General features: G+C 59.8%; 55 protein-coding genes, 1 pseudogene and 1 riboswitch (1 of these 57 only partly in view). Of the genes and pseudogenes, 16 read left to right on the top strand and 40 right to left on the bottom strand.

Annotated features, from left to right (window positions below; translation table 11 throughout):
• The 11 genes from secY to yqeB all read right to left on the bottom strand — a co-directional run.
• On the bottom strand, nucleotides 1-1084 hold the 5' portion of the coding sequence (gene secY / locus ABCN01_RS00280; protein ID WP_035137447.1) for a preprotein translocase subunit SecY. It extends 203 nt beyond the left edge of the window; the window shows 1084 of its 1287 coding nt (coding positions 1-1084); the start codon lies at nucleotides 1082-1084; its stop codon lies beyond the left edge, outside the window.
• Nucleotides 1078-1527: a 50S ribosomal protein L15 gene (rplO, locus tag ABCN01_RS00275; RefSeq protein WP_006235267.1), complete on the bottom strand. Its 450-nt coding sequence runs from the start codon at nucleotides 1525-1527 to the stop codon at nucleotides 1078-1080. The genes secY and rplO overlap by 7 nt, the downstream gene beginning before the upstream one ends.
• 3 nt (nucleotides 1528-1530) lie before the next feature.
• Nucleotides 1531-1713 carry a 50S ribosomal protein L30 gene (rpmD, locus tag ABCN01_RS00270; protein WP_006235266.1) on the bottom strand — a complete coding sequence of 61 codons (183 nt, stop codon included), beginning with the start codon at nucleotides 1711-1713 and terminating at the stop codon, nucleotides 1531-1533.
• Between the two features lie 2 nt (nucleotides 1714-1715).
• Nucleotides 1716-2240 (bottom strand): 30S ribosomal protein S5, encoded by a 525-nt coding sequence (gene rpsE, locus ABCN01_RS00265; protein ID WP_006235265.1) that lies wholly within the window; start codon nucleotides 2238-2240, stop codon nucleotides 1716-1718.
• Nucleotides 2241-2254: 14 nt separating this feature from the next.
• On the bottom strand, nucleotides 2255-2623 hold the full coding sequence (rplR, locus tag ABCN01_RS00260; RefSeq protein WP_006235264.1) for a 50S ribosomal protein L18: 369 nt from the start codon (nucleotides 2621-2623) through the stop codon (nucleotides 2255-2257).
• A gap of 75 nt (nucleotides 2624-2698) precedes the next feature.
• Nucleotides 2699-3235, bottom strand: coding sequence for a 50S ribosomal protein L6 (gene rplF, locus ABCN01_RS00255; protein ID WP_343014136.1), 537 nt, complete (start codon nucleotides 3233-3235; stop codon nucleotides 2699-2701).
• 33 nt (nucleotides 3236-3268) lie between these two features.
• Nucleotides 3269-3667, bottom strand: coding sequence for a 30S ribosomal protein S8 (gene rpsH / locus ABCN01_RS00250; RefSeq protein WP_006235262.1), 399 nt, complete (start codon nucleotides 3665-3667; stop codon nucleotides 3269-3271).
• Between the two features lie 119 nt (nucleotides 3668-3786).
• On the bottom strand, nucleotides 3787-3972 hold the full coding sequence (locus ABCN01_RS00245) for a type Z 30S ribosomal protein S14 (protein WP_022094280.1): 186 nt from the start codon (nucleotides 3970-3972) through the stop codon (nucleotides 3787-3789).
• 79 nt (nucleotides 3973-4051) lie between these two features.
• The gene (gene rplE / locus ABCN01_RS00240; RefSeq protein WP_006235260.1) at nucleotides 4052-4609 is read right to left on the bottom strand and encodes a 50S ribosomal protein L5; all 558 of its coding nucleotides are present in this window, start codon (nucleotides 4607-4609) and stop codon (nucleotides 4052-4054) included.
• 311 nt (nucleotides 4610-4920) lie between these two features.
• Nucleotides 4921-5964: an XdhC family protein gene (locus ABCN01_RS00235; RefSeq protein ID WP_342996451.1), complete on the bottom strand. Its 1044-nt coding sequence runs from the start codon at nucleotides 5962-5964 to the stop codon at nucleotides 4921-4923.
• Nucleotides 5965-5973: 9 nt separating this feature from the next.
• On the bottom strand, nucleotides 5974-6768 hold the full coding sequence (yqeB, locus tag ABCN01_RS00230) for a selenium-dependent molybdenum cofactor biosynthesis protein YqeB (RefSeq protein WP_342996452.1): 795 nt from the start codon (nucleotides 6766-6768) through the stop codon (nucleotides 5974-5976).
• A 102-nt stretch (nucleotides 6769-6870) separates the two neighbouring features.
• Here yqeB and yqeC point away from each other — a divergent pair, with 102 nt between their 5' ends.
• Nucleotides 6871-7605, top strand: a complete 735-nt coding sequence (gene yqeC, locus ABCN01_RS00225) for a selenium cofactor biosynthesis protein YqeC (protein ID WP_342996453.1) — start codon at nucleotides 6871-6873, stop codon at nucleotides 7603-7605.
• Between the two features lie 109 nt (nucleotides 7606-7714).
• Here the strand turns inward: yqeC and hydA are convergent, their stop codons facing one another.
• The 5 genes from hydA to dpaL form a co-directional block, all read right to left on the bottom strand.
• Nucleotides 7715-9082, bottom strand: coding sequence for a dihydropyrimidinase (gene hydA / locus ABCN01_RS00220; protein WP_342996454.1), 1368 nt, complete (start codon nucleotides 9080-9082; stop codon nucleotides 7715-7717).
• A gap of 9 nt (nucleotides 9083-9091) precedes the next feature.
• Nucleotides 9092-9706 carry a nucleotidyltransferase family protein gene (locus tag ABCN01_RS00215; RefSeq protein ID WP_342996455.1) on the bottom strand — a complete coding sequence of 205 codons (615 nt, stop codon included), beginning with the start codon at nucleotides 9704-9706 and terminating at the stop codon, nucleotides 9092-9094.
• 150 nt (nucleotides 9707-9856) lie between these two features.
• The gene (gene ygeW / locus ABCN01_RS00210; protein ID WP_195644111.1) at nucleotides 9857-11059 is read right to left on the bottom strand and encodes a knotted carbamoyltransferase YgeW; all 1203 of its coding nucleotides are present in this window, start codon (nucleotides 11057-11059) and stop codon (nucleotides 9857-9859) included.
• 201 nt (nucleotides 11060-11260) lie between these two features.
• Nucleotides 11261-12646 (bottom strand): YgeY family selenium metabolism-linked hydrolase, encoded by a 1386-nt coding sequence (locus ABCN01_RS00205; RefSeq protein WP_117821229.1) that lies wholly within the window; start codon nucleotides 12644-12646, stop codon nucleotides 11261-11263.
• A gap of 74 nt (nucleotides 12647-12720) precedes the next feature.
• Nucleotides 12721-13935: a diaminopropionate ammonia-lyase gene (gene dpaL / locus ABCN01_RS00200; protein ID WP_195239318.1), complete on the bottom strand. Its 1215-nt coding sequence runs from the start codon at nucleotides 13933-13935 to the stop codon at nucleotides 12721-12723.
• 277 nt (nucleotides 13936-14212) lie between these two features.
• Here dpaL and ABCN01_RS00195 point away from each other — a divergent pair, with 277 nt between their 5' ends.
• From ABCN01_RS00195 to xerA, 4 genes are all read left to right on the top strand, one after another.
• Nucleotides 14213-14866: a helix-turn-helix transcriptional regulator gene (locus ABCN01_RS00195; RefSeq protein ID WP_022094290.1), complete on the top strand. Its 654-nt coding sequence runs from the start codon at nucleotides 14213-14215 to the stop codon at nucleotides 14864-14866.
• Between the two features lie 122 nt (nucleotides 14867-14988).
• Nucleotides 14989-15978: a hypothetical protein gene (locus tag ABCN01_RS00190; RefSeq protein ID WP_342996456.1), complete on the top strand. Its 990-nt coding sequence runs from the start codon at nucleotides 14989-14991 to the stop codon at nucleotides 15976-15978.
• 265 nt (nucleotides 15979-16243) lie between these two features.
• A riboswitch (SAM riboswitch) is annotated at nucleotides 16244-16334 on the top strand.
• Between the two features lie 8 nt (nucleotides 16335-16342).
• Nucleotides 16343-16759, top strand: coding sequence for a hypothetical protein (locus tag ABCN01_RS00185; RefSeq protein ID WP_342996457.1), 417 nt, complete (start codon nucleotides 16343-16345; stop codon nucleotides 16757-16759).
• A gap of 541 nt (nucleotides 16760-17300) precedes the next feature.
• Entirely contained in the window at nucleotides 17301-18284 is a 984-nt protein-coding gene (gene xerA / locus ABCN01_RS00180; protein ID WP_342996458.1) for a site-specific tyrosine recombinase/integron integrase, read from the top strand.
• Here the strand turns inward: xerA and ABCN01_RS00175 are convergent.
• Nucleotides 18253-18810, bottom strand: coding sequence for a restriction endonuclease subunit S (locus tag ABCN01_RS00175; RefSeq protein WP_343014134.1), 558 nt, complete (start codon nucleotides 18808-18810; stop codon nucleotides 18253-18255). The two genes, xerA and ABCN01_RS00175, sit on opposite strands and share 32 nt — an antisense overlap.
• A gap of 130 nt (nucleotides 18811-18940) precedes the next feature.
• Between ABCN01_RS00175 and ABCN01_RS00170 the strand changes: the two genes are divergently transcribed.
• The 6 genes from ABCN01_RS00170 to ABCN01_RS00145 are packed head-to-tail and all read left to right on the top strand — an operon-like array spanning nucleotide 18941 to nucleotide 27059.
• On the top strand, nucleotides 18941-20440 hold the full coding sequence (locus ABCN01_RS00170) for a type I restriction-modification system subunit M (RefSeq protein WP_342996460.1): 1500 nt from the start codon (nucleotides 18941-18943) through the stop codon (nucleotides 20438-20440).
• Nucleotides 20430-21920 (top strand): type I restriction-modification system subunit M, encoded by a 1491-nt coding sequence (locus ABCN01_RS00165; RefSeq protein WP_342996461.1) that lies wholly within the window; start codon nucleotides 20430-20432, stop codon nucleotides 21918-21920. Before ABCN01_RS00170 ends, ABCN01_RS00165 begins: the two co-directional genes overlap by 11 nt.
• Before the next feature lies 1 nt (nucleotide 21921).
• The gene (locus ABCN01_RS00160) at nucleotides 21922-22461 is read left to right on the top strand and encodes a restriction endonuclease subunit S (RefSeq protein WP_343014132.1); all 540 of its coding nucleotides are present in this window, start codon (nucleotides 21922-21924) and stop codon (nucleotides 22459-22461) included.
• The gene (locus ABCN01_RS00155) at nucleotides 22458-23021 is read left to right on the top strand and encodes a restriction endonuclease subunit S (RefSeq protein WP_343014131.1); all 564 of its coding nucleotides are present in this window, start codon (nucleotides 22458-22460) and stop codon (nucleotides 23019-23021) included. The genes ABCN01_RS00160 and ABCN01_RS00155 overlap by 4 nt, the downstream gene beginning before the upstream one ends.
• Complete coding sequence (locus tag ABCN01_RS00150; protein ID WP_343014130.1) at nucleotides 23018-24154, top strand: restriction endonuclease subunit S; 1137 nt, start codon at nucleotides 23018-23020, stop codon at nucleotides 24152-24154. Before ABCN01_RS00155 ends, ABCN01_RS00150 begins: the two co-directional genes overlap by 4 nt.
• Nucleotides 24147-27059, top strand: coding sequence for a type I restriction endonuclease subunit R (locus ABCN01_RS00145; protein WP_342997053.1), 2913 nt, complete (start codon nucleotides 24147-24149; stop codon nucleotides 27057-27059). Before ABCN01_RS00150 ends, ABCN01_RS00145 begins: the two co-directional genes overlap by 8 nt.
• Before the next feature lie 225 nt (nucleotides 27060-27284).
• On the opposite strand, the gene ABCN01_RS00140 is transcribed toward ABCN01_RS00145, so the two are convergent.
• Nucleotides 27285-27764, bottom strand: coding sequence for a hypothetical protein (locus tag ABCN01_RS00140; RefSeq protein WP_343014128.1), 480 nt, complete (start codon nucleotides 27762-27764; stop codon nucleotides 27285-27287).
• On the opposite strand from ABCN01_RS00140, the gene ABCN01_RS00135 reads away from it, so the two are divergent.
• A complete protein-coding gene (locus ABCN01_RS00135; protein WP_342997051.1) occupies nucleotides 27757-28191 on the top strand; it encodes a hypothetical protein in 435 nt (144 codons plus the stop codon). The two genes, ABCN01_RS00140 and ABCN01_RS00135, sit on opposite strands and share 8 nt — an antisense overlap.
• 281 nt (nucleotides 28192-28472) lie before the next feature.
• Here the strand turns inward: ABCN01_RS00135 and ABCN01_RS00130 are convergent, their stop codons facing one another.
• Together ABCN01_RS00130 and ABCN01_RS00125 are read right to left on the bottom strand one after the other, a co-directional pair.
• On the bottom strand, nucleotides 28473-29768 hold the full coding sequence (locus tag ABCN01_RS00130) for an ATP-binding protein (RefSeq protein ID WP_343014126.1): 1296 nt from the start codon (nucleotides 29766-29768) through the stop codon (nucleotides 28473-28475).
• Between the two features lie 185 nt (nucleotides 29769-29953).
• Nucleotides 29954-31345, bottom strand: a complete 1392-nt coding sequence (locus ABCN01_RS00125; RefSeq protein ID WP_342997049.1) for an ATP-binding protein — start codon at nucleotides 31343-31345, stop codon at nucleotides 29954-29956.
• A gap of 467 nt (nucleotides 31346-31812) precedes the next feature.
• Between ABCN01_RS00125 and ABCN01_RS00120 the strand changes: the two genes are divergently transcribed.
• Nucleotides 31813-32811, top strand: coding sequence for a hypothetical protein (locus ABCN01_RS00120; protein ID WP_342997048.1), 999 nt, complete (start codon nucleotides 31813-31815; stop codon nucleotides 32809-32811).
• Between the two features lie 420 nt (nucleotides 32812-33231).
• Here the strand turns inward: ABCN01_RS00120 and xdh are convergent, their stop codons facing one another.
• From xdh to ABCN01_RS00095, 5 genes are all read right to left on the bottom strand, one after another.
• Nucleotides 33232-36009, bottom strand: a complete 2778-nt coding sequence (gene xdh, locus ABCN01_RS00115) for a selenium-dependent xanthine dehydrogenase (protein ID WP_342995741.1) — start codon at nucleotides 36007-36009, stop codon at nucleotides 33232-33234.
• Between the two features lie 12 nt (nucleotides 36010-36021).
• A complete protein-coding gene (locus tag ABCN01_RS00110; protein ID WP_118334703.1) occupies nucleotides 36022-36501 on the bottom strand; it encodes a 4Fe-4S binding protein in 480 nt (159 codons plus the stop codon).
• Nucleotides 36502-36512: 11 nt separating this feature from the next.
• On the bottom strand, nucleotides 36513-39512 hold the full coding sequence (ygfK, locus tag ABCN01_RS00105) for a putative selenate reductase subunit YgfK (RefSeq protein ID WP_342995742.1): 3000 nt from the start codon (nucleotides 39510-39512) through the stop codon (nucleotides 36513-36515).
• 148 nt (nucleotides 39513-39660) lie between these two features.
• Nucleotides 39661-41016 (bottom strand): putative aminohydrolase SsnA, encoded by a 1356-nt coding sequence (gene ssnA, locus ABCN01_RS00100; RefSeq protein WP_342995743.1) that lies wholly within the window; start codon nucleotides 41014-41016, stop codon nucleotides 39661-39663.
• A 195-nt stretch (nucleotides 41017-41211) separates the two neighbouring features.
• Complete coding sequence (locus ABCN01_RS00095) at nucleotides 41212-42606, bottom strand: uracil-xanthine permease family protein (RefSeq protein WP_035137475.1); 1395 nt, start codon at nucleotides 42604-42606, stop codon at nucleotides 41212-41214.
• A gap of 352 nt (nucleotides 42607-42958) precedes the next feature.
• On the opposite strand from ABCN01_RS00095, the gene ABCN01_RS00090 reads away from it, so the two are divergent.
• Entirely contained in the window at nucleotides 42959-43615 is a 657-nt protein-coding gene (locus ABCN01_RS00090) for a helix-turn-helix transcriptional regulator (protein ID WP_342995744.1), read from the top strand.
• 112 nt (nucleotides 43616-43727) lie between these two features.
• On the opposite strand, the gene ABCN01_RS00085 is transcribed toward ABCN01_RS00090, so the two are convergent.
• A complete protein-coding gene (locus ABCN01_RS00085; protein WP_195361136.1) occupies nucleotides 43728-44105 on the bottom strand; it encodes a RidA family protein in 378 nt (125 codons plus the stop codon).
• Between the two features lie 300 nt (nucleotides 44106-44405).
• Here ABCN01_RS00085 and ABCN01_RS00080 point away from each other — a divergent pair, with 300 nt between their 5' ends.
• Both ABCN01_RS00080 and ABCN01_RS00075 read left to right on the top strand, forming a co-directional pair.
• On the top strand, nucleotides 44406-46901 hold the full coding sequence (locus ABCN01_RS00080) for a U32 family peptidase (RefSeq protein WP_342995745.1): 2496 nt from the start codon (nucleotides 44406-44408) through the stop codon (nucleotides 46899-46901).
• 15 nt (nucleotides 46902-46916) lie between these two features.
• Entirely contained in the window at nucleotides 46917-47576 is a 660-nt protein-coding gene (locus ABCN01_RS00075) for an RluA family pseudouridine synthase (RefSeq protein ID WP_231500732.1), read from the top strand.
• 349 nt (nucleotides 47577-47925) lie between these two features.
• Here ABCN01_RS00075 and ABCN01_RS00070 read toward each other — a convergent pair whose 3' ends face one another.
• The 14 genes and pseudogenes from ABCN01_RS00070 to rplC all read right to left on the bottom strand — a co-directional run bounded on the left by ABCN01_RS00070 (nucleotide 47926) and on the right by rplC (nucleotide 55873).
• Nucleotides 47926-48672, bottom strand: a complete 747-nt coding sequence (locus tag ABCN01_RS00070) for a DeoR/GlpR family DNA-binding transcription regulator (protein WP_342995746.1) — start codon at nucleotides 48670-48672, stop codon at nucleotides 47926-47928.
• Nucleotides 48673-48675: 3 nt separating this feature from the next.
• Nucleotides 48676-49755 carry a Gfo/Idh/MocA family protein gene (locus tag ABCN01_RS00065; RefSeq protein WP_342995747.1) on the bottom strand — a complete coding sequence of 360 codons (1080 nt, stop codon included), beginning with the start codon at nucleotides 49753-49755 and terminating at the stop codon, nucleotides 48676-48678.
• 329 nt (nucleotides 49756-50084) lie between these two features.
• Entirely contained in the window at nucleotides 50085-50390 is a 306-nt protein-coding gene (gene rplX / locus ABCN01_RS00060) for a 50S ribosomal protein L24 (protein ID WP_099432059.1), read from the bottom strand.
• A gap of 13 nt (nucleotides 50391-50403) precedes the next feature.
• Nucleotides 50404-50772, bottom strand: coding sequence for a 50S ribosomal protein L14 (gene rplN / locus ABCN01_RS00055; RefSeq protein ID WP_006235041.1), 369 nt, complete (start codon nucleotides 50770-50772; stop codon nucleotides 50404-50406).
• A gap of 118 nt (nucleotides 50773-50890) precedes the next feature.
• Nucleotides 50891-51151, bottom strand: a complete 261-nt coding sequence (gene rpsQ, locus ABCN01_RS00050; protein ID WP_006235040.1) for a 30S ribosomal protein S17 — start codon at nucleotides 51149-51151, stop codon at nucleotides 50891-50893.
• Between the two features lie 16 nt (nucleotides 51152-51167).
• A complete protein-coding gene (rpmC, locus tag ABCN01_RS00045) occupies nucleotides 51168-51383 on the bottom strand; it encodes a 50S ribosomal protein L29 (protein ID WP_006235039.1) in 216 nt (71 codons plus the stop codon).
• Between the two features lie 86 nt (nucleotides 51384-51469).
• Nucleotides 51470-51886: pseudogene (gene rplP / locus ABCN01_RS00040) on the bottom strand (50S ribosomal protein L16); the annotation flags it as partial.
• Nucleotides 51886-52596 carry a 30S ribosomal protein S3 gene (gene rpsC / locus ABCN01_RS00035; RefSeq protein ID WP_006235037.1) on the bottom strand — a complete coding sequence of 237 codons (711 nt, stop codon included), beginning with the start codon at nucleotides 52594-52596 and terminating at the stop codon, nucleotides 51886-51888. The gene rpsC and the pseudogene rplP, both read right to left, overlap by 1 nt.
• A gap of 6 nt (nucleotides 52597-52602) precedes the next feature.
• Nucleotides 52603-52974, bottom strand: a complete 372-nt coding sequence (gene rplV, locus ABCN01_RS00030; protein ID WP_006235036.1) for a 50S ribosomal protein L22 — start codon at nucleotides 52972-52974, stop codon at nucleotides 52603-52605.
• Between the two features lie 14 nt (nucleotides 52975-52988).
• The gene (gene rpsS, locus ABCN01_RS00025; protein WP_006235035.1) at nucleotides 52989-53249 is read right to left on the bottom strand and encodes a 30S ribosomal protein S19; all 261 of its coding nucleotides are present in this window, start codon (nucleotides 53247-53249) and stop codon (nucleotides 52989-52991) included.
• A gap of 32 nt (nucleotides 53250-53281) precedes the next feature.
• On the bottom strand, nucleotides 53282-54112 hold the full coding sequence (gene rplB, locus ABCN01_RS00020) for a 50S ribosomal protein L2 (RefSeq protein ID WP_022094198.1): 831 nt from the start codon (nucleotides 54110-54112) through the stop codon (nucleotides 53282-53284).
• Nucleotides 54113-54291: 179 nt separating this feature from the next.
• Nucleotides 54292-54579 (bottom strand): 50S ribosomal protein L23, encoded by a 288-nt coding sequence (gene rplW / locus ABCN01_RS00015; RefSeq protein WP_022094197.1) that lies wholly within the window; start codon nucleotides 54577-54579, stop codon nucleotides 54292-54294.
• Nucleotides 54580-55206: a 50S ribosomal protein L4 gene (rplD, locus tag ABCN01_RS00010; protein ID WP_006235032.1), complete on the bottom strand. Its 627-nt coding sequence runs from the start codon at nucleotides 55204-55206 to the stop codon at nucleotides 54580-54582.
• A gap of 46 nt (nucleotides 55207-55252) precedes the next feature.
• Nucleotides 55253-55873 carry a 50S ribosomal protein L3 gene (rplC, locus tag ABCN01_RS00005; RefSeq protein ID WP_035137484.1) on the bottom strand — a complete coding sequence of 207 codons (621 nt, stop codon included), beginning with the start codon at nucleotides 55871-55873 and terminating at the stop codon, nucleotides 55253-55255.
• Nucleotides 55874-56331 lie beyond the last annotated feature (458 nt).

Raw genomic sequence — 56331 nt, 5'->3', positions numbered from 1 at the left:
GCGCGTTCTTGATGTAGGCCGCGGTAGCCCTACCCGGACGGACGCCCGGAATAAAGCCGCCCTGCTTCTTAAGGTTATCGGCCGTGTCATCGGGGTTGAACACCATGGAGGTGTAGAAGTACGCGAAGAACACGATGAGGACAACGTTAAGCACCCAGTTGAGCCAACCGGTCGAAAGCGCGGAGGCAACTGCCTGAATCCAGCCGATACCGGGGAAGAACACGGCAATCTGAGCCGGGAAGTACAGCAGCGCCGAAGCGAAGATGATCGGCACGACACCCGCGGTGTTGACCTTGATGGGCAGGTAGGTGGTCTGGCCACCCATCATGCGACGGCCCACGACGCGCTTAGCGTAGGAGACCGGGATGCGGCGCTGGCCGCGCTCAAGGAAAACAATCAGCGGGATAACCAGCAGGATGATGGCGCAGATGATCACCATGGTGATGATGCCACCGGCATTGCCCTCGGTGCTGGAGAAGATAGCCTGCGGCAGACCGGCCATGATGTTCGCAAAGATGATCAGCGACATGCCATTGCCGATACCGCGCTGGGTGATGAGCTCACCAATCCACATGATCAGCATGGCGCCCGCGGTGAGCGTACCGACGATCATGAGGTCGAAGATGATCTCGGGAGCACCGGCGCCATTAAAGCTGATGCCGAAGCTCTTAAAGAGGAAGAGGTAGCCCACGGAGTTGAGGATTGCCAGAGCCAGGGTGAGGTAACGCGAATACTGCGTAATCTTGGTCTGACCGACCTCGCCCTCGCGGGCAAGCTCATGCAGGGAAGGCACGACGGCCTGGAGCATCTGGAGGATGATCGAGCTGGTGATGTAAGGCATGATGCCCAGCGAAAACACCGACACATAGCTCAACGCGCCGCCAGAGAAAAGATTCAGGAGGGCCATAGCACCTGCGGCGACCGAATTGTTATCGGTCGAGAAAAGGCCCAGCATCCCCTGGAAGGGAATGCCGGGCACAGGAACGTGCGCACCAATGCGGTACACGACGAGCATAGCTATGGTAAAAAGAATCTTTTCGCGCAATTCTTTGATGCGGAAAGCATTCTTAAGACCATTTAGCACGGCAGCTCGACCTTTCCGCCGGCGGCCTCGATCTTGGCCTGCGCAGAAGCGCTGACCTTGTCGACCTTGACCGTGAACTTCTTGGTGAGCTCACCATTGCCGAGCACCTTGACGGGCTCGAACTCGCTCTTGGTGATGCGAGCGGCCTTAAGAGCGGCACCGTCGATCACAGCGCCGTCCTCGAACTTACGCTCGAGACGCTCAACGTTAACAGCGGTGTACTCGATACGACGGGGGTTACGGAAGCCCGGAAGCTTGGGCAGGCGCATAGCCAGCGGAGTCTGGCCACCCTCGAAGCCGGCACCCTTGGTGCCGCCAGAGCGGGAACCCTGGCCCTTCTGACCGCGGCCAGAAGTGGTGCCGTGACCCGAAGAATTGCCACGGCCGACGCGCTTGCGGTTCTTGGTGGAACCGGGCGCGGGAGTAAGATCGTGAAGCTGCATTTGCTACTCCTCTACAATCTCGACAAGGTGCTTGACCTTGAAGATCATGCCGCGGACGGACTCGTTGTCAGCAATCTCGCGAACCTCGCGGATCCTGTGGAGACCGAGGGCACGGACAGTACGGACCTGGTCCTGCTTGCAACCGTTGGTGCTGCGGACCTGCTTGATCTTGATGGTGTCAGCCATGCTTAGTTCTCCTTACCGACGAACATCTCGGAGACCGTCAGGCCACGGCGAGCCGCGACGTCCTCAGGGCTGGAGAGCTCCTTGAGGCCCTCGACGGCAGCCTTGATGATGTTGAGGCCGTTGTCGGTACCGAGGGACTTGGACAGGACGTTCTTGATGCCAGCAAGCTCAAAGAGGGGACGCACAGCGCCGCCGGCGATAACGCCGGTACCCTCGACAGCGGGCTTGATGATGATGCGGCCGGCACCAAAGTGGCCGAGAACCTCGTGCGGGATGGTGCCCTGCTCGGTCACCGGCACGTGGAACATGTTCTTCTTGGCATCGAGAGACGCCTTGGAGATGGCCATGGGCACCTCAGCGGACTTGCCCATGCCAACGCCGACGTTGCCCTTGCCGTCGCCAACGACGACGAGAGCGACGAGGCTCATGCGACGACCACCCTTGACGGTCTTCGACACGCGGTTGATGTAAACGACGCGCTCCTCGAACTCGGAGGCCTCGCGCTGCTGCTTCTGATTACGAGCCATGTGCTACATACCTCCTAGAACTCGAGACCGGCGGCACGAGCACCGTCGGCGAGGGCCTTGACGCGGCCATGGTAGATACGGCCACCGCGATCGAAGGCGACCTTGGTGATGCCGGCCTCGATGGCGCGCTTGCCAACGAGCTGACCGACCTTCTCCGCAGCCTCCTTGTTCGAGGTGTGGGTGCCCTTGAACTCGGCCTCGAGGGTCGAGGCGGAGACGAGCGTCAGGCTGGAGCCCTTGCTGTCGTCGATGATCTGGGCATAGATGTTGGCGTTAGTACGGGTCACGCGAAGACGCGGACGCTCGGAGGTACCCGAGACCTTGCCGCGAACACGACGCTGACGACGCTTGAGGCCTTCCAGCTTCGCCTTATGCTTGTTCATACGTAAACTCCTAAAAAGGTTGATCTTGCCAGCACCTGACGGGGTGCTGGTCTTATGCGAGTGAGTCGGTTACGACTACTTGGCGGCCTTACCCAGCTTGCGGCGGATGTGCTCGCCAACGTAGTGGATACCCTTGCCCTTGTAAGGCTCGGGAGGACGATGGCCGCGGATCTCAGCGGCGATCCGACCGACCTGCTGCTTGTTGATACCCTTGACGTTCACGTGGGTGTTGTCGGGAACCTCGAAGGTGATGCCCTCGGGAGCCTCGACGATCACGGGGTGCGAGAAGCCCAGGGAGAACTCGAGGTTCTTGCCCTTCTGCTGCACGCGGTAACCGACGCCGGCGAGCTCGAGCTTCTTCTCGAAGCCCTCGGAAACGCCAACAACCATGTTGTGGATGAGGGCACGGGTGAGGCCGTGGCGGGCACGGGTCTCACGCTCGTCGTCGGGACGGGAAACGGTGAGGACGTTGTCCTCGACGTTGATAGCGAGCTTCTCAAAGACATCGAGCTCGAGCTGGCCCTTGGGGCCCTTGACGACAACGTTGTTGCCGTTGACTGCCACTTCGACTCCGGCGGGAATCTGGACAGGCTTATTACCGATACGAGACACGGTGATCTCCTTTCCTTCTACCTACCGAGCGAATTACCAGACGTAAGCGATGATCTCGCCGCCGACGTTGTGCTTGCGAGCATCGCGGTCGGTCATGACGCCATGGCTGGTGGAAATAATGGCGGTACCAAGGCCACCGCGGACGCGGGGCATGTCGGCAACGCCGGTGTACTTACGCAGGCCCGGCTTGGAAATGCGGCGGATGCCGTTGATGACCTTAGCCTTCTTGGGACCATACTTAAGCGTGATGTGCAGAGTCTTCTGGGGAACGGTGTCCTCGACATCGTAGCCCTCGATGTAGCCCTCCTCGTGCAGAACACGAGCGATCTCGACGAGCTTCTTGCTGCTCGGCATGGAGACCGTGGCCTTGTTCACAGAGTTAGCGTTACGGATGCGCGTAAGCATATCTGCGATCGGGTCTGTAAGGTTCATACAGATTCTCCTTCGTTCTTGATGAACACGTGCTCTTGGTTCTTCGCCGCCCTTAACGGCAAAGCCTTTTTAGCGCGTTTTCCCTGTTCCAAACTGATGCTTGAAACGCTGGTAGTGACTTACCAGCTGGCCTTCTTAACGCCGGGAAGCTCGCCCTTGAGTGCAAGCTCGCGGAAGCAGACACGGCACAGGCCGAACTTGCGGTACACAGAGTGCGGACGGCCGCAGCGCTGGCAGCGCGTGTACTCACGAGTAGAGAACTTCTGCTTGCGATTGCACTTGACGATCATCGATGTCTTAGCCACTTATATCCTCCTCACATAGAGTATTGTTCGCCCCAAGCGCCGCCCCCTTGTGGGAACGGCGCTTATAGGGCAGGTGAACCTATTTCTTGAACGGGAAACCGAAGGCGTCCAGAAGGGCCTTGGCCTCCTCATCGGTGTTGGCGGTGGTCACGAAAGTGATGTCCATACCACGCTGGTGATCGACGGAGTCGAAGTCGATCTCGGGGAAGATGAGCTGCTCGGTGACGCCCATGGAGAAGTTACCACGGCCGTCGAAGCTCTTGGCGGAGATGCCGCGGAAGTCGCGGATACGGGGGATCGCGACGGAGGTCAGACGATCGAAGAACTCCCACATACGGTCGCCACGCAGGGTAACCTTGCAGCCGATCGGCATACCGGCGCGCAGGCGGAAGGTAGCGATGGACTTGCGGGCACGGGTGATCATCGGCTGCTGGCCGGTGATGGCGCGCAGGTCGCGCACGGCACCGTCGATGGCCTTGGAATCGGTAGCGGCCTCGCCGACACCCATGTTCACGACGATCTTCTCGAACTTGGGGATCATCATGACGTTCTCGTACTGGAACTTGTCCTGAAGCTGCTGCTTGACCTCGTTGTTGTACTTGGTCTTCAGACGCGGCACATACTTCTCTTCTGCCATTGTTCACTCCTTCTTGGGGTTTTAAGCACGGGGCGTGGCCACAGTGGGTTGTCCTCGTGCCTCCTGGCTGCATCCGCGCCGCTCATGGCATTTTGCGGTTTGGACTCGACGCAGCAGGAGCCGACAAAACAATCGGTACTATACGCGCATTGGGTGCGTATTTCCAGAAAAACCTCGTCTGCCTGCACAACTCCACAACTCCCCCGCACAAATGGGCCCCAAAAAGCAGTTGCGGTGAAATAGGGACTGTTTGGCGGCCTAACAGGCTTAAACAATCCGTATTTCACCGCAACTTATTGGTGGGGATGCGATTAGCGCTTGCGGGGGACGAGTTTGGTGCGGCGCAGGTGGATCATCTCGGCGGCGATGGAGATGGCGATCTCCTCGGGGTCCTCTGCCTCGATGGCAACGCCGATCGGAAGGTGCAGCTCGTCGATCTGGTCCTGCGTAAAGCCTTCCTGCTCCAGGCGGGCCCGCACAAAGGCCGTCTTGCGACGAGAGCCCAGGCAACCCAGGTAGGCAGGCTTGGCGCGCATGGCCTGAATCACCACGTCGATATCGGACTTGTGACCCGCCGTGGCGACGACCACCAGGTCGCGCGGGCCGATGGGGCACTGCTTGCTCAGGTTCTTGTAATCGACCAGGCGACGATCGTAGACACCGGGTACCCATTCGGGCGTCAGCGTGCCGGGGCGGTCATCGCACGCCACAACGGCAAAGCCCGCCGCCGTGAGCACGCGCGCCGTCGCGGCGCCCACGTGTCCGCAGCCAAAGATGTAGGTCAGGCCCTCGGGGCAGAGCGTCTCGATGTGCGCCGGGGGAATCTCGGAGGCGGCGTTGGTGTAGGTGACCTTACTCCCCTCCTCCACTAGCGAAAGCTCGGGGCAGCCGGCAATGGTATGGCGCGATGTCTCGCCATGGTACTCGACCACATCGCCCCCGAGGGCCTGGATGACAAACGGTTCAAAGTCGATGACGAAGTCGCCGATGCGTCGATACGCCAAGACGTCGGCAACCGACTGGAACAACGGCACCTGCGATACATCCAGGTGCAGATAGCACAGGCAGATGGCTCCGCCGCAGATCATGCCGGTATCGGAGTTCTCGCCGCCCATGGTGTAGCGGACCAGACGCGATTGCCCTGCGGCCAGCAGCTCGCGCGCCTCGTTCAGCGCAAAGAGCTCGATCTTGCCGCCGCCGATGGTACCCGCTTGGCTGCCATCGGCAAAGACGGCCATCCAGGCGCCCACGCCGCGCGGCGATGACCCTGCCGTGCCGGCAACTACCACCAGCTCGCACGTCTTACCGGCCTTCAGAGCGCCAAGTGCAGCATTCACCACATCGAGCTTTTCCATTGCAATTTCCTATCCCTGGAATACACCGGTGAGCATGGCGAGCGCCTCGAGCACGCCGCCGCCGACCGACGTCGCCTTGTCCGAAATATAGTTGATATAGCTGGCATCGCCGCGCGGGTCGACGTCGGCGCATTTAAAGCCCTCGGTCACCTGAACGCCGTCGGCCAAAAGGCCGCGCAAACAGCCGTCAATCTGCGTGACCATGGGAGTATCGCCCGCATACCCGATCACATCGCCAGCACTCACGATGTCGCCGATTGCGCGGTCGGACCGAAACACGCCGGCGGCGGGACTGTGGATAACGCGCTCCTTGCCATAGCCGCCGATCATGCCCGGCACGCCCGTGTTGGGCTGGGGCGAACCTTGGGTAATGACACGGCCGAGAAAATGCCCGCGCATGGTCTCGACCACGGCATCGCAATCGACCGGCGCGGTAAAGCCCGGCCCCACGGCGATGACGACAGGCGCCATATCGCGCGTGGTGCCCAAGTTGCGCTTTGCCAGAATCGCGTCGACGACGGCAGCAGGTTTCAGTTCGCCGAGCATCTTGGCCTGGGGGTCCACCACAACGGCGACGTCTCCAGCCTCGGTAATCTCAAGCGCCTCAGCCGCCGTCCGTGCCAAGCGAGCGCGAATGCCTTCGACCTCGACCTCGCCCAGGCGAATGGCTTCACAAAAACAGATTGTGCGGCGGATGCACGTGGGAACCGCGATATCGGCCATAACGACCGACACGCCGGCGCGCACCAAGCGAGCGGCGACGCCCGTGGCGATATCGCCGGCGCCGCGAACATAAACGAGCATTCCCGGGGCACCTCCCTGTGCTACGGTTTGAGCAGAGCAAATGCGGTTCGACCGCTACTCTGATGATTATTTATTATCACAGTATTATACGGCGGTGAACAGATGGAAACGGTTAGCGGCAATCTTGCCTCGGCGCTCAGGATCGAGCCGGGCATTACCGCGATTATCGGCAGCGGCGGCAAGTCGACCTTGCTAAAGACGCTCGGCCTTGAGCTTATGCGCGCTGGCGACCGCGTGCTCCTCTGCACCACCACGCATATGTTCCCCGTCGCCGGCGTGCCATGGGACGGGTCGGGCCGTCGTCTGGACGCCGCGCCTTGGAAGCCGGGGGCCCTGCATGTTCCCGGCTGCACCTGCGAGGCATGCGCTGGCATGAGCCGCGGAAGTATCTGCCAGGCGGGTATTTTGGACCCGGAGACGGGCAAGCTCTCCTCCCCTGCCGAGCCGCTCGACCAGCTGGCGCAGCGCTTTGACTACGTCCTGGCCGAGGCGGACGGCAGTAAGCGGCTCCCGCTCAAGGCGCATGCCGCCTGGGAGCCGGTAATTCCCGCCGCCACGGCAAACGTTGTCTGGGTCGTCGGCGCCTCGGGACTGGGCAAACCCGTCGCCGAGGTTGTCCACCGCCCCGAGCTCTTTTGCGAGCGTTGCGGCTGCGAGCTCACCGACACTGCCACCCCAGAGCGCGTCGCCCAGGTGCTCAATGCCGAGCTGCGGATGCTGAACCTCAACAATGCCCGCATCATGCTCAACCAAGCCGACACGCTCAGCGACCCCACAATGGCAGATCGCTTCGAGGCAGCCCTCAACCGCCCCCTCATCGCCACCAGCCTCAAGTAGCCGGCCCCATCTCGTCAGTTGCGGTGAAATACGGACTGTTTGGCCGTATGACGGCCGCAAACAGTCCGTATTTCACCGCAACTGCGGAGGGGGTCCGGCACTCCCCCTGCTAGCGAGGCACGTAGCGGCCGGGTTGGGCTCCGGTGGGCTCGCCGTCGCGTGCCACCAGCACGCCGTTCACAAACACGGCCTTGGCGCGGCCATGTGCCTCAAAACCCTCGAGCGGCGTGTAGTCCACGGCCTGATGCTGCGTCGCCGCGCGAATGGTCCAGCGCGCCCGGGGATCCCACACGCACACGTCGGCATCGGAGCCCTCGGCAAGACAGCCCTTGCGCGGATACATGCCAAAGACGCGCGCCGGGTTCTCGCTCATCAAGCGGCAGAGGTCCTCGGGGCCCAGCTGGCCCTCAAAGCTCGTGGCAATCGCGACGGGACGATGCTCCACGCCGGGCCCGCCGTTGGGAATCGCGCGGAAATCGTCACGCCCGCGGTCCTTTTGCCCGTGCAGGTTAAAGCTGCAGTGGTCGGTGGCGATAGTATCGATCTCGCCGGCCACAAGCGCCTCGCGCAGCGCGGCACGGTCACCGGCATGGCGCAGCGGCGGGCTCATCACATACTTGGCGCCCGCAAAGCCGTCCTCGCCCTGCTCCAGATAACAGGTGTCGTCGAGCATCAGATACTGGGGGCAGGTCTCGACATAGATATTCTTCTGCCCGCGCGCTTTGGCAGCACGGATGGCCTCGAGCCCCAGCTTGGTCGAAAGGTGCACCACGTTGACCGGAGCGTCGCCGGCCAGGTGCGCCAGATACAGCAGGCGGCTCACGGCCTCACCCTCGCACACGTCCGGACGGCTGAGCGCATGCCCCTCGGGCCCATGAATCCCCTGCTCGTACACGCGCTTCTGCAGATCATTCACCAGCGTACCGTTCTCGCAATGCACGCACAGGATACCGCCCACGCGCTTGAGCTCCTCCAGCACCTCGAGCGTCTCGGCATCGTCCAGGCGCAGATGGTCGTAGGCAAAGTAGGTCTTAAACGACGACACGCCCGCCTCACGCATGGCCGAAAGATCGGCGCGGTTGCGCTCATTCCACTCGGCGAGTGCCATATGAAACGCGTAGTTTGCCGTGCAGGTTCCGTCGGCGCGGCGATGCCACTCGGCCAAGGCATCGGGCATGGTCACGCCGCGATCGGCCGTCGCGTAGTCCACGATGGTCGTCGTACCGCCGCAGGCAGCCGCACGCGTACCGGTCTCAAAGCTATCCGCTGTCCAATCCATGCCAGTCCAGCACTGCATGTGCGTGTGGCCGTCGATAAAGCCGGGGAATACCCAGCAGCCCGCGGCGTCCTCGACGGTATCGCCCTCGCCCGGCTCAATCGCCGCGGCAATCCGCACGATCTTATCGCCCTCCATGGCAAGATCGGCGCGGCGAAGCCCCTGTGGCGTCACGAGCGCGCCGTTTTTGATGATGATCATAATTGCTCCTTATTGATTGATGCAGTCGGCCACGCGATCAAAATACGAGCAGGCGGCAATATGCTCCGTTATGCGTCGCTGTCCCTTGACGGTATCGACGTCCCACAGCTCGTAGGCACGCGCCTCGACCAGCGCAACGTCGGCGCGACCTTTGAGAATCGAGCCCCCGCCGTCCTTGCCCTCAAGACACATAAGTGCATCGAACAGTTCCGCCGGAAAGAGCACCGGGCTCGAAGGCTCACCGTTGCACGCAAGACGCACCGGATGTTTGCGGCCACGCTCGTCAAATGCACGAACCATAGCCTCAAAAGAATCCGAACTCACGAGCGGCTGGTCGCCCGGCAAAAAGAGGCAACCTTTCCAGTTGCGTTCGACTCCCCACGAAAGGCCCGCACGGACGCTTTCGCTGCGCAGCTCGCCATCGTGCAGCACGCACGGGCAATGCTTGTCCTCGCAAATCTGAGCGACCTCGGGCCAACGCGTCGAAACCACGACGTCAAAGCCCCGGGGAACCGAATCGATGGTCCGGGCAATCAGCGGCTCGCCATAGATATCGGCAAGCATCTTGTTAGAGCCAAACCGCTTGCCCTCGCCCGAAGCCATAATGACGCATCCAAGTTTCATGGTGATACCTCCCCTGAAACCATCGTACCCATAACTCGCGCCGCGGGCATCCACATCGAAAGCGCTTATCCCGCACGCCCGCGATGCAAAAAAGGGGCACCCCGCCGGTTGGCAGAGCGCCCCCTTTACATGGCTTACCTCAACCCGGCTTTAGGCCTGGAACCAACGGGCGGTATTGCGCTCGTCGAGGGCCTTGAGGGTAGCGGCGGGATCGGCAACCTTCTGCAGGAACATCATGGCTGCGATGGCGTACGGCTTGTAGCTGGCCTCCTTGTACATGCCCACACGGTGCATGTCGAAGACGTCGGCGTTAACCTCGCCGTGCTCGCAGGAGACACCGGAGATGTCGGCGGGCAGCGGGTGCATAAAGATGGTGTCCTGGCCGTTGGCGGTCTTCTCCATGAGCTCGGTCGTGGAGCACCAGTCCTGATGGGTGGCGTTCTGGGCGAGCAGCTCCTTCTCGAGCGCTGCGATGCCGGCGTCGTCGCCCTCGGCGTACAGGTTGGTGCGCTTCTCCATGGCGGCAAACGGAGCCCAGCTCTTGGGGATCACGATGTCGGCGCCCTCGAAGGCCTCGGCCATGGTGTTGACCTGCTTAAAGGTGGTGCCGGACTCGGCGGCATAGCTCTTGGCGCGCTCGACGACCTCGGGCATGAGGTCGTAGCCCTCGGGGTGAGCCAGGGTGACGTCCATGCCAAAGCGGGGCAGCAGGCTGATCAGCGACTGCGGGCAGGACAACGGCTTGCCGTAAGAGGGCGAATAGGCCCAGGTGACGGCAACCTTCTTGCCCTTAAGGTTCTCGAGGCCGCCAAACTCGTTGATGAGGTAGAGCATGTCGGCAGAGGACTGCGTGGGGTGGTCGGAATCGGACTGCAGAGAGATGAGCGTGGGACGGTGATCCAGAACGCCATCCTCGTAGGCCTGTTGCACGGACTCGGAGACCTCGGCCATGTAGGCATCGCCCTTGCCGATGTACATGTCATCGCGGATGCCGATGACGTCGGCCATGAAGGAGATCATGGTAGCGGTCTCGCGGACGGTCTCGCCGTGGGCGATCTGGGACTTCTTCTCGTCCAGGTCCTGCAGCTCAAGGCCGAGCAGGTTGGCGGCCTTAGAGAAAGAGAAACGCGTACGGGTGGAGTTGTCGCGGAACAGGGAGACGGCCAGGCCCGAGTCGAAGATCTTGGACGAAACGTTGTTCTCACGCAGCTCGCGCAGGGCGTCGGCGACGATGTAGAGAGCCTTGAGCTCATCGGTGGTCTTGTCCCAGGTGTGCAGGAAGTCGCTGCCGTACATGCCCTTAAAATCGAGGCCGTTCAGCTGCTCGACGAGCTCGGTAAACTTAGCGTCCATGGAAATGTCCTTTCTAAAGATGAAACGATCGCAATGAGTAGATGTGCTCCGGCATGCGCGTGTGGCTAGAACATGCAGAGCACCATGACGAGGACCCGCCACCGTTGAGGAAGCATGGGAGATAACGACCGCGGGCCCCAAGTCAACAGGGAGCGCCGGGGACACGAGCGGCCCCCGGCTCAACAAAATCGAGGAATGGGACTAATCGATCTTGTTGTTGGTCAGACCGGCGCGGAACACGGTGGCGTCGCCATCGGCCTGGCTCGGATCGTAGAGGTTCAGGGCAGCCACGTACATGGCGGCAGCGGTGACCAGGTCATCCTTGTAGGTGACCTCGTTGGGGGCGTGAGCCTGAGACTCGGCACCCGGGCCAAAGCCCACGCAGGGGATGCCGTAACGGCCCTGGATGGAGACGCAGTTCGTGGAGAAGGTCCACTTGTCGCACAGCGGGCGACCGGTGCGCTTGTCCATGCTGGGCTCGCAGCCGATGCGCTCGTCACCAAACATGGCCTTGTGGGCGTCGACGAGGGCCTTGACGTGCGGAGCGGTCTCCTTGTTGATCCACGTGGGGAAGTAAGCCTCGGTCTCGTAGACCTCGCCGGTCCAGGACGGACGGTCGTACATGTACATGGAGACCTTCACGTCGTCACCGTACTTCTTGGCTGCCGGCAGGTTGCGGATCTCGTCCAGGCAGGACTCCCAGGTCTCACCGGCGGTCATACGACGGTCGATGGAGATGGCGCAGGAGTCGGCCACGGCGCAGCGGCTGGGGCTGGTGTAGAAGATCTGGCTGACGGTGCAGGTGCCGCGGCCCAGGAAGCGGGCATCCTCGAAGTGCTCGGGATTGTACTTGGGGTCGAGCATCTTGACGAGACCCTTGATGTCGGTCGACTCGTCGCAGCCGTTGTTGTTGAGGGCGCGGACGTCGGCGATGATGTCGGCCATCTTGTAGATGGCGTTGTCGCCGCGGTCGGGAGCGGAGCCGTGGCAGGAGGTACCGTGAACGTCGACGCGGATCTCCATGCGGCCGCGGTGACCGCGATAGATGCCGCCGTCGGTGGGTTCGGTGGAAATGACGAACTCGGGCTTAATGCCATCCTTGTTGTAGATGTACTGCCAGCACATGCCGTCGCAGTCCTCTTCCTGGACGGTGCCGACGACCATGATCTTGTAGCCCTCGGGGATGAGGCCCATGTCCTTCATCATCTTGGCAGCGTAGGTAGCAGAAGCCATGCCGCCCTCCTGGTCGGAGCCGCCGCGGCCGTAGATGATCTCGTCGGTCTCGTAGCCCTCATAGGGATCGGCATCCCAGTTCTCGATGTTGCCGATGCCGACGGTGTCGATGTGGGAGTCGATGGCGATGATCTTGTCGCCCTCGCCCATAAAGCCCATGACGTTGCCCAGGCCATCGACCTTGACCTCGTCATAGCCAAGGTTCTCCATCTCGGCCTTGATGCAGGCGACAACCTCACCCTCCTCGCAAGACTCAGAGGGATGGGAGATCATAGCGCGCAGGAAGCGAGTCATATCGGCGCGGTGAGACTCAGCAGCAGCCTTGATAGCGTCGAAATCGAGTTCTTTAGCCATTGTTCATAACCTTTCAAACGAAGGAATCTACCTGTGAGGTGGCGGAGCGATACCTATTTACTCCGCCCCAACGATTAGCAAGTGGGATATTCGCCTTCCCAAACAATGCGGCGATACTGGTCGGGATCGGTGTCGCCCTCGGTGGAGAAGCAGAGCACGGAGCTCGTCTTGTCCAGGCCGATGAGTTCCTTGAGCTCGGCGTACTCGGGATCGAGCATGAGGGTCTCGACCAGGCCGGTGGTCACAGCGCCGGACTCGCCGGAGATGACGCGCGGGTCGCCCTTCTCGGGAGCGCCCAGGGTCCGCATGCCGCGAGCGGTGACCCAGTCGGGGCAGGACACGAAGGCGGTGGTGTGGTTGCGCAGGATATCCCAGCCCAGGATGTTGGGTTCGCCGCAGCACAGGCCGGCCATGATGGAGGGCATGTCGCCGTCCACGATGCGCGGGTCGCCGTCGCCGGCGGCAGCGCCCTTGTACAGGCAGGCGGCAGGCGCGCACTCAACCACGACGAAGGTGGGCGGGTTATCGGGATACAGGTTGGTGAAGTAGCCCACCACGGCGCCAGCGAGCGAACCCACGCCAGCCTGGACAAACACGTGCGTCGGGCGGTTGATGGCCATCTCACGCAGCTGCTCGGCAGCCTCGGAGGCCATGGTGCCGTAACCCTCCATGATCCAGGACGGAATCTTCTCGTAGCCCTCCCAGGCGGTGTCCTGAACGATAACGCCGCGCTCGCAGGCGTCGGCCTCGGCGGCGGCCATGCGCACGCACTCGTCGTAGTTGACCTCTTCGATGGTCACCGTGGCGCCCTCGGCGGCGATGTTATCGAAGCGGGGCTTGGTGGAACCCTTGGGCATGTGCACGACGGCCTTCTGGCCCAGCTTGTTGGCAGCCCATGCCACGCCGCGGCCATGGTTGCCGTCGGTGGCGGTAAAGAAGGTAGCCTGGCCAAAGTCCTCGGCCAGCTGATCGGAGGTCAGGTAATCGAAGGTGCAGTCGGCAACGTCCTTGCCGGTCTCGTCGGCAATGTAGTTGGCCATGGCAAACGAGCCGCCCAGGACCTTAAAGGCGTTGAGGCCAAAGCGATAGCTCTCGTCCTTAACGCACAGGTTGGACAGGCCCAGGCGCGCGGCCTGGCCGTCCAGGCGGGCAAGCGGAGTGACGGTGTACTGGGGGAACGACTGGTGGAAGGCGCGGGCCTTCTTCACGTGGTCGAGACTCATGATTCCCAAGTGCTTGTCATCGCTCTTGGGCATCGTGTTGCTCGCCCACTGGATCTTATCGGCCATACGGTGAACTCCTTAAGTTCTCTCTTGCCGGCCCCCGCATACGCGTTTCAGCCCGATCCCATTCACTCGGCTGAACTTTTATGTGGATGCCAAACAAAAAGTTTGTTAGCACTGTTCTATCACACTTTTTGATTGGCAAACCTAACAAATTGTTTGTTGCCGTAATCGGTACCTTTTCGCCGCCGAACGGTCACCAATTAGCCTGTCTATGTATTTGTTTGCGAACAGGTGTGGTTTATGGCAAAGTGTGCCCAAACTAATTTTTAGGAAGGCACCCATGACCCCCGCACAGATTGAGTTTTACAAGCGCCTCGCACACGGACTGGCGCTCCAATTTGGTCCCAACTGCGAAGTCGTCGTCCACGATCTGGAGACCGAAGACGTGGACCACTCCATCGTAGTGATCGAAAACGGCCACGTCAGCGGGCGCAAACTGGGTGACGGCCCCAGCCATATTGTGTTTGAGTCCATGCACGAGGGCACCACCGACGTGCACGACCGCGAGCCATACCTCACCAAAACCACCGATGGCAAGCTGCTCAAATCGTCGACGATCTTTATCCGCAACGACGAGGGCAAGCCCGTCGGCATTTTGGGCATCAACTTTGACATTACGCTCATGAAGGCTTTTGAGCGTTCGCTCGACGCCTTTACCGGCACCGGTGGCACGGGCTACACCGAGCCCGAGCCCATTACCAAGAACATCGGCGACCTGCTCGAGGACCTGCTGCACGAGTGCGAGCAGTTTGTGGGCAAGCCCGCGGCGCTCATGACCAAAGACGAGCGCATTCGTGCCATTGGCTACCTCGACCGTCGCGGCGCCTTCCTCATTTCCAAGTCGAGCGAGCGTGCCTGTGAGTTCTTTGGCATCTCCAAGTACAGCTTCTATAGCTACCTCAATGAGGCCAAGGCGGCGGCCGGCGACAAGTAGGCACTCGCCTGGATTGCCCTCCCCTTTTGGGCGCGAGTTCTGGAAAGCACGAATCCAAGACCGAGCCGCTTGGGAAGTTCCATATAATCGATGTCATTAGTATTTCGAAAGGATGGAACAGAATGGCGTTGAGCAAGGCATCATGCACCGGTCGCGGATTGATTCCGGCAATTGGTGGACATGTGCACCGCATGTTCGATGAGGGTGAAGACGACCTGTTTTCGCTGAGCCTTGACGACGTGATGGATGATCGCCCGTGGACCGCCGACGAACTCATGGGCGGCGGCGGGGCTCGCCCGTCAAGCCCCAATCCCGCACTTACGCCTAAGTCCGCACCTGCGCCGACTCCTGCGCAGTCGCCTGTTTCGACGCCCGCGCCTACGCCCGCACCCACTTCGGCGCCCACGCCCGCTCCCCGCCCCGCAAGCGACCCGTCCGAGACGGCGGCATTTCTCGCAGCAGCGACGCAGGGCAAATCGGCCGACAGCACCGTTATGTACAGCGCACAGCAGTTGCCTGTTCCTGCGGCACGCAAGCCTCCGGTCACAAGGCTCGATGAGCCCGTTGCCCGTCAGGTTGCCTACGATTCCTGGGCTGCAGCCGATCTGGATGAGACCTCTACCGGCATGCCGGCGCTCGACGTTCCAGTTAACCCGCTTTTTGCCGCCAACACGAGCGCCGCGGACTATGAGGGCGGTGCAGCATATTCCGATTATTCCGATGGCTATGCTGGCACCGGTCGCATCGAGACCGAGGATTATGGCACCGCATCGAGCGATTATCTCAACGATCCGTACGCCGCCACGCCTGCACCGGAATATGACCCGGAGGCCGCGTCCGCGCCGGCGTATACCAAAAGCACGGGCGAAGAGCGCTTCGCCGATTATTACGCCGAGGAAAAGGCGCTGCGTTTCTCGGAATTTCCGCAGGCAGTCAAGGTTGCCTTTATCGCCATTGTCATTGCCCTGCTCGGCGCCATTGCGTTTGAGGGATTCCAGCTGTTCCGCGGCCCCACCCAAGCGGAGTCGGAGACCCAGCAAAAAGAGAACGATGACGAGTACCTGGACATCAACACCCTCAAGGGCGACCCCAACGACGGAGACGACGAGTAGCGAGAGCTGAAGGCGGCCGCAGGATCCCGCATCCAGCACCGGCTTCTAAGTGCTGTTTTGTCATCCAGCTACACTTTTCCGGATAATTTGCCTATCGAATTTGACACTTTTCCGAAGTTTTAAGGTGCCTATTTCGACACTTTTCCGGATGAAAGCCGAATAATCACTTGGGAACCAACGCCGTTCACGCGTCATTTAGCAGGCGGCGCTTGATTTCTGTCCGTACACGTTGATAGACTTCCTCTTGCCCGCAAGGAGCGGGCGCGTTTTATCCAGAGTCGGGGTAGAGAGTTGGCTCCACGATCCCGACGCCAACCGGCCAAGAGGCACGGTGGCCCTGCCAACATCGATGAAAGGAGTCCGTATGGACAATTTCTCTGTGCGCAGCGAGCGCAACTTCCACAACCTGGTCGTCAAACCAAAACGAATGCATCTTCTGGACAAGCCGAACGGCTATGCCTCGGCCATGGTCAAGAGCAGCCTCTCCCACCAGATGCGCTTTACCGTGCAGGTGCTCGAGGAAGAGCTCTGCACCGCCGGCGACCCGCACGTACCGCAGATCAAGCTGCTCGGAAACGATTCGCGCGAGCCGTCCAGCTGGAAGCTGTTTGCCGACGGCGCGTGCGTTGCGGACGGGTCCGGCGCCTTTGTTATGGATGCTATCGACCAGGGCATGATACAAGCCTGTAAGACATGGGGAGATCACGACGAATTTGCCGACATCGCAGAGGCAATCGTTCTAAGCAAAGCTGCATTTGATATCAACGAGCGCGCTTGTTAGACGCTTTCATATATCACATGGACAGTTGGTCGATTCCACGCCCAGCTCTTGATCGAGGGCATAATCGCAGCCGGAGTAGACCCGATGCTAGAGGATCTTCTCCGCGCTTCTGCGTAGACTTATCAAGCGCTCCGCCAACAAAGATGCATCCACCAAAACGACATGGGGCGTGCTCGCCTTGTATCGACCCCGCCCAACCCCGTCGATGTGACCGCAATCTCAAACAACCGCCAGCACCATCCACCCGCACAGGAGAGGCGATGAACACAGAGTGAACCCCTCGCTCTCGCTCAATTCGTAAACTTCATCAGTGTTTCCACATCCCCATCAAAAGAATCCGAAAGACATCCCCCGCTAAGAAAACGCTCCTGAGCATCTCACTCTGTAGGCAAAGCCGCGCCGGAGTGATGCAGAGGTCCGTGCGGGCTTTCACGGGCCCCCTTGACACTGCCTAGCGGAAGTGCCACCCGGCATCCCTTCCATAACGCACGGGTAAACAAAAGAAAATAGCGCCACCCACCACGCAAGGAAGGACGCCGCCATGGACCTCACGAAAACAGCCAGAGAAATTACCCGCCTCATGCTCCCCTACCTGACCACGCAGCAGAACCGCCAGCTCAAAAAGGTTTTATCGCACTGCCTTTTCGATGAAAGCCAACTAGCTGAAGACGGCCGCGACGGTGAAAGCGAATCATTCCTAGATCTATTTCTGTCTGCAAAACGCCTCGAAGGCTGCTCGGATAGGACCATCTCCTACTACGAAACCACCATCAATAAAATGCTTGAATCATTCGATACGCCAGCTTGCGACCTTGGAACCGAAGAGATCAGGTCCTATCTTTCCGACTATCAGCAAAAAGCCGGCGTCAGTCGCGTCACCGTCGACAATGTCCGAAGAATCATCTCAAGCTTCTACTCATGGCTCGAAGACGAGGACCATATCATTAAGAGCCCGGTTAGACGCATTAAAAGAGTCAAGGCTCCGCAACCCATAAAGGAAACATATAGCGATGAAGTCGTTGAGATTCTTTGCGATAACTGCGGGTCGCCCCGAAACCTTGCCCTGATCGACCTGTTGCGCTCCACGGGCATGCGCGTGGGCGAACTCGTCTCGTTGGACAGGAGCTCCATCGACACCATCAATCGTGAGTGCATCGTACACGGCAAGGGAAATAAGGACCGCATCGTCTATTTTGACGCAAAGACTAAAGTCCATATTGAGAATTACCTGTCAACCCGAATGGACAGCTCGGAAGCACTCTTCGTGTCGAGCAAGGCGCCACATGAGAGGCTACAAATTGGCGGCGTCGAGGCGCTGCTTAGAAAACTGGGGCGCGAGCTTGATTTAGGAAGGGTCCACCCTCATAAGTTCAGAAGAACACTTGCTACAAAAGCAATCGACAAAGGCATGCCCATCGAACAAGTCCAGGTGCTCCTCGGGCATAAAAAAATTGATACCACATTAAGGTACGCAATGGTTGACCAACGAAACGTCAAAGCATCCCACCGCAGATACCTAACTTAAATTTCGATTTGTCGACCGAGGTGGCAAAGTCGGCGAACTCCTGCTGGAGCTCGAGAGGCGGAACAAGAAGCTTGATATTGCCGAGAGCCGTTTGGTTGATCTTGAATGTTCCGTTGGTGGTTTTCGCCGATGCTTCGATTTGCTTGCGAGTCGAAAGCTGATTCCAAGCACACCGTAAATAAGGCAAGATGATTTGCTCTTGTTTAATCCTTGCCGCGATCATTGTGTCAGGGAAAACCATATCTTTCATTGGTACATTTGAGTATTCGCCTGTTCCAACCAGATGCTTGTTTCCATTGCCCCGGCAAACATAGAAATCTTCATTTGAGACGCACTTATCGGCAGGAGGTTCCTCCGAAAAGAAGCCGTCTTTCCACGCTGACGAGTCGAAGCGCCCCTGGGTTATGGCGGATAGAGTAAGAACCTTCGAACGATGCGATCCTGACTTCGATGGAGACAGGCCGTTTCTCATCGACGACACGAGAGTCGAAAGGCGGCTGCTCGGATATTCTTTGCCCTCGAACATCTCGACAAATTGTGATTTACAACCGAAGACCGTCTGAATGAACGACGATGCGCAGGAGATTTACCATGACAAATATGACGGTATAATCACTAGAGCTGTAATTTCATTTTTTGAGCTCATAGGTACCTGAATGCCAGAAGAACCGATAAGCAAATCCGAACTGGGAAACCACCTGCTTGGGGCCTGCGATATCCTGCGCGGCCCCATCAACCAAGACGAGTACAAGAGCTACATCACGCCGTTGCTCTTCTTCAAGCGAATCTCCGATGTCTACGACGAGGAGACCGCCGATGCCCTGGAGTTTTCAGGAGGCGACGAGGATTACGCCGCCCTACCCGAGAACCACAGCTTCGAGGTACCAGAGGGTTGCCATTGGCAGGACGTCCGCGACACCGGAGCGAACGTCGGCAAGGCAATCGTCGACGCCATGGTAGGCATCGAGCGCGCCAACCCCGACACCCTCAGCGGCCTTTTCAGCAGTTTCGACGATGCAAGCTGGACGGACAAGGGCAAGCTCTCCGACGAGCGCCTGAAGGACCTCGTCGAGCACTTCTCAGCAAAGAAGTTCGGCAACAGGAACTATAGCGCCGACATGATGGGCGACGCCTACGAATACCTGATCAAGAAGTTCGCCGATATGCAGAAGAAGAACGCCGGCGAGTTCTATACCCCACGCGAGATCGTCAAGTTGATGGTCTCCCTGCTTGAGCCGAAGCCCGGCGAGACCGTCTACGACCCAGCATGCGGCACGGGCGGCATGCTCATCGAGGCCGTCCGGCAAATGGACAACTCAAAGCTCGCCTACGGCAAGCTCTACGGCCAGGAGAAGAACCTCAGCACGTCCGCTATAGCGCGAATGAACCTCTACCTTCACGGCGCGAAGGACTTCCGCGTTGCCCAGGGCGACACCTTGCGCGAGCCCGCCTTCCGCGACGGCAATGTGCTCAAAACCTTCGACTGCGTCCTTGCGAACCCTCCGTTCTCCCTTAAGAACTGGGGCTCTGATGAGTTTGCCTCGGATCCGTGGGGCCGTAACGTCTGGGGCGTTCCCACCGACAAATCGGCAGACTTCGCCTGGGTGCAACACATGGTCTGCTCCATGGACAAGAAGAACGGCCGTTGCGCCGTAGTTCTACCCCAAGGAGCGCTGTTCCATGGCGGCAAAGAGGGTGCCATACGCAAGGAGCTTATCAAGTCGGACAAGGTTGAAGCCGTTATCGCGCTCGCAAGCGGAGTCTTCTACAGCACCGGCGTATCTGCTTGCGTGCTGTTCCTCAGAAACGAGAAGTCCACCGAGCACCAGGGACGCGTTTGCATTATCGACGGCAGCAAGATCTTCACCGCCCAGCGTGCGCAGAACATGATCTCGGAAGAGGACGCACGGGAGATGCTCTCCCTCTACCGCTCCTATGAACCCGTCATCGAGAAATGCGCCATCGCAACACTCGCCGACATCGAGCGCGAGGGATACGTACTCTCGGCGAACAACTACATCGAGAGGAAACGCGAGAAGGTCGAGCCACCGGCAGAGACCAGAAAACGCTTCTACGACCTCATCCAGAATACAAGAGAGTCGGAGGAGAAGTTCCTCGATCTCCTCGTGAAGGGAGGTTACGTCGATGGAAAGTAGAATCCCCCAGGAGGAGCTCAACAACCATCTGTGGAACGCGGCAGTGCTGCTCCGTACCTACATCGACGCCGGATCGTACAAGCAGTACATCTTCCCGTTGCTATTCTTCAAACGCCTCTCCGACGTCTACGATGAGGAAACCGACGAGGCCCTGAAGGCCTCTGGCGGCGACGAAGAGTTCGCAGCCCTGCCCGAGAACCACAGCTTCGCCATTCCCGACGGTGCCCATTGGGCCGATATCCGAGAAACCACTGAGAACGTCGGCAAGGCCATCGTCGACGCCTTTCGCGCCATAGAGGCGGCCAACGACTCCAAGTTGCGGGGCATCTTCGGTGACGCTGCCTGGACCAACAAGAAGCGCCTTCCCGATCGTCTGCTCAAAGACCTGATCGAACACTTCAGCGCCAAGACTTTGTCCATCGCCAACTGCCCTGAAGACGAGCTCGGCCAGGGTTACGAGTACCTGATCAAGAAGTTCGCAGACGACTCGGGGCACACGGCCCAGGAGTTCTATACCAACCGCACGGTCGTCCACCTGATGACCGAGATCCTTCAACCCAGGCCGGGCGAGTCCATCTACGACCCCACCTGCGGCAGTGCCGGCATGCTCATCTCCGCCATCGCCCATCTCAAGCAGCACGGGGAGGAATGGCGCAACGTCCACGTCTACGGGCAGGAGATCAACCAGCTCTCATCCGCCATCGGCCGTATGAATCTGTTCCTTCACGGCGTCGAGGACTTCGAAATCGCCAACGACGACACACTGCGTCACCCCACCTTCCTCGAAGCGGGCAAGCTGCGCACCTTCGACATGGTGCTCGCCAATCCTCCCTACTCCATCAAACAGTGGGATCGCGAGTCGTTCGCATCCGACCCCTATGGCCGCAACTTCCTCGGCACGCCCCCGCAGGGACGAGCCGACTATGCCTTCATCCAACACATCCTCAAGAGCATGGACCCGAAGAGCGGCAGGTGCGCCATACTTCTCCCCCACGGCGTACTCTTCCGTAACGAGGAATCGGAGATGCGCGAAAAGCTCGTGAGAAGCGATCTCGTCGAGGCAGTCATCGGACTCGGTGCAAACCTCTTCTTCAACTCGCCCATGGAGGCCTGCATCCTCATCTGCCGCAGCGAGAAAGCGCCGAACCGGCGCAAGGAGATACTGTTCGTGGACGCCTCTGCCGAGGTAACCCGCAAGAACGCGCAAAGCTACCTTGAGCCTCGACACATCCAGAGAATCGTCGAGGCTTACCGATCTGACGAAGACATCGAAGGTTTCTCATCCCACGCATCGTTTAGTAAGATCGAGGACAACGCTTTCTCGCTCTCCATCCCTCTGTACGTGAAGCCCTCCGATGATGAAAACACTGACGATAGAAGCATCGAGGAAACGATAGGGAGCTGGAGAACCGCCTCCACAGAGGCCGCGTCCCTGCTCGATGATATTGCTGCGAAATTGCATGAAAACGATGGTGAGTAACATGACCCACGTTTGCCTGGGCGATGTGGCCCACGAAATTAAACAGAAGGTCCCTGTGGGGCAAGAGCTGCCGACGGTCGGCCTTGAGCATCTGGACCCCGGCGAGGTCGAACTCGCCCATTGGGACGAAGGTGTCGAGACCACCTTCACTAAGGCTTTCTCAAAGGGGCAGGTGCTGTTCGGGCGTCGCAGGGCATACCTGCGCAAGGCTGCCGTCGCCCCATTCGACGGAATCTGCTCTGGCGACATCACCGTCATCGCCCCCAAGGACAACCTCTCTCCGAGGCTGCTCCCGTTCATCATCCAGAACGACGCCCTATTCGAGCACGCCGTCACCAATTCGGCAGGCTCCCTCTCGCCAAGAGTCAAGTGGCAGAGCCTTTCGCAATTTGAATTCGAGCTTCCCAGCATCGCTAAGCAAGAAGATCTTGCCGACATACTCTGGACCGCACAAGAAACGAGGTCTCACTACAGGCAGCTACTTACAGCCTGCGATGACGTCGTCAAATCACAATTTGGTTGCCGGGGGTGCGCGGCATGACGAAGTATCTATTCGGCGACCTCGTGCGCAACTGCAAAGAAAAGGTCGATCGAGACAACAACCCATACGAGTATTTCGTTGCCGGCGACCACATGGAAAGTGAGAGGCCCAAGCTTACAATGCGAGGGCGATTTGACGAAGCCGACGTCGGCCCTGCCTTCATCAGAATATTCAAGCCAGGGCAAGTCCTGTATGGATCTAGGCGTACTTATCTCAAGAAAGTTTCCGTTGCCGATTTCGAGGGCGTGACGTCCAACGTGACGTTCGTTCTTGAAACCAAGGATGAGTCCATTCTTCCTCAGAGGCTTCTTCCGTTCCTGCTGCTCTCCGATCGTTTCACTAGCTACTCGATTGGCAAATCAAAAGGTTCCACCAACCCTTACGTCCTGTTCTCCGATCTTGCGGACTTTGAGATAGACCTTCCAGAACCGAAAACAGTCGCCGAGATTGCTGACATTATGTGCGCTGCCGAGCGGCTTAAGGAAGACTATCGTTCGCTAATTGCAACCTGCGATGACGTTGTTAAATCACAATTTGGTTGCCGGGGGTGCGCGGCATGACAAGGTATAGATTCGACCAGATAGCCGAGAACAGCACCGCCAGGAAAAAACCCGAGGAAAGCGATCGCAACCGGTACGTTGGGCTGGAGCACCTTGATCCGGGCACTCTTGAGGTGACCCGTTGGGGCGCCGAGGTTACTCCCAAGGGCGACAAACTGCTCATGAAGAAAGGCGATGTCCTGTTCGGCCGCCGAAGGGCCTATCAGAAGAAGGTCGGCATAGCGCCCTTCGATGGCATCTTCTCGGCTCACGGGATGGTGCTGCGCCCGAAGGCCGATGTCGTCGATCCGATGTTCTTCCCGTTTTTCATCAGCTCCGGCATATTCCTTGACGAGGCAATACGGGTCTCCGTCGGCTCTCTTTCGCCGACGGCAAACTGGAAAGATCTCCGGACCTTGGAATTTGATTTGCCCTCGCTGGGAAAACAACGCGAGCTTGCCGGCATCCTCTCGGAAGCCGAGAGCCTCAAAGGGCATTATCGTAAGCTGCTCACGACCTGCGACGACGTCGTCAAATCACAATTTGTCGAGATGTTCGGGGATCCTATCGACAATACATTTCATAAGCCCATCGCAAGTTTCTCCGATCTAGGAAAGTGGCAAAGTGGCGGAACCCCGGCACGTTCAAACACCGCTTATTTCGAAGGGGATATTGATTGGTATTCAGCCGGCGAGCTTAATGGATTTCACCTTCGATCGTCTATTGAAAGAATAACGATCGAGGCATTGAATCAATCCGCGGCAAAACTGTATCCGGCAGGCTCCCTTCTCGTTGGAATGTATGATACCGCCGCTCTAAAGATGGGGGTTCTTGATAAGGCCGCCGCATCAAATCAGGCATGCGCCTGTCTGATCCCCAATGATTCGGTTCTCGTTGAATGGCTTTATACGGCAATCTCGATAATGAAGCCTCATCTGCTTGGTCAAAGAAAGGGATGCCGTCAAAAGAACCTTAGCCTAAAAACGATCAAAGGGTTCAATCTTCCCATTGCTGATAAAGCGGAGCAAAGGGACTTTGCTGTATTTTTCCATTCAGTCGACAAATCGAAATTTGCTGTACAAAAGGCCCTCGACGAGTTGAACGCCACGACTAAGAAGATCTTGAACCAGGAGTTAGGACTCGGAGATGTTTAACGAGGACAACACCATCGAGCAAATGAGCGTCGAGGCGCTTGCCAGCCTTGGCTGGAGATACGTGGCCGCCGAAGACCTCCCGCGCCGCCATGCCGACGTCATGGTCGAGCCCATGGTCAAGGACGCCCTCATCAGGCTTAACCCGGAGATCGCAGAAGACCCCGATCGCGCCGACGAGATCATCTACCGACTCAGGGCCCTCATTCAGTCCACAAGTCCGCAGAACCTGGTCTCCACCAACGAGCGGTTCAAAAAGCTCATCATCGAGGAGAACTCATTCCCCTACGGCAAAGACGGTCGCATGGTCCCCATCCGCTTCTTTGGCACGGCGGCGGACGGCGATCTTGGCAAAAACGAGTACATCGTCACCAACCAGTGGGTCTACCCCCAGGAGCAGGGCGGCAAGCGCCTCGACCTCGTCCTTCTTGTCAATGGATTTCCGCTCGTCATCGGCGAGTTCAAGACGCCGGTGCGCGATTCGATAACCTGGCTCGACGGCGCTGGCGACATCGCTAAATATGAGAAGAGCATCCCGCAGATGTTCGTCTGTAGCGCGATCAACTTCGCCAGCGAAGGAAAATGCTATCGCTACGGGTCAGTGAACATGCCTCCCGAGATGTGGGGACCCTGGCATGAGGGCGACAAGAAGAGCGAGGGCACACTTGCCGACGTCAAGAGAAGCATGGCGTCCATGCTAACCCCCACGAACGTCATGGACATCTTCCAGTTCTTCACGCTCTTCGCCACCGACAAGAAGCATCGACGCATCAAGCTGATCTGTCGCTACCAACAGTTCGAGGGTGCGAACCTCATCGTGGACCGCGTCCGCGCAGGATACCCGAAGCGTGGCCTCATTTGGCATTTCCAGGGCTCAGGAAAGTCACTGCTCATGGTATTCGCCGCCCAGAAGCTGCGCATGGTCCCCGAACTCAAGAACCCGACCGTCGTCATCGTGGATGACCGAATCGACCTCGAGACCCAAATCACGGGGACCTTCAACGCATCCGATATCCCCAACCTCGCAAGCGCCGGCAGCAAGGAAGAGCTTGAGTCCTTCTTTAAGCAGGACATGAGAAAGATCCTCATCACCACCATCTTCAAATTCGGCGAGGTTGCGGGGACGCTCAACGAGCGCGAGAACATCATCCTCATGGTCGACGAGGCGCACCGCACCCAAGAGGGCGACCTCGGCGAGAAGATGCGACTCGCCTTGCCAAACGCCTTCTTCTTCGGCTTGACCGGCACGCCCATCAACCGAACCGACAAGAACACGTTCCACACCTTCGGTGCCAAAGAGGACAAGTCCGGCTACATGAGCCGCTATTCCTTCGCCGACTCCATCCGCGACCACGCCACATTGCCGCTCCATTTTGAAACCGTTCCCGTCGAGCTCCACGTCAACCAAGAGGTCGTGAACGCCGCCTTTGACGAAATGACCCGAGACCTCAGCAAAGAGGACAAGGCGGAACTCACCAGGCGCGTCAAGATCGAGTCCGTCATGAAGGCCCCGGACCGCATCCACAAGGTATGCGAACACATCGCCAAGCACTTCAAGTCAAAGGTTGAGCCCGACGGCTTCAAGGCGCAGGTAGTCTGCTACGACCGAGAGTGCTGCCTGCTGTATAAGGAGGAGCTCGACAAGCTCTTGGGCGCTGATGCAGTCACCATCGTCATGGATACGAACAACGACAAGGAGGACCGGTACAAGGCATATCGTCGCGATCGCGATGCCGAGGAAAAGCTCCTTGACCGTTTCCGCGACCCGGACGATCCGCTCAAGATTCTCATCGTCACTGCGAAGCTGCTCACTGGGTTCGATGCGCCCATCCTGCAAACTCAGTACCTTGACAAGCCCTTACGCGACCACACGCTATTGCAGGCAATCTGTCGAACCAACCGCGTCTACAACGACAAGAAGACATTCGGTCTCATAGTTGACTATATCGGCCTCTTCGACAACGTCGCCAAGTCCCTGCACTTCGACGAGGCCGAGGTGCAGAAGGTCATAACCAACATCGACGAGGTAAAGGCCGAACTACCCAGGCTTATGCATTGCTGTCTTGAGTACTTCTCAACGGTCAGAGACCGCCGCAACGCGGATTGGGAGTCCCTTCTCGAAGCTCAACAATGTCTGCCAACGACAAAGGTGAAAGACCAGTTTGGGGCCGACTTCTCGGTCTTGAACAGAGCGTGGGAAGCCCTTTCGCCCGATTCGTGTCTCAATCCCTACAAGCCCGATTTCATCTGGCTCTCGCAGGTCTACGATTCCGTGAGACCGGTAGACAATCGCGGGAAGCTCATCTGGGCAGCGCTCGGGCCCAAGACAATCGAGCTCGTGCACGAGAACATCACCGTCGAGAGAGTCCGAGACGATGACGACATCCTTGAACTCGACGAGGACATGATCGAGCACTTCATCAACGACAAGAGCAATACCGAGAAGATCACACGTAAGCTGGAGATAGATCTCGTCGCACGAATCCGCAAGCACGATAAGAATGGCAAGTTCCAGAAGCTCGGCGAGCGTCTGGAGGACCTGAGGGAACGTCACGAGCAAGGTCTTATCAACAGCGTCGAGTTCCTCAAGATGCTCATCGACCTCGCCAAAGAAGCACGAGCCGCCGAAAAGGAAGTCGTGCCCGAGGAAGAGGAGGACAAGGGAAAGGCTGCTCTCACTGAGCTCTTTAACGGCATCAAGAACGGCGACACGCCTATCATCGTCGAGAACATCGTCAATGACATTGACGAGATCGTTAAGATAACTCGCTTCGACGGTTGGCAGGCAACCACAGCAGGCGTCAAAGAGGTCAAGAAGCAGCTACGCGCCATTCTTTGGATGCGCTACAAGCTCAAAGACCAGGCTCTTTTTGATAAGGCGTATTCGTATATCGAACTCTACTATTAGGCAACAGAAGACAGGTCTCTAGGGACGCTCCGCATTACCATTTCATAGGATGTGGAGCGTCCCAATTTGAACAAGTAACGTCTTGCGATGGGCGAATGTTGCAGTCCCAATGGCTCGATAACCCTTTCATAGTCTGGTGTTTAAATCTTCGCTAGAAGCCATCCACACTTTGCAGTTAATTGATTCCTTCTTCGCAGGCGAAAACGACAATATTGTCCGCTCCGCCTACTTCCCCTCCGCCTTCAGCTTCAGTAGCAAGTCGCCCAGCTCGGGGCACTTGCTGGAAAGGCGCGTCTGAGCTCGCTCGCCCATCCCCCATCGCTGGCGGACTTCCTGGGCGCGCGGACTCACGCGGTAGTCCCCGTCCATCACCTGCTTGAGCAGCTTGGCGGTCACGCGCGCATCGGCCAGGGCGCTGTGGGCGTGGCCCGTCGACTCGTCGAACTCGATGCCAAACCACGTCGCCACGTCGCCCAACGAGACGCACCCGTGGCTGCCCACGTCCATGATCGAGGTATAAAACGCCTGCAGGTCGGCCCAGTCCGTAGGAAATGCGGAAAGGTCGATGTGCTTTGCCTGGCACTCGGTCAAAAGCTGTCGACGATCCGTCCCGCTCCAGCAAACTATCTGGACGGAGTAGCGACCAATCCAATCGCCGAGCCTTTTGATAACCATACAGAGCGGATCGGCCATCGCGGTGTCCACGGCCGATATCCCTGTGAGCTCGCGAACGGGAACAAACGCCTTCGGTAAATTCCATCTGCATAAACTGCGAGAACTCGCCCATCACATTGCCGTGGTTATCGAGCTTAACCGCGCCGACCTCGATAATCTCGTTGCGCAACCCGCGGCGCTGGCGCTGCCTTGGCACCGGCGCAAACTCGAAGTCGAGCACAATCTGACGCGCAAAGTTCGTCGTATCGATAGCCGAGATGCACGGCGTCTTTTTGTCTGGCACGGTCAGGGCCTTTCTCCGTTGCCTGCCGCTTGCTACATAGGCGGCTACATTGCCGTAAGGATAGGCGCCCGTGCGGACACAAAAGCGGGGTGCAACGCCATGCGCCGGTCGCACGCCATGCAGACCGCCCCAAGAGAGTCGCCCGCTCTATTCAAATGCATGAAAAAGATTTAGGCCCGGTGACTTGAATCAGCGGTCATCCCGGGCCCATCAGAGCTCGTAGAGCTCTTGGTTGCTTTGGTCTCGCTCTTCACGGCGCTTATCGAACTTTCCGAGGCACTCAAGCAGCATTCGAAGCATAACAAGTCGCTGCCATTAAGGCACTGACCTCTTGACCAAGCAACAGCGCTGCCCAGCTATCACCCTTGGGCTGCCGTCAACTTTATTCTATCCGCGAGCATCTGGTTTACCAAATGGATTTTCGGTAAAGGAAGCACGGCACGCCCGCAAAACCACTACGCCCCAAGTGCCGCCATGGGAATCACCGCCACGCCGTCGTCGCGTGTGTAGGCAATACTCCCCTTTCCAACCACGACCGCCAAAAACGCCGGCGCGGCATTCTGGGCGGCAGGATTGGAGAGCACTTTCCTCTCCAGCGCCTTGAGATTTCTCGCTCCATCGTCTGCTTTCGCATCACTCAGCTTGACCTCGATGGCTCCCCAGCGCCCGTCGTGCTCAACGATCAGATCGACCTCAAGGCCCTTCTCATCTCGGAAATAATAGACACTGTTGTCGACACCGCCGTAGGTGGAAAGGAACACGCGCACGTCGCGCAGGACGAGATTCTCAAAGAGCATCCCCAGCGTTTGCATATCGCCAAGCAGCCGCTCAGGGGTAGCCCCCAGCAACGCCGCCGCAAGTGACGGGTCACAGAAGTAGCGCTTGGGGCGCACGCGAACGCGGGCCTTCGAGCGCATGGGCGGCTCCCATCCGCAGAGGTCCTCGGTCAGCTTGAGCCTGTTGAAGAGGTCCAAGTACGCAGCGATGGTCCTCTCGTCGGGGCCCGCCTCACCGTACGAGGCATCCTTTACGAGCGTCTTGTACGTGACAGCCTGGCTCTCGTTCATGGCAAGAGCTCGCAAAAGGCCGTGTGCAAGCTCGGACGACATGCCCTCGTCCAGCACGTTGACGTCGAGCACCGAGTGCACGTACTGGCTTGCCGTCTCTCGCGCAAGATCTTCCGAAAGCCCAAGATTTGCAGGCCAACCGCCCCTGCAGCACCAGCGGGCGACGTCATCCACCGTGCTCTCGCGACGCTGAGGGGCAAAATCCTCGCCCTTAAAGAGGCTTGCCAGTGACACGAGCGGCTCGCCGTCGCCCGACTCACACAGGGCCATGGGGCGCATTGACAGACGGGCGATCCTACCCGTGCCGGAATGACGAACATGGCTGCGCTCCTCGCTTTTGAGCGCGGTCGAGCCCGTGAGCAAAAGTGTCCCCCGTTCGTTGCCGCTCGCGTCCACGAAACGCCGGGCGGCATCCCAAACCTCGGGCACCTCCTGCCATTCATCGACCAGGTGTGGCGCATCGCCGATGAGCGCCAGGCTTGGGTCGACCTCTGCCGCCGCACGCTGCGCAGGCTCATCGAGCCTGGAGACGCTCGCCGAGCGAGAGAGCGCCGTCCAGGTCTTGCCGCACCATTTGGGGCCGTTGATCTCCACACAGCCAAACGCCCGCATAAGGGTGTCGAGGCGCTCCTCTATGAGCCGGGGCCTATATCCCTTTTGGGTCAATCTCTTTGGTGCATCCATAGACGGCCGTCCCTCTCTATCATGCGATATGCGAAATTTCGCCATTCTCAATGCTGATTTTACGCTACTTTCAATGTAGTTTTTACGCCATGACAGATGTAGTTTTTACGCCATTTTCATTGAAGGTTTTACGCTTGGCATCCTTAGCGCGACCCATTCCGAGCATCAAATCAGAGCGCGCTTGGTTATCTCCGCTCGCACATCTCGGCAAACGAAATCAGCTTGGTATCTCCCCTGCTCGCCGCAGCATCCTGACATCCTTGCGTAAAGCCTCGCTTCGAGAAGATCGCATAGCTTTTTTGCTGCCGTCTAAAGAGCTCGCTTCGGTGCACGAGCTTTTGCAGCACATCCTCGCCAACCGGTTCATTGCGCCATTTGCACTCCGCAAACAGCGCAGCGCCCTCGCCATCGTCAACAATCAAGTCGATTTCTTCCTGCGTATGTGTGCGATTGTCCGTCCCCCACCAGCGCCCGACGCTCGCCGGAACCACATCGAGCTGGCCCGCGCGCGCGAGTTCGTACACGTATTGCCTGCATATAAGCTCAAAGACCGTACCCATGTAATCCGATACGTGCGGCTCAATGCGCTTATACGCCATCTCGGCCATATCGTTTTGAATCAGCCCAATGTTCTGCGGCACAAACTTGTACCAGAACCTAAACATCTGGTCGCTCAGCAGATACACGGCTCGCTTATTGCTCGTCTCGTTTAGGGGCAGCTCGCGCTCGACAATCCCAAGCGACGCCAGCTTATCCACATAGCTCTTTACGTTGCTCGCAGGGATTCCCGTAGAGCTCGCAATCTCCGAGATCCTCGAGCGCCCCTGAGCAATTGCTTGCACGATCGCATCATATTGCTCGGGATTGCGGCACTCTTGCAACAGCAGGTTACTCGGCTCCTCAAAGAGATAGCCCGTAGGAGTAAGAAATAGACGTTTGATGTTGTCCTTGAGCGGTGCGGCAGGATCGACTTTCTCGATATATGCAGGAATGCCGCCCGTCATGCCATAGCAAACCGCAGCGTCTTCGCGACCCATGCTCTGCCACAGGTCGAGGGTCGTCGTAAAATCGAGCGGCATGATCTTAAACTGGGCCGTACGCCTACCGTATAGTGGGCTCTCGTAGCCCAACACCTGCTCTTCCATAAACGAAAGCGACGACCCGCACAGGATAAGCATGAGCTTGGCCTCTTTGTACAGGTGATCGATCTTGTCTTGCAGTAACGAGCTGATCTCGGGATGCGATTGGGCGAGATAGGGATACTCGTCAATCACGACAATCAAACGTTCCGTGCGAGCCATGGTGGCCAATGCATCGAACGCCTCGTCAAAACTACGAAACGACACGCCTGCAGCACCAACCGAGCCTGCAAGTATCGCCTGGCTAAAGCCGTGCAGGTTTGCCTCTGCATTGGTACGACGAGCTTGAAAGTAAATAGCCCTCTTGCCTTGGATGAACTCTGTGATAAGGCGCGTTTTACCCACGCGACGGCGGCCGTAAATCACAGGCATCTCAAAGGAGCCCGTGCCATACAGTCGATTGAGCTCGGACATTTCCGCTGTTCTTCCGATAAACATAGGCCATCCTTCCTTTACGTTATAGCTAGCTATATTATACCTTCCTATAATATAGCTAGCTATAACGTAATTCGACAAGCGGCGCACGCAAAAGGAGCGGTACACCACCGCACGTGGACCGTTCCGGAAAGCACGTCCCATTCCGAGTGGCAATTCCGGGTCACAGTTTCCGCAGATACAAGGCGACAGTCCGCCGCCCTTATCACATGCCTTCAAATATGCGATCCAGAAACATGAAACAGCAGATAGAATGCTCTTTTTCAAAAAGTACACGTCCCGAAACTTACCAAGACTTCATATCCAGCTACCGTTCACGGTCGCCGATTACCGCCCACCGATTCAAACAAGAAATATGTCGTCAAAAGCAGGTCATCTACCTGCATGGTTAGATTTTGGTCAGCTTTTGGTCAGCTGAGCGGCAAGTTCCAGCTGATACGTTTTTGCTACCCAAAAGGAGGCGGTAGCTCATGACCCATTGCAATGACCAGCTCATCGACCAACTGCTCACTCAAGCCGAACAAGAGGGGCGCTGTCTGATTCCCCCGAGCACGGCGATCCGAAAAGCGCTCCTTCGGCGCACCGGCGGCACGGTTGTCTCGCCCATGCCGGGGTTGTTTGCGCGAAAAACGCGCTGGGATGAACTCAACCGAGCGCAACGCCATTGCGAGATTATTCGCGCCCTTGCGATCATCCATCTCGATTGGACGTTCTGCTCGTTTTCGGCAGCTTGCCTGCTGGGGCTCGAGGTCTCGTGGCGACACTTGAATGTCGTGCATGTCTGCAGCTCGACAAAGCCGTCGGCTCGCCCGGGCGCACATATTCAGCGGCACCAGATTGAGCCGGCCGGAGCAATACGCAGAGCCGGCATATCGGTAACGCCGCCCATCCAAACGGCCACAGATTGCCTGTTGCAGACCGGTTTTGCCGACGGCATGCCCATTGCCGATTCGACGATCTTAAAGCTCGGCCTTGCGCGGGAACAGCTGATGGAGGCCGTCGAGCAACGAGCGACCGCCCGCAATGGTCACGCGATTCGCACCGCCCTCACGACACTTCGATATGCCGACGCCCGCGCCGAGAGCGGCGGGGAATCGGTCACCCGAGCCGTCATGATCGAGACGGGCTTTGCGCCCGACTGGCTTCAATACGAGCTGACGGACCCCTTCGATTCGGCCAAGCCCATACGAACGGACTTTGCCTGGGAGCGCCAGGCGCGGGAACTCACGCTGGGCGAGCTCGACGGGCTCATCAAATATACCAACCAGACCATGCTGGCCGGACGCACCACCGCCGAGGCGCTCGTTGCCGAACGACAGCGCGAGGCACACCTATCGCTCTACGGCCACCCTCTGCTGCGCTTTACCATGAACGAGGTCCGCTCGGCAGGAATGCTCGCCAAAAAGCTGCAGACGGCAGGCATCCGGCAGACCGCTCTACCAACATGGCTCAACGATATTGAGCTGTAGGAGCTGCTGAGCTTATGCCCGCCTGCCCACCAAACTGGGACACACTTTCCGGTTGGCAGCGCCCGCGGAAACCATGTCCCAAATTGAGCGCTCAAAACGGGATGTACTTTCCAGATGGCATGCCTAGCGGAAACCGTGTCCCGGAATCAAGGCCTAGAACGGGACAGACTTTCCGGTTGAAGCGCCCAGCGGAAACTGCATCCCGGAATAGACGCTCAAACTGGGACGCAGTTTCCGGTTTCCTGCTGTTCCGGATAGTACGTCCCATTCTGGAGCCGAAATCTGGGACGCAGTTTCCGCATGCAGAGGCGCTCCAAACAAAAGGCCCCGGCTCGCGATGGAGTCGGGGCCAAAGGCACAGCATATGCAGTTGGTGTTGAGCGCGAACAGCCCGTCAGCAATGGTCGTCCGCGCCCCACCCTACCCGCGGTTGCGAACGCGGCTGTAGGGCGTATCCACCATGGGCAGATCCGGACGCAGCTTGCCGTCAAACGCGCGGTAGGCGTTCTGCACGGCGGGCGCCGTGGGGATCGTTGCGATCTCGCCGATGCCCTTGCCGCCGTATGCCACGGGCAACAGCTCGTCCTTCTCCACGTAGATGGCGTGGATATCCGGAATCTCGGGCGCACGGAACAGCCCGAGCGTACCGTACCTTGCCTGGGGCACGCAGTCCTTGAGCGGCCAATCCTCGGTAAGCGCATAGCCCATACCCATGAGCACGCCGCCTTCGATCTGACCCTGAATGGAGATGGGGTTGACCACCTTGCCGGAATCGTGCGCGGCATAGACCTCGCTCACGCGACCGTCATCATCCAGAATGACCACATGCGTGGCAAAACCGTAGCAGATGTGGCTCTTGGGGTTGGGAACGTCGGCACCCAGCTTGTCGGTCGGCTCCAGATACACGTAGCCAAACTCGCATCCCTCGAGCGCCTTGATGGCGGCCGCGGGATCCTGAGGATGCATACCCTGGCCGGCGACGAGCTCCTGCGTGTGCAGCTGATAGGCGCGACCGTCGTCGTACTCGATCTTGACGCCGTCGCCATGCGCATTCACGGGAGCGGCGGGCGCAGACTTGCCGGCCTCGATGTCAAGCATGGCATCGCGCAGCAGGAAGGCGGCACCGCGCACGGCCTCGCCGGTCACGACCGTCTGACGCGAGCCAGACGTGGTGCCGGAGTCGGGAGCGTTCTCGGTGGAGCACTCGCCGTTGGCGATGCAACGAAGCGGCAGACCGCAGGCCTCGGCAACGTCCTGCAAAAAGACGGTGTTGCAGCCCTGGCCGATGTCGGACGTGGCGGCATAGACCACGGCCACGCCGTTCTCGACGCGAATCTTGCAGCGGCCGGCGTCGGGCAGGCCAACGCCCACGCCAGCGTTCTTCATAGCGCAGGCAATGCCGGCGTGGCCGGGATGCGCATAGTAGGCATCCTTGACCTCGAGCAGTGTCTCCTTAAGCGCCGTGGAGCAGTCGGCAATCTGGCCGTTGGGCAAAACCTCGCCCGGCTCGATGGCGTTGCGGTAGCGAATCTCCCACGGATCCAGGCCGACCTTCTCTGCCAGCAGGTCGATCAGGCTCTCGAGCGCAAACTCGGACTGGCAAACGCCAAAGCCGCGGTACGCGCCGGCGGGCGGGTTGTTGGTGTAGTAGCCATAACCGCGAATGTCGGTGTTCTGGTACTTGTAAGGGCCGACGGCATGCGTGCAGGCGCGCTCGAGCACCGGGCCGCACAGCGACGCGTAGGCGCCGGTGTCAAAGTTGATCTCGCAATCCAGACCGGTAAAATTGCCCTCGGCGTCGCAACCCAGTGTAAAGGTACCGTCCATGGCGTGGCGCTTGGGATGGAATGCAAGCGACTCGGCACGCGTGAGCTTGCACTTCACAGGACGCTGGAGCTTATATGCGGCAAGCGCGGCCAGGTGTTGGATGGACACGTCCTCCTTGCCGCCAAAGCCGCCGCCCACGAGCATGGTCTCGACGACCACGCGCTCGGGCTCGCTATCCCAGCCAAACATGTGGGCGCACTCTTTGCGCGTATCGTAGGCACCCTGGTCGGTCGACTGCACCTTGACGCCGTTCTTGTACGGGAAGGCAACGGCACACTCGGGCTCCAAGAAGGCATGCTCGGTAAAGGGCGTGGTAAAGCGCTGCGTCACGGTGAACGCGCTTTCGGCCAGCGCCTTGGCGGCGTCGCCGCGCGTCACATGACGGCTCTGGCACACGTTGTCCTTGAGCTCCACTGTGTTGCCAAAGGCAAAGAAGCTGTCATGCAGGCGCGGGGCGTCGGCGGCCCTGGCCTCGACAATGTTGCGCACGGGCTCCAGCGGCTCGTAATCGATCTTTACGAGCTTCTTGGCCTTCTCGAGCGTCGCCTCGTCCTCGGCGACCACCAGCACGATGGCATCGCCCACGCAGCGGGTGATATCGCCCTGAGCGATCATGACGTCCCAGTCCTGGATAAGGTGGCCGACCTGGTTGACCGGCACGTCCTCGGCGCGCAGGATACCCACCACGCCGGGCAGGGCCTCGGCCTTGGAGGTGTCGATGGAGAGCACGCGGGCGCGCGGATACTTGGAGCGCACGGCGCTGGCATAGGTCAGGCCCGGCTGATCGAGCTCGTCGATGTCGTCGGGATACTTGCCCTCGCCGAGCACCTTCTTGCGCACGTCGATACGGAAGGCGCGCTTGCCCACGCCGTAGTCGTCGCCGCGCTCCAGGTCCTCGTCGATCTGCTTTTCGCCGCGGAGCACCGCAGCGGCCAGCGAAATGCCCTCGATAATCTTTTTGTAGCCGGTGCAGCGGCAGACATTGCCGCGGATGGCGTACTTGATCTGTTCCTCGGTGGGCTCAGGGTCCTCGGCGATGAGCGCCGCACCCGCCATGACCATACCGGGGATGCAAAAGCCGCACTGTACGGCGCCCACGGCGCCAAAGGCGTACACAAAGGCCTCGCGCACGTCCTCGGGCAGGCCCTCGACGGTCACGATGTTGCGGCCGGCGGCAAGAGCGGTGGTCAGCACGCACGCCTTGACGGCCGCGCCGTCCACATGGATGGTGCAGGTACCGCACGCGCCCTCGGAGCAGCCGTCCTTGGCGGAATGGATATGCAGGTCGTCGCGCAGGTAGCGCAGCAACGGCTTGTTCTGAGTCGTCGTGTGCTCGACGCCGTTAACGGTAAAAGTGAATTCCTGTGCCATGGTGATTCCCTTCTACACGCCGGCGGCGATGCCGGTGCGGTCGTGGATGGCGCCATGAGGGCAGACGACGGCGCACATGCCGCACGACAGGCAGTCCACGCCGTCGATATGGGCGCAGTTGTCCTCGATGCGGATAGCGCCGGCAGGGCACTTTTTGGCGCACATACCGCAACCGATGCAGCTCGTGTCGCAGACCTTGCGCGCAATGGCGCCCTTATCGGTGTTGTTGCAGCGCACCAGAATGTTCTGGTAGCCGGGAACGAAGGCAATCACGCGCTGCGGGCACGCCATGCCGCACAGGCCACAGCCCGTGCACTTGGAGCGATCCACGCGGGCGATGCCATCGACCAGCGCAATGGCGCCGTGGGGGCAGGCCGTGACGCAGGCGCCACAGCCAATGCAGCCTTCGCTGCAGCGGGCGTCGCCGCCTGCGGAGGCGCAACCGCTTCCGCAGGCAACGTAGGCCACGTTATGTTGAATGGATTTGGCCATAAGAGACTCGCCTATTTCTTAAGAAGGTACGAATAGTTGTCGCGCACGGCCCTGATGGTCAGGCGGACGGCCTCGGGAAGGCCGGTGTTGACGGCATCGACCGAGACGGTGCGGATCGTGCCGGCGACGCGGACCTTAAAGTGATCCTCGCCCACGGCCAGGAAGCCCTCGTTCTCGGAGTTCTCCATGTCCTGCTCGCTCCAGAACAGGGTGAGCTTGTCCTTGTAGGGACGACCCTCCTGGTAAGGGCAGAACACGGCGCAGTTGCCGCACTCGTTGCACATGCCGTCGACATGGACGACCTGATGCTTGGCGAGACCCGGCACCTTAATTGCCACGTTGGCGCGGTTGGGGCACACGTCGCAGCAGACCTCGCACACCGAGCCGCAGCCCAGGCAGCGGGTCTTGGTGCAGTTGCGCTTGTCGCGGCACAGCGACCCCTTGCGCTCGTAGCAGGTGTCCTCGCGGCCGGCCTGCTCGTTGCAGTCGGCGTACTTGTTAAAGTCCACACCGGCGATGGCACGGGCGACCTCGGCGGCATCGGCGATAGCCTCGACCACGGTGGCAGGACCGCGACGGCAGTCACCGGCAGCCCAAACGCCCTCGACGCCGGTGGAGGTGGCGGCAAGGCGGCCGCGACGGTCGTGCTCGACGCCCGCGGCATCGTACAGGCTGGCATCGATGCCCTCGCCCACGGCGCAGATCACCGTGGTGGCGGAAAGCTCGACGGTCTCGCCCGTGGCGACGGGGCTGCGACGGCCGCTTGCATCCGGCTCGCCGAGCTCCATGACGTCGCAGGTCAGCACGGAGCCGTTGAGCGCCTTGGGCGCCAGCAGCTCGCAGAGCTCAACGCCGTCGGCAAGAGCAAGATCGAGCTCTTCCTCGTCGGCGGGCATCTGCTTCTTGGTGCGGCGATACACCAGGCGCACGTTCTTCACGCCGGTCAGGCGCTTGGCCACGCGAGCCGCGTCCATGGCGGTGTTGCCGGCGCCAATGACCACGACGTCCTCGCCCAGCTCGAGCTTCTCGCCCTTCTTGGCGGCCTCGAGGAACTCCAGCACATCGAGCTCGGCGCCCTCGCCCAAGCCCGCAGAGCCGGGCATCCAGGCACCGGTGGCCACGACCACGTCAGTAAAGCCTTGAGCCTTGAGTTCGTCGATGGAATCCACGCGAGCGTTGAGCTGCACCTTGGCGCCAAAGGCCAGGCAGAGCTCAGCATCGTGGGAGATATCGTCGCTCGCGATACGGAACTCGGGAATCACGTGACGGACCACGCCGCCGAGAGAGTCGCGGGCCTCGAAGATGGTGACGGGCACGCCGGCACGCGTCAGGAAGAACGCCGTCGCCAGGCCGGCCGGGCCGCCGCCAATAACGGCAACGTTGCGCTCGCCGTCGTTTGCGATGGCCTGGGCGCGCAGCTTGGGCAGTACGGCGGTCATGGCCTCGCGGGCGGCCTTGAGCTTGCTGGCGCGAATCTGGGCGCCCTCGGGCTCGTAGAACGCACGCTCGCAGGCACGGCCGCAGGGATGCGGGCAGATGGTGCCGGTAATGAACGGCAGGGCGTTGCGCTCGATGATAATGTTGAGTGCGTCCTCGTAGCGGCCCTCGTCAACAGCCGCCAGGTAGGCAGGAATATCCTGCTGGATGGGGCAGCTCGTGCGACACGGCGTGGTAAAGCAGTCGGAAAGCGGGCTCTTGCCGGCGACCTTGCGGTCGGGCAGCGGGCGCAGCGGCTTCTTGTAGAGCGGGTTGGTGAGCGAATCGGCCTGGATCGCCGTTACGGCCTCGAGAGAGACGCCCGCGAACGGCTTGCCGTCCAGGTCGGTAAACTCGCCGGCCATCTGGCTAAATCGCTCGTAGCCACCGGGCTTGAGCACGTCGGTCGCCAGGGTAACGGGCCAAATGCCGGCATCGTACAGGGCGCGGATGTTGTAGACCGTAGCACCGCCAGAGTAGCTAATGCGCAGCTTGCCATCGAACTGCTCGGTAATGCGACGGGCGGCCTCGATGGTCAGCGAGAACAGCGAACGGCCGGACATGTACATCTCGGTGGAGGGCAGCTCGTTCCTCGTCACGTCGACGGGGAACGTGTTGGTCAGCTTGACGCCAAACTCCAGGCCGCGCTCGGCACACAGGGCAATCAGACGCTCAAACATGGGCACAGCGTCGACCCACTGCAGATCCTCGCGGAAGTGCGTGTCATCGAAGACGATGTAGTCGAAGCCCAGCTCGTTGAGGCGCTGGCGAGCAAACTCATAGCCCAGCAGCGTGGGGTTGCACTTGATGTAGGTGTTGAGACCCTTCTCGGTAATCAGATAGGTCGCGATGCGCTCGATCTCCGCCGGCGGGCAGCCATGCAGCGTGGACTCGGTAATGGAGTTGGAGACGCGCGCCGGGATGGACTCGACAAACGCGGCATCGACATGCTCAAACTTGTCCAGGTTAGCGAGCGCCCACGTGCGGCACTCGTTCCAAACCTCGGAGCCGCTGGCGTCCTTCATGCCCTCAATGTACGCATCGACCTTGGGGCTCTTGATGCCCTCGAGGTCATAACCCACGGACATGTTGAAGACAAAACCATCCGGGCTGCCCAGGCCGTACTCGCGAGCGATCAGGTGGCAGGCAAACCATGCCTTCACGTACTCGGCAAAGGCCTGCGGAACCTCGAGCTCGGTCGACCACTCGCAGTTGTAGCACTCGTCCTGCGCCACGATGCAGGGCTTGTTCACACACTTGGAGAGCTCCTCGCCGTCCATAACCTGAACGGTCTTGAGCTCAAAGAAGCGGGAACCGGCCACGTAGGATGCCACGATGTTCTGGGCCAGCTGCGTATTGGGACCGGCGGCCGGGCCAAACGGAGTCTCGATGCGCTCGTCAAAAATGGGAAGCGCGCCCTCCTGGTTGGTCGTGACCATCTTGCGCACGCCAAAGACGGCGCCCTGAGTCTTGTGCTCCTCGATGATCCAGTTCATCAGCTGCGAAAACGGGATCGGCCTCATGATGTCGCTCATAATGAGCTCCTCTCTGTAACGCCCGGCGAGACCGCGCGACGGGCGCAAATACGGTGTAGCGCTAGCACAGCGCCGGCGACCCCGCGGAGGCCGCCTATACGCGCGTCGAACGCGGCGAAACATCCGACGCGCGTGAATCTACTTGTAATTAGTAGGTGCGTTCGTTGAGCGTGCTCCAGAGCTTCTTGGACTCAGCCATGGTCCACGCGTTGATCTTGTCCTCATCAATGCCAACGAACTCGCGATCCTTGTACAGGACGCGGCCGTTGATGATGGTGGTGCGACAGTTTTTGCCCATCATGCCAAAGAGCATGTGGCCGTCGATGTTCTCCTCGCTCAGCGGCGTAAAGGGCTTGTAGTCCATAACGATAACGTCGGCGGCAGCGCCGGGCTCAAGCACACCGAGCTTGCGATCGAAGTACTTGCTGGCCATCTTGGCGTTGTTCTCGAACAGCATGGTCATGGCCTCGCACCAGCCCACGTTGGGCATGGCGGCGTTGTGGCGCTGAATAATCAGGAAGACCTTAAGGCTCTCGAGCATATCGTGGGTGTAGGCGTCGGTGCCCATGCACACGGGGATGCCGCGGCGGAAGAACTCGAGCACGGGGGCGCAGCCCACGGCGTTGCCCATATTGGATTCGGGATTGTTGACCAGCCAAGTGCCGGACTCCTTGACGATATCCATCTCGGCAGGCGTCACGTGGATGCAGTGGCCAAGCATGGTGTCGGGACCCAGCAGGTTATGCTGCAGCAGGCGCTCGACGGGGCTGATACCACCGCGGTTGAGGCGGGAGTCCCACACGTCATTCATACCCTCGCACACATGGATGTGGAAGCCGGTCAGGCCGTTGTTGGCCTCGGCCATCTTGTCCATAGTCTCGTCCGAAAGCGTAAAGGTGGCGTGACCGCCAAACATGGCAGCAATCATGTGGTTATCGTTATCGCGACGCTCCTTGGCGGCCCACTGGGCAAATTCGGCGTTCTCGGCAATGGCCTGGTCGCATTTTTCCTGGCCGCGGCGATCGGAGACCTCGTAGCACAGGCACGAACGCATGCCCAGCTCCTGAGCTGCGTCCTTAATGGTAAAGAGGCTACCCGGGATCTCACAGAAGCTCGCATGGTGATCGAAGATCGTGGTGACGCCGTCGCGGATGGAGTCCAAGATCGTGGCATAGGCGCTGGCCTTGGTGCCGTCGAGCGTCAGGTTGTCGTCGATCTTCCACCACTGCTGCTCAAGATTCTCCAGGAAGTTGGTGGGGTTGCAGCCCTTGATGGCAAGGCCGCGGGCTAGACCCGAGTAGATGTGGGTGTGGCAGTTGATGAGTCCGGGCATGATGAGGTTGCCCTGGGCGTCGACGTACTCGGCATCCGGGTACTTGGCCTTGAGCTCGCACTCGGGGCCCACTTCGACGATCGTATCTCCGTCAATGGCGACCGCACCGTTTGGAATAAACGGGGTCTGAGCGTTGCGGGTAAAGACGGAACCGTTAGCGACCAGAAGCATGGATGCTCCCTTCAACATCAGAGGCGGGGTTTGACACCTCTGACATGGCGGAGTGCGAAGCGCCGGCCTACACCGGAAACGGGCCCTCTCCCGTCAACGCTTCACCAAAGGGACAAAACCTTTGAAGTGCGGCTTGGCGCCGCATGACGTCGGCGGACGAGGCGATGCGTCCGCCGACGAATAGCACCGAATTGGTTACTTCTTGCTCTCGGGCAAGACCAGATCCACGGCAGCGTCCTTGGCAGCATCGATGTGCTGGGCCACGACCGGCGTCTGTGGAAGGATCAGGTTAAGGACAATGGCCATGATGGCGGTGGGGGTTACGGCATTGGAGCCGATGACGGTGGAAACCCAGGTGGGCATACCCTCGCCGGCAAGGCAACCGCTGGCCATCCAGATACCCAGGCCAAAGACGACGGAGGTACCGACGATGGTGGTAGTGCGCTGCGTGAGGCCCTCGCGGGTGAACATGCGCACGCCGTTCATGGTGATGGTGCCAAAGACGCCGACGGTCGCGCCGCCGATGACGGGCTGCGGGATAGCGGAAAGGACGGCAGAGAGCTGCGGGAACAGACCGGCGATGGCAAAGACGGCCGCGATGATCACAAAGACCCACTTGTTGACGACCTTGTTGGAGCAGATGATGCCCACGTTCTGGCCAAGGGCGCTGGTGGGAAGACCGCCCAGCAGGCCGCCGACCATAGAGGTGAGGCCCTGGGACACGATAGCACCGGAGAGCTCGCGCTCGGTGGGCATACGGTCGATGGAGCCCAGGCAGGCGGCGGAGACGTCACCGATAACCTGGATGGCGACCATGGGGAACACGACAGCGAGGGTAATGCAGACCTCGGGATCAAACTCGAGCGCGTAGGGCATGAGCTTGGGAAGGGCGAAGACCTGAGCGGTGGCGACGCTGGAGAAGTCGATCATGCCAAAGGGGATGGAGACGATCATGCCAACGATCATGCCAAAGAACACGGATCCCAGCTTGAGCGTGCCCTTGCCAAAGTTGGCGAGCGCAAAGACCACGGCGAAGGTGATAAGAGCGACGCACCAGGCCTGCGGGGTGCCCCACAGCGGCGTACCCATACCGCCGGCCATATACTTGACGGCCGTGGGATACAGCGAAACGCCGATGGAGAAGATGACCGTACCGGTCACGACGGGCGGGAACAGCCACTTGATCTTGCTGTAGGCCAGACCAAAGAGGACCGCGACGGCGCCGCCGACGATCTCGCCGCCCAGCAGTGCACCAAAGCTAAAGCCCGAGGCACCCATGGCCTGCAGGGCCGGCAGGAACGCGAACGAAACGCCCATGACGATGGGCAGGCCGCCGCCGATGCGACGGAAGGGAGCGAAGGCCTGAAGGGCCGTATCGATCGCCGAAAGAATGAGCGCGACCTGGATGATGTCGGTGCTCTGCTGGCTATTAAAGCCGTAGACGCCGGCCATGATGACCGCCGGGGTAATGATGCCGGCAAACGATGCCAGTACGTGCTGAAGGGCACACGGGATCATTTCCTTAACGGGAGGCATGCCTTCGCGAGTGAACAGGGCTTCAGTGCCGTTCGTAACCGTCTCCTGGGTCATTTGACCACCAATCCTCGAAGTAGTTGTTTTCGCATCTAACGCTCTATTGTGACGCAGTGCGGGGTTGAGGTTGTGCCTTCATTGCATATCGTATTAAAGATGATTCTCATTCTCAATAATAATTTTTTGTTATCAGACTATTCTTCAGCTGAAATTACGCATTTCCGCAGGTCAGGAAAGTGTCTGGTCAAAATAACATCTAACATTTCTTTTGGTCAACCGTTTACCGCTAAATTCCTACCGTTCGTCTGCATTACGCAATGTACCTGCGGATATACGAGATGATGGGCAGCGTGTTACCATGAGAAAAAATTGTTATGAACATTTCCGATTTCACCCAAAGGAGTTGCCCGTGAACGAGACCGTACGTCGCTTTTTGCCGATGGTCGATTTTCTGGAGCAGATACTCGGCAAAAACAGCGAAATCGTGCTGCACGATTTCTCGGATCCCGACCACGCCATCGTCGATATTCGCAACGGCATCGTGAGCGGCCGCAAGGTCGGCGGTCCCGCCACCGATCTGGCACTCAAGATCATGCACGACGCCAAGTATCGCGACCTGCCGTTTATTACGGGCTACGAGGGCCGCGGCGCCGGAGGCAAGACGTTGGAGTCAGCGACGTACTTTATCCGCGAGAATGACGAGATCGTCGGTATGCTCTGCGTCAACACCGACCTCTCGACCGTACGCTCCATCAACGCCATGGCGCAGCAGCTCATGGCGTGCTTCTACGCGGCGCCAACGCGCACGGAGCCCGCCCCTATCGAGGTCGAAAGCCTTTCGGAGTCCACACAGGAGCTCATCGACCGCAGCATTGCCGAGTTGCTGAGCGCGCGTGGGCTGGATGTAGCGTCGCTTGGTCAGAGCGACCGCGTGGACGTCATTCGCCACCTCAACGGCAACGGGGTGTTCATGCTCAAGGGCGCTGTTGCCTGCGCCGCCACCGCGCTGGGCATCTCGGAGCCCAGCGTCTACCGCTACCTGCAAAAAGTCCGAAAGGAAGGCTAACGAGCAAAATGAAGCGCGGCTCCACAAGCGATCCGTCACTTAACAAAAGACCCTGCAGCTCGCACGCGCTGCAGGGTCTTTTTGCATGTCATGTTTAGTTGTGGCCAACGCCTTAGAGAGCGGCAACGACCTCGATCTCGACCAGACCGCCAGCCGGAAGGGCGGCTACCTGGAAGGCGCTGCGCGCGGGGAACGGGGCCTCAAACTTGGAGGCGTAGATCTCGTTCACGGCGGCGAAGTCGGCGATGTCGGCCAGGTAGACCGTGGTCTTGACGACATCGGCAAAGGTAGCGCCGGCAGCGGTCAGCAGGGCCTCGACGTTGGCGAGGGACTGCTTGGCCTGGGCCTCGACGCCCTCGGGCATCTTGCCGGTCGCGGGATCGATGCCCAGCTGGCCGGACAGGAACACCATGTTGTCGGCCTGGATACCGGGGGAATACGGGCCGATGGCTGCGGGTGCGTTATCGGAAGACACGACGGTCTTGCTCATGTTTTTCTCCTTACGATCAATTGAGAGAGCGTGAGCGCGGTGTTCACACCGGGAGGCACAGTTCGGTCTGAACACCGCGCTTGATTGGGATAGTACTCAAGGTTTCTGTTTGATGCAAGAATATTATCAGCTTGCGAGAATATTTTATCGCCCAACGGTTTCCCCGAACCGCTGAACGGTTCTCATGTGGAGCAGCCAGTCCAAGCTGCTGAAGACTTTGTCCTGCTTAGGCTGCGGGCATCGTCCATCGCAGCGACGCCACTATACTTTTGAATATCTGAGCATTTTGAAAGGCAGGATATGACCGCAACCGCCAGCCGAACCACTAACCGCAGGCCCGAGCTTTTGGCCCCCGCCGGAGGCCCGGAGCCCTTTGCCGCCGCGCTCGCCGCCGGGGCAGACGCCATCTACTGCGGCATGGGCAGCTTCAACGCCCGCCGCAAGGCAACCAACTTTACCGACGAGGCCTTTGAGCAAGCCTGCCGCGCCGCGCATCTAGCCGGGTCGCGCGTCTACGTCACGGTCAACATCGTCATCAAGCAGTCCGAGATGGGCGATGCACTGCAGCTCATTCATCGCTGCTCCACGCTGGGCGCCGATGCCTTCATTATCCAGGACTGGGGTCTGTTCTTTGAGGTCAAGCGCACCATGCCCGGCATCGAGACACATATCTCAACCCAAGCAAACATCCACGACGACCGCGGAACTATCTGGTGCCGCGAGCAGGGCGCCGACCGCGTGACTCTCTCGCGCGAGCTCTCCATCGACGAGATCGCCGCCATTCACAACGCCGCGCCCGATGTGGACCTTGAGGTCTTTAGCCACGGTGCCATCTGCTTTTGCTACTCGGGTCTGTGCCTGCTGTCGAGCTTTGCCATGGCGGGCCGCTCGGCCAACCGCGGCATGTGCGCTCAGCCCTGTCGTCTGCCTTACGAGCTGATCGACGAGAACGGCCGCTCGCTCTCCCCTGCCGGTCGCGAGCGCGCGCTGTGCCCGCGCGACACCAACACGTCGCAGCTTGTTCGCCGTCTGTATGACGCCGGCGCCGCGTCGCTCAAGCTCGAGGGCCGCATGAAGGCACCCGATTACGTGTACTCCATCGTTGATGTGTATCGTCACGAAATTGACGACATGCTATCCGGAGCCGCCGTTGCCAAGGACGAGGAAGCCGCCCGCCAGCGCCAGCTCAAGCGCTGCTTCAACCGCGACTTTACGCACGCCTATCAGGACGGCACCTCGGGCGACGAGATGATGAGCTATGAGCGTTCCAACAACCGCGGCCAGATCGTGGGCACGGTGCTGGGCAGCCGCCCGGCCAACCGCGATGTGCGCGGCCTCAAGTCCGACGACCGCCGTCGCCGCGCCGCCATCGCCCGCATTGAGCTGTTTGAGCCCGTGGGCAAAGGCGACCTGCTGGAGCTTCGCCACGATAACGAGTTTGACCAGTTCCTGACCACCATTGCCGCCGATGATGCCGCCGCCGGTGACATCATTGAGTGCCGCGTGCCCCGTAGCATGCCCGAGGGCTGCCGCGTGCGCGTGATTCGAAGCCAGAGCGCCATTGACGCCGCCGGCGCCGCGCTCAAGCGCGATGTGCTGCGCCGCCGAGCTGTGGATGTAACCGTCGTGGCACGTTTGGGTGAACCGTTTGCCGTCACGCTTACTTGCTGCGACGACCCATCGCTTACGGCCACGGGCACGGGCTTCACCGTCGAGGCCGCCAAGACCCGCGCCGTTGAGGCAACAGACCTGGTTGAGCATGTGGGCCGCATGGGTTCCTCGCCCTTTGAGGCCGCAAGCTTTGATGTGACACTCGATGAGGGCTGCGGCATGGGCTTTTCCGCCGTGCACAAGGTGCGCGCCGCCGCTTGTAAGGCGCTGGAAGAGGCCATTCTGGCACCGTACGAGGAGCGCGCGAAAACGCTCGAGCTGCCGGCGATTGTAACCAGTGATTCCCGCCCCGCGCCCGAGCACTACCGCGATGAGCCGCAGATCTGCGCCACCGTCACCTCGCTCGAGGCCGCCGAGGCCGCTCGCGCCGAGGGGGTAACGCGCATCTACATGACCACCGACGCACTCGATGCGGCCGAGCTCTCCCCCGCCGACGCATTTGAGCAGGGCATCGTACCCGTGCTCGACGAGGTCTGCCGCGCCGTTGACCACGTACGCGTCGACCCGTGGGTTGTTGCCGGCGCTACGGTCGCTATTGGCAACATCTCTGAGCTTGCCCTGGCCGCCCAGGTTGGCGCCACGGCCGAGATTCGCTCTTGCCTGCCGGTACACAACACGCCCTGCATGGAGGCGCTTGCCGAGCGCGGAGCCGGTGCGTTTTGGCTCTCGCCCGAGATCACACTCGACGAGATTGTCTCGCTCGGCGCCGCCGCGCCCGCGGCTCTGGGCATCACCGTCTTTGGCCGCCCGCGCGTCATGACAAGCGAGCATTGCATCCTGCAGGTGGCCAATGGCTGCATCCACGATTGTGCCAGCTGCCGTCTGCGCGCCCGCAAGCTGTCGCTCAAGAATATCGACGGAAAGGTCATGCCCGTGCACACCGACATCCACGGCCGCTCTCGCTTGTACGACGCCTACCCCATCGACCTCACGCCGCAGGTACCGCAGTTGCTCGACGCCGGCGTCCGTCGTCTTATGGTCGACGGAACCTTGCTCGAGGCCGATGAGATTGGCCGTGCCGTCGCTCGCGTCCGTCGCGCCGTCGAGGCGGCTCAAGCCGGCCGCAAGCCCGCCGCCCGCCTGCGCGGCGCCACCTCGGGCTGCATGTTTGTGGGAATTAGCTAACCGAAAGGCTTACACGTGAACGAAGAACCTCAAGTCCTCTACTGCGACGCCTGGCTCATGGCCATCGACAAGCCCGCCGGCATGATCGTCCACGGCGACGGCACCGGCGAGCGCACGCTTACCGACTACGCCAGCGATCTGCTGCTGGCCATGGGCGACGGCTTTGCCGCGACTGACATGCAGCCGCTCAATCGCCTGGACCGCAACACCACCGGCGTGGTGCTGTTTTCGCTCGACAAACAGACGCAGCCCGCCTTTGACCAGATGGTGATCGACCACGCCTTCGAAAAGCACTATCTGGCGCTCGCCGAGGGCAAGATCGACTGGAACGAAAAGCTCATCGACAAGCCCATCGCCCGCGACCGCCACGACAGCCGCAAGATGCGCGTCGGTGCCAGCGGCAAGCCGTCGCAGACGCGCGTGAAGGTGCTCAAGCGCCTTAAGAGCCGTCGTGGCCTGCCCACGCGTTCGTATATCGATGTTGAGCTGCTCACCGGTCGCAAACACCAAATCCGTGTGCATCTGGCAAGCGAGCGCCATCCCCTGGTTGGCGACGACCTGTACGGAACGCCGCGCCCCTGCGGCCTGATGCTCCACGCCCACAGCGTGTCCTTCACGCATCCCGTAACCGGCGAGCACATCCACATCGAAGCCCCCTGCCCCTGGGAGCCCTAAACCACCACAATGGGGACAGGCACCTTTGTGGTGGTTTTGCCGCAATGGTTCAACCGCGGTCCCAAAATGTCTCGATCTGTAACAGTTAGAACCCATTTTCCGGTCTATCTGTTACAGATCGAGACATTCAAATCCCCCTTAAGGGAAAATCTCAATCTGTAACACCTAGCCCACTTTTAACGGTCCAGTTGTTACAGACTTAGACAAACCGGCAGACAACGAAAGCGGCAACGCCCGTGATGGACGTTGCCGCTTTTCTATTGAGAAAACTACTCGGTTTCCGTTGCTAGCCACCGCAATGGGGACAGGCACCTTCGCGGTGGTTTTGGCCTTAGCCTGCCCCCTGCTGTTAGACCGTGATGACGTTGTCCATTGCCCGGTACTTGGCGGGGACCTCGCCTGCGGTAATAATCGTTGCGTCGCGGAAGTCCGCGAACTTGACGGGCGCCACCATGCCAAATTTACTGGCGTCCGAGATTACGAAGCGTTTGGCCGTATGGCGCATCGAGATACGCTTTACTTGCGCTTCCTCGATATCGGGCGCCGTGAAGCCCTGCTCGGCGGCAATGCCGTTAGAGCCCCAAAAGCCACAGTTGAAGTTGTAGCGGTCTAAGGTTGCCAAGGCATCGGGGCCAACGAGTGCCTCGGTCTCGGGTTTGAGCTCGCCGCCCAGCACCACGGTACGCATGTCGCGCAAAGCAAGGCGCTGAGCATGAAGCACGGAATCGGTCACATAGGTGACATCTTCAAGGTGTGGAAGATGCTCGATGAGCCTGAGCGTCGTCGAGCCCGAGTCGATGTATACAAAGCTCTCAGGCTCCACAAGCGCCGCCGCACGGGCGCAGATACGCTCCTTGTCATCGTTATGGAGGTCGCTGCGCTCATTAAGCGTTAGGTCGCGCGTCACGTGGGCGCGCTCAAGACTCGTCGCCCCGCCGTGGACCTTGGCGATGCGGTGCGCTCGGTCGAGCGTCTGCAGGTCGCGCCGAATGGTAGACGCCGTCACGCCCAGGGCCTCAGCAAGCTCCTGCACGGTAACCGAGCCGGCTCGCTGCACCATCGACACGATCGCGTTGAGCCTATCTTCCGCAAGCATCGCTTACTCCTCCTCGGGGTACACGACTCCCCAGTCGGCGCGGAGCTTGGTCATCAGCTCCATAACATCAGAAGCATAGTCCAGAAGCTCGCGCTTCGAATCATCGCCGGCAACGGCCTTCTCAAGATCGGCCATCTCGTAGCACAGAGCGTATGCCTCGGTGCCAGCGTGGACCTCCTCACGGTGACCGTCTGCAGTCCACACGATGGTCGCGTGATCGGCACGCGGATAATCGTTGACCTCGATATAGCACTTGTCGAAGCTAATGACCGAACGCTTGGGCTGCTTGGAGTGGAGCGTAAGGCTCACCACGCCCAGCTGCTGTTCGGAATTACGGCATACGATGCCGCCCGCAACGTCAACACCGGTCTCACAGGTGTTGCCCAGCGAGACAACCTCAGCGGGCTGGCTCGCCATAAAGAGGCGCATGACGGAGAGCGCATACACGCCAATGTCGAGCATGGCGCCACCGGCAAGGCTACGGTTGTAGAAGCGGTTGGTCAGGTCGCCGTACTCCTTGTAGCTGCCAAAGTTGAGCTGAGCGAGGTTCATGTGGCCAAAGTCGCCGGCATCCATGCGACGGCGCAGCTCCTGATACAACGGCATGTGGAGCACCGTGGTGGCGTCCATAAGGACCACGTTGTGCTCGTCGGCTATGGCACGGGCCTCGTCGAGCTCGGCAGAGTTGAGGGTAATGGCCTTCTCGCAGAGCACATGCTTGCCGGCGGCCAGCGCGGCACGCAGATAGGTGATATGCGTGTTGTGCGGGGTGGTGATGTAGACGGCGTCGATGTCAGGATCGGCGTAGAGATCCTCAACCGTGTCATAGACCTTCTCGACGCCGTACTGGTCGGCAAAAGTCTGAGCCTTGGTGAGCGTGCGGTTGGCAACGCCCGTAAGCTTGCGGCCGGCCAGGGCAAGGGACTGAGCCATCTGGTTGGCAATTACGCCGCAACCGATCACAGCCCAACGGAGCTCGGGAGCCGTAAAGATGTCGTTAGGGAACGGTTTGTCCTGGACCGAAGCAAATGCCGCTTTGGCGGCTGCCGCGGCGTCGAGTGGAGCCTGCTTGGAATCTGCCATTATGTGTCTCCTGTGTCATAGAACGTCTTGCATTTCTGACAGCTCTATATTCGCACAAACACGCGCGTCTGTGCGCGTTTTTGCGTATCTAACCGCTAAACGGTCATTATTGCCCCGTAAACGGCGCATATATACGCATAGGTGCGTAATTAAACGCAATCTAACGCGCATAAACGCGCACACAAGCAATTTATACAGCACGACCCGCTCATTTATGCTTACCCAGTTAGGGTACTCATTTAAGTCTGTCCCCAATGAGTGGGGATAGAAAAAGGCCCGGGTGCCGTAGCATCCGGGCCTTTGCTGGCAACTTAAATGTTGCGGGCAGCTTAGAACTTGTGGCCGCACTTCTTGCAGACGCGCAGCTTGTTCTTGCCGTCCTTCTCGTGACCGACGCGGGTAACCTTACCGCACTCGGGGCAAACGAGATTGACGTTGGAGGCATCGATGGGAGCCTCCTGCGAAACGATGCCGCCCTGCTGGTTGGCAGCGTTGGGCTTGACGGCCTTCTTGACGACCGAAACGCCCTCGACAACGACCTTGTTCTCGGCGGGGAGAGCACGCAGGATAACGCCCTGCTTGCCGCGATCCTTACCAGAGAGAACCTGGACCTTATCGCCCTTCTTGATATACATATATCTCCCCTAACTACAGGGTCTCGGGAGCGAGCGAGACGATCTTCATGTACTTCTTGTCACGAAGCTCGCGAGCGACAGGCCCGAAGATACGGGTGCCGACGGGCGAACCATCGTTGTTGATGACAACGCAGGCGTTCTCATCAAAGCGAATGTAGGAGCCATCCTTGCGGCGGATCTCCTTAACGGTGCGAACGACGACGCAACGGACAACGTCCTTCTTCTTGACGTTGGCGCCAGGGGTAGCCTCCTGGACAGCACCGATGAACACATCGCCGATGCCTGCATAACGACGCTTGGAACCGCCAAGCACCTTGATGCAGCGAATCTTGCGAGCGCCGGAGTTGTCGGCGACGTTCAGCATGGTTTGCATCTGAATCATGGTAGATGTTCCTCCGAACTAAGAACCGAAGAGAGGTGCGCAGCCTTTATACGGCCCGTGGTATGCAAGCCAGGCATACGCACATCTTCGGAAACGTACAAGTCGTAAGAGCGACTGCTTATTTAGCGCGCTCGACGACCTCGATGAGGCGCCAACGCTTCATCTTGGACATAGGACGGGTCTCCATAACGCGGACGGTATCGCCCACGCCAGCCGTGCACTCCTCGTCGTGAGCGTGCAGCTTCTTGGAGCTGGTCATCATCTTGCCGTACTTGGGGTGACGCTTGCGCTCGGTGATGGTGACAACAATGGTCTTGGCACCGGAGACGGAGGTAACGACACCCGTACGGACCTTACGCGAGTTACGCGAATCAGTCATGTTCTCTCCTTAGGTCCTACTCGGCGACAGCGGACTTCTCCGCTGCGATCTCGCGGGCGCGCTGCTCCGTGAGGACGCGAGCGATGTCCTTCTTCACGGTGTTGACGCGAGCGGTGTTGTCCAGCTGGCTGGTGGCCATCTGGAAACGAAGGTTAAAGAGCTCGGCGCGCATTTCCTTCAGCTTCTCAACGAGCTGAGCGTCCGAGAGCTCACGAATCTCTGCGGGCTTCATTAGTTCTCCTCCTTGGCGGCGGCGGCGTCCTCAGCAGCCCACTTGGCCTCGAGAGCGGCCTCCTCAGCCATCTCCTTCTCGATGCGCTGCTCAGCGTTCTTAGCGGCAACAATCTTGGTCTTGATGGGAAGCTTGTGCTGTGCAAGACGCAGAGCCTCGCGAGCGACCTCCTCGGGCACGCCCTTGACCTCGAACATGATGCGGCCGGGCTTGACGACGGCCACCCACTCCTCGGGGTTACCCTTACCAGAACCCATGCGAGTCTCGGCAGGCTTCTTGGTGATGGGCTTATCGGGGAAGATCGTAATGTAGACACGACCGCCACGCTTCATGTAGCGGGTCATGGCAATACGAGCGGCCTCGATCTGACGGTTGGTAATCCAATGGGCCTCGAGAGCCTGGATGCCAAACTCGCCGAAATGCAGCTCGGTATTACCCTTGGCCTGGCCCTTCATGGAGCCACGCTGCACCTTGCGGTGAAGAATACGCTTAGGGGCAAGCACTACTGACCCCTCCTCTCGGAGTTACGACGACGAGGACGGGAAGAGCCCTCGAGTGCAGGGTTGGGAACAGGCTGGCCCGGGAGCTTCTCGCCCAGGTAGATCCAGACCTTCACGCCGCAAGCGCCCATGGTGGTGCTGGCGACAGCCGTGCCGTAGTCGATCTTGGCACGGAGGGTGTGCAGAGGCACGCGACCCTCGCGGTACCACTCACGACGGCCCATCTCGGCACCGCCGAGACGACCGGAGCACTGGATACGGATGCCCTTAGCGCCGGCCTTGCGGGCGGACTGGACAGCCTTGCGCATAGCGCGACGGAAGGCAACACGGCCCTCGAGCTGCTCGGCGATAGACTGAGCAACGAGGTTGGCGTCGAGCTCGGGGCGCTTGATCTCGACAACGTCGACGGAGAGCTGGCCCTTGGAGACGCCAGCGACCTTCTCGAGCTCGGTGCGGAGGGTATCGATCTCGGCACCCTTCTTACCGATGACAACGCCGGGGCGAGCGGTGAGGATGATGACCTTCACCTTGTCGCCAGCGCGCTCGATCTCGACGCGGGAGACAGCTGCGCGGGAAAGACGCTTCTCGAGGTACTTGCGGATCTCGAGATCGTTACCGAGGGTCTTAGCGTAATCCTTCTCTGCGAACCAGCGGGAGCGCCAGTTCTCGGTGATGCCAAGACGGAAGCCGGTGGGGTAGACTTTCTGACCCATACAGCTTTACGCCTCCTTTCGAGGAGCAACGACGACGGTGATGTGGGAAGTACGCTTCAGAATGCGAGAAGCGGAACCCTTGGCGCGGGGACGGATGCGCTTAAGCGTCGGACCCTCGTCAACATAGGCAGCGGCGACAACCAGGTTGTCGGCACGCAGACCGTTGTTGTTCTCGGCGTTCGCAACGGCGGAACGGAGAACCTTCTCGACATCCACGGCGACGGCGCGGTCGCAGAAGTGAAGGATGTCGAAGGCCTGAGCGACAGGCTTGCGGCGGATCAGATCGACCACCAGGCGGGCCTTGCTGGGGGAAACACGCACGTACTTAGCGACGGCGCGAACCTCGGTGGCCTCAGTTTCAATAGACTTAGTTGCCATTTACGGTTAACCCCCTATTTGGCCTTGTGGCCACGGAACGTACGAGTCGGCGCGAACTCGCCGAGCTTGTGACCAACCATGGACTCGGTAACATACACGGGCACATGCTTGCGGCCGTCGTGGACGGCGATGGTGTGACCAACCATCTCGGGGAAGATGGTGGACGCGCGGGACCAGGTCTTCACGACGTCCTTCTTGCCAGCCTCGTTCATCGCGGTGATACGCGAGAGAAGGCGAGTCTCCACGAACGGGCCCTTTTTGAGACTTCTGCTCATAAGTGCTTTCTCCTAAAACTCGGTATCCGAAATTACTTCTTACGGCGACGAATGATGTGCTGGTTCGAGACCTTCTTCTTCTTGCGCGTACGAAGGCCCTTCGTCGGCTTACCCCAGGGGGTAACAGAGGGACGACCAGAGGTGTGGTTCTTGCCCTCGCCACCGCCGTGCGGGTGGTCGACAGGGTTCATGACGGTACCGCGGACGGTCGGGCGCACGTTCATGTGACGCTTACGGCCGGCCTTGCCGATGACGATGTTGGAGTGATCGGCGTTGCCGACCTCACCGACGGTGGCGCGGCAGGTAACGAGGATGCGGCGCATCTCGGAGGAAGGCATACGGACGATAGCGTACTTGCCCTCCTTACCCATCAGCTGGCAGGAGTTACCGGCGGAACGGGCGATAGCAGCGCCCTTGCCCGGCTGGAACTCGACGGCGTGGATGAGCGTACCGACGGGGATGTCGGCGAGGGGCAGAGCGTTGCCCGGCTTGATGTCGGCGTCAGAACCGGACATGATGGTCTGACCGACCTCGAGGCCCTTGGGGGCCAGGATGTAGCGCTTCTCACCGTCAGCGTAGTGCAGCAGAGCGATGCGAGCGGAACGGTTCGGATCGTACTCGATCGTGGCAACCTTGGCGGGCACGCCGTCCTTGTTGCGCTTGAAGTCGATCACGCGGTAACGACGCTTCACGCCGCCGCCCTGGTGGCGGGTGGTGATGCGGCCGTTGTTGTTACGACCGGCCTTCTTGGGCAGGGGCTCGAGAAGAGACTTCTCGGGCTTGGTGCAGGTGATCTCAGAGAAATCGGAGATCGTCTGCCAACGCCTACCAGCGGAGGTCGGCTTAAGGTGCTTTACAGCCATTACAATCCCTTTCAATAGGAATCCGTTAGCCATCGCAGACAGGGATTCGAGGTTCTGCCTCGGGTGCGATGACACCGGACGTATACACGGTTCCGGGCGTGTCCATTTTATACGCCCAAAACCTTGAGCTCTCGCCTCCCCTATTTGGGAGGCATGAGCTCACTCAACAGCAGCGAGTCTTAGGCCTGGTTGCCAAAGACCTCGATGGTGTCGCCCTCGGCCAGCGTGACGATGGCCTTCTTCCAAGAACGGGTCTTGCCGGCGACATAGCGCACGCGCTTGGTCTTGGGCTTGACCGTCAGGGTGTTCACGCGAACGACCTTGACGCCGAAGATCTCCTCGACAGCGTCCTTGATCTGATACTTGTTAGCATCCTTGGCGACCTCGAACGTGTACTTGTTCAGCTCCATGCCGGAGAAGGAACGCTCGGACACGATCGGACGGATGATGATCTCGTGGGCGGTCATTTATGCAAGCACCTCCCCGAAGTGAGCGGCGATGTCGGCGGGCATCAGCACAGCGTTGTTGTTGACGAGATCGTAGGTGTTGGCCTCGTCGGCAGTGATGATGAACGTCTTGGGAATGTTGCGGAACGACAGGTAGGCGTTGACGTCCTCATCGCGAACGATGATGGTCAGACGCTTGCCCTCAAGGCCGAGAGCCTTGAGCATGGCGACAGCAGCCTTGGTGGAAGGCTTCTCGAAGCCATAGTCGTCGACGAGCACGAGCTCGCCATCGGCCAGCTTGGCGGACAGCGCGGAGCGCATAGCCAGCTTGACCTCCTTGTTGTTCATACGCTTAGCGTAGGAACGGGGCTTGGGGGCGAAGACAACGCCACCGTGACGCCACTGGGCAGCACGGATGGAACCCTGGCGGGCACGGCCGGTGCCCTTCTGACGCCAAGGCTTCTTGCCGCCACCGGAAACCTCAGAGCGGCCCTTAGCGGACTGGGTGCCCTGACGCCAAGAGGCCATCTGGCACTTGACGATGTGGTGCATAACGTGGATGTTCGGCTCGATGCCGTACACCTCAGCGGCGAGCTCGGCCTCGGCGACCTTCTTGCCCTCGCTGTTCTTTACTTCAAACTTTGCCATTTAAGTGTTCTCCTTGGTATGACGCTGGGCTAAATGGGCTGGGCCCTTAGGCCATACGGATGGCGACGAGACCATTCTTGGCACCCGGGACAGCGCCCTTGACCAAGATGAGGTTCTGCTCGGCATCGATGCGGACAACGGAAAGGTTCTTGACGGTAACGCGCTCGTTACCCATGTGACCGGCCATCTTGACGCCCTTGAGGACGCGCGCAGGATAGGCGCACTGACCGATAGAACCGGGGTGACGCTGGAAGTGAGAACCATGCGTCATAGGACCGCGGCGCTGACCCCAGCGCTTGATGCGACCCTGGAAGCCCTTACCCTTGGAGGTACCGATGACGTCGACCTTCTCGACATCAGCGAAATCAGCGACGGTGACGACCTCGCCGACCTTGTGCTCCTCGCCGTTCTCGACGCGGACCTCACGAAGGAAGCGGACAGGCTCGACGCCAGCCTTGGCGAAGTGACCAGCCATGGGCTTGTTCACGTTCTTGGCCTTGATGTCGCCGAAACCGATCTGGACGGCGTCATAGCCGTCGGTTGCCTGAGTTTTAACCTGCGAGACAGCGCAGGGGCCAGCCTGGATGACCGTGACGGGAACGACGTTGTCGTCCTCGTCCCAAACCTGGGTCATGCCAATCTTGCGGCCGAGAATCATGCTGATCAAGATATGATCCCAACTCTCGCGTGGTCTTGGGACAATGCGTACACCACCGAGCGTACGCCCCTAGAGGACCACTACTTACACGACGTGCTCCCCAGCCTTGTATTTCGCCCGGACTACCTGACAACCCTATTAAGCAGGCATTTTGTCCAGCCAGAATACTCCCCTGGTTACACACAGCTGTTTAGTATACACGGCTGCGGGCGTATCCATCGAGATTCATATTTCACTCACATTGTTTACGCAGGTAAAGTGCGTGGCACGTTCCCAGTGTGCGGCGGAGGGGGCGGGCCTGAGGCATATTAAGGTTGCTGCTCTACAGTCCTGCTCACGACGGAGAGCACATTAAGTGCTCTCCTGTTCGTGCGGAACTCGCGACAACCTTAATATGCCTCAGGCCCGCCCCCTCCGCCGCACACTGGGAACGCCACGTTGATGTCTGCTAAACCTTGCTCGCTCAG

This window comes from Collinsella aerofaciens, from assembly GCF_039062365.1.
GTDB lineage: Bacteria > Actinomycetota > Coriobacteriia > Coriobacteriales > Coriobacteriaceae > Collinsella.
This window is presented reverse-complemented; position numbering and strand designations above follow the sequence as displayed.

Excerpts from the sequence above, each read along its gene's own strand:
- rplE (WP_006235260.1), bottom strand. The coding sequence starts at position 4,609 with ATGGCAGAAGAGAAGTATGTGCCGCGTCTGAAGACCAAGTACAACAAC.
- ABCN01_RS00150 (WP_343014130.1), top strand. The coding sequence starts at position 23,018 with ATGACAAGGTATAGATTCGACCAGATAGCCGAGAACAGCACCGCCAGG.
- ABCN01_RS00235 (WP_342996451.1), bottom strand. The coding sequence starts at position 5,964 with ATGGAAAAGCTCGATGTGGTGAATGCTGCACTTGGCGCTCTGAAGGCC.
- rpmC (WP_006235039.1), bottom strand. The coding sequence starts at position 51,383 with ATGAAGCCCGCAGAGATTCGTGAGCTCTCGGACGCTCAGCTCGTTGAG.
- hydA (WP_342996454.1), bottom strand. The coding sequence starts at position 9,082 with ATGATCATCATCAAAAACGGCGCGCTCGTGACGCCACAGGGGCTTCGC.
- ABCN01_RS00165 (WP_342996461.1), top strand. The coding sequence starts at position 20,430 with ATGGAAAGTAGAATCCCCCAGGAGGAGCTCAACAACCATCTGTGGAAC.
- rplX (WP_099432059.1), bottom strand. The coding sequence starts at position 50,390 with ATGTATATCAAGAAGGGCGATAAGGTCCAGGTTCTCTCTGGTAAGGAT.
- ABCN01_RS00095 (WP_035137475.1), bottom strand. The coding sequence starts at position 42,606 with ATGACCCAGGAGACGGTTACGAACGGCACTGAAGCCCTGTTCACTCGC.
- ABCN01_RS00085 (WP_195361136.1), bottom strand. The coding sequence starts at position 44,105 with ATGAGCAAGACCGTCGTGTCTTCCGATAACGCACCCGCAGCCATCGGC.
- ABCN01_RS00190 (WP_342996456.1), top strand. The coding sequence starts at position 14,989 with ATGGCGTTGAGCAAGGCATCATGCACCGGTCGCGGATTGATTCCGGCA.
- ABCN01_RS00195 (WP_022094290.1), top strand. The coding sequence starts at position 14,213 with ATGACCCCCGCACAGATTGAGTTTTACAAGCGCCTCGCACACGGACTG.
- rplB (WP_022094198.1), bottom strand. The coding sequence starts at position 54,112 with ATGGCTGTAAAGCACCTTAAGCCGACCTCCGCTGGTAGGCGTTGGCAG.
- rplN (WP_006235041.1), bottom strand. The coding sequence starts at position 50,772 with ATGATTCAGATGCAAACCATGCTGAACGTCGCCGACAACTCCGGCGCT.
- rplW (WP_022094197.1), bottom strand. The coding sequence starts at position 54,579 with ATGACCGCCCACGAGATCATCATCCGTCCGATCGTGTCCGAGCGTTCC.
- ygeW (WP_195644111.1), bottom strand. The coding sequence starts at position 11,059 with ATGGACGCTAAGTTTACCGAGCTCGTCGAGCAGCTGAACGGCCTCGAT.
- ABCN01_RS00130 (WP_343014126.1), bottom strand. The coding sequence starts at position 29,768 with ATGGATGCACCAAAGAGATTGACCCAAAAGGGATATAGGCCCCGGCTC.
- ABCN01_RS00175 (WP_343014134.1), bottom strand. The coding sequence starts at position 18,810 with ATGTTCGAGGGCAAAGAATATCCGAGCAGCCGCCTTTCGACTCTCGTG.
- rpsS (WP_006235035.1), bottom strand. The coding sequence starts at position 53,249 with ATGAGCAGAAGTCTCAAAAAGGGCCCGTTCGTGGAGACTCGCCTTCTC.
- ygfK (WP_342995742.1), bottom strand. The coding sequence starts at position 39,512 with ATGAGCGACATCATGAGGCCGATCCCGTTTTCGCAGCTGATGAACTGG.
- rpmD (WP_006235266.1), bottom strand. The coding sequence starts at position 1,713 with ATGGCTGACACCATCAAGATCAAGCAGGTCCGCAGCACCAACGGTTGC.
- rpsH (WP_006235262.1), bottom strand. The coding sequence starts at position 3,667 with ATGAACCTTACAGACCCGATCGCAGATATGCTTACGCGCATCCGTAAC.
- xdh (WP_342995741.1), bottom strand. The coding sequence starts at position 36,009 with ATGGCACAGGAATTCACTTTTACCGTTAACGGCGTCGAGCACACGACG.
- ABCN01_RS00120 (WP_342997048.1), top strand. The coding sequence starts at position 31,813 with ATGACCCATTGCAATGACCAGCTCATCGACCAACTGCTCACTCAAGCC.
- rplD (WP_006235032.1), bottom strand. The coding sequence starts at position 55,206 with ATGGCAAAGTTTGAAGTAAAGAACAGCGAGGGCAAGAAGGTCGCCGAG.
- ABCN01_RS00215 (WP_342996455.1), bottom strand. The coding sequence starts at position 9,706 with ATGAAACTTGGATGCGTCATTATGGCTTCGGGCGAGGGCAAGCGGTTT.
- ABCN01_RS00205 (WP_117821229.1), bottom strand. The coding sequence starts at position 12,646 with ATGGCTAAAGAACTCGATTTCGACGCTATCAAGGCTGCTGCTGAGTCT.
- ABCN01_RS00080 (WP_342995745.1), top strand. The coding sequence starts at position 44,406 with ATGACCGCAACCGCCAGCCGAACCACTAACCGCAGGCCCGAGCTTTTG.
- rplV (WP_006235036.1), bottom strand. The coding sequence starts at position 52,974 with ATGGCAACTAAGTCTATTGAAACTGAGGCCACCGAGGTTCGCGCCGTC.
- rpsE (WP_006235265.1), bottom strand. The coding sequence starts at position 2,240 with ATGGCTCGTAATCAGAAGCAGCAGCGCGAGGCCTCCGAGTTCGAGGAG.
- ABCN01_RS00065 (WP_342995747.1), bottom strand. The coding sequence starts at position 49,755 with ATGGCAGATTCCAAGCAGGCTCCACTCGACGCCGCGGCAGCCGCCAAA.
- xerA (WP_342996458.1), top strand. The coding sequence starts at position 17,301 with ATGGACCTCACGAAAACAGCCAGAGAAATTACCCGCCTCATGCTCCCC.
- ABCN01_RS00160 (WP_343014132.1), top strand. The coding sequence starts at position 21,922 with ATGACCCACGTTTGCCTGGGCGATGTGGCCCACGAAATTAAACAGAAG.
- ABCN01_RS00155 (WP_343014131.1), top strand. The coding sequence starts at position 22,458 with ATGACGAAGTATCTATTCGGCGACCTCGTGCGCAACTGCAAAGAAAAG.
- rplR (WP_006235264.1), bottom strand. The coding sequence starts at position 2,623 with ATGAACAAGCATAAGGCGAAGCTGGAAGGCCTCAAGCGTCGTCAGCGT.
- yqeC (WP_342996453.1), top strand. The coding sequence starts at position 6,871 with ATGGAAACGGTTAGCGGCAATCTTGCCTCGGCGCTCAGGATCGAGCCG.
- ssnA (WP_342995743.1), bottom strand. The coding sequence starts at position 41,016 with ATGCTTCTGGTCGCTAACGGTTCCGTCTTTACCCGCAACGCTCAGACC.
- yqeB (WP_342996452.1), bottom strand. The coding sequence starts at position 6,768 with ATGCTCGTTTATGTTCGCGGCGCCGGCGATATCGCCACGGGCGTCGCC.
- ABCN01_RS00185 (WP_342996457.1), top strand. The coding sequence starts at position 16,343 with ATGGACAATTTCTCTGTGCGCAGCGAGCGCAACTTCCACAACCTGGTC.
- dpaL (WP_195239318.1), bottom strand. The coding sequence starts at position 13,935 with ATGGCCGATAAGATCCAGTGGGCGAGCAACACGATGCCCAAGAGCGAT.
- ABCN01_RS00110 (WP_118334703.1), bottom strand. The coding sequence starts at position 36,501 with ATGGCCAAATCCATTCAACATAACGTGGCCTACGTTGCCTGCGGAAGC.
- ABCN01_RS00125 (WP_342997049.1), bottom strand. The coding sequence starts at position 31,345 with ATGTTTATCGGAAGAACAGCGGAAATGTCCGAGCTCAATCGACTGTAT.
- ABCN01_RS00070 (WP_342995746.1), bottom strand. The coding sequence starts at position 48,672 with ATGCTTGCGGAAGATAGGCTCAACGCGATCGTGTCGATGGTGCAGCGA.
- ABCN01_RS00145 (WP_342997053.1), top strand. The coding sequence starts at position 24,147 with ATGTTTAACGAGGACAACACCATCGAGCAAATGAGCGTCGAGGCGCTT.
- rpsQ (WP_006235040.1), bottom strand. The coding sequence starts at position 51,151 with ATGACTGATTCGCGTAACTCGCGTAAGGTCCGTACGGGTGTCGTTACC.
- rpsC (WP_006235037.1), bottom strand. The coding sequence starts at position 52,596 with ATGGGTCAGAAAGTCTACCCCACCGGCTTCCGTCTTGGCATCACCGAG.
- rplO (WP_006235267.1), bottom strand. The coding sequence starts at position 1,527 with ATGCAGCTTCACGATCTTACTCCCGCGCCCGGTTCCACCAAGAACCGC.
- ABCN01_RS00170 (WP_342996460.1), top strand. The coding sequence starts at position 18,941 with ATGCCAGAAGAACCGATAAGCAAATCCGAACTGGGAAACCACCTGCTT.